General features: G+C 70.9%; 54 protein-coding genes and 2 pseudogenes (2 of these 56 running past the window's edge). 29 read left to right on the forward strand and 27 right to left on the reverse strand.

The window, feature by feature from the left end:
- The 7 genes from egtA to ACFY1E_RS41275 all read left to right on the forward strand — a co-directional run.
- Positions 1-83, forward strand: partial view of an ergothioneine biosynthesis glutamate--cysteine ligase EgtA gene (gene egtA, locus ACFY1E_RS41245; protein WP_389085942.1) — the 3' end only. 1,237 nt of this gene lie to the left of the window's left edge; only the last 83 of its 1,320 coding nucleotides appear in the window; the start codon falls outside the window, past its left edge; it ends in the stop codon at positions 81-83.
- Complete coding sequence (gene egtB, locus ACFY1E_RS41250) at positions 80-1,414, forward strand: ergothioneine biosynthesis protein EgtB (protein WP_389085945.1); 1,335 nt, start codon at positions 80-82, stop codon at positions 1,412-1,414. The genes egtA and egtB overlap by 4 nt, the downstream gene beginning before the upstream one ends.
- The gene (gene egtC / locus ACFY1E_RS41255; RefSeq protein WP_389085947.1) at positions 1,414-2,205 is read left to right on the forward strand and encodes an ergothioneine biosynthesis protein EgtC; all 792 of its coding nucleotides are present in this window, start codon (positions 1,414-1,416) and stop codon (positions 2,203-2,205) included. Before egtB ends, egtC begins: the two co-directional genes overlap by 1 nt.
- Positions 2,202-3,164, forward strand: coding sequence for an L-histidine N(alpha)-methyltransferase (egtD, locus tag ACFY1E_RS41260; RefSeq protein ID WP_389085950.1), 963 nt, complete (start codon positions 2,202-2,204; stop codon positions 3,162-3,164). The genes egtC and egtD overlap by 4 nt, the downstream gene beginning before the upstream one ends.
- Before the next feature lie 169 nt (positions 3,165-3,333).
- Entirely contained in the window at positions 3,334-4,134 is an 801-nt protein-coding gene (locus ACFY1E_RS41265; protein WP_389086210.1) for an endonuclease/exonuclease/phosphatase family protein, read from the forward strand.
- A gap of 232 nt (positions 4,135-4,366) precedes the next feature.
- Entirely contained in the window at positions 4,367-5,041 is a 675-nt protein-coding gene (locus ACFY1E_RS41270) for a glycoside hydrolase family 11 protein (RefSeq protein WP_389085952.1), read from the forward strand.
- Positions 5,038-5,727, forward strand: a complete 690-nt coding sequence (locus tag ACFY1E_RS41275) for a polysaccharide deacetylase family protein (protein ID WP_389085955.1) — start codon at positions 5,038-5,040, stop codon at positions 5,725-5,727. Before ACFY1E_RS41270 ends, ACFY1E_RS41275 begins: the two co-directional genes overlap by 4 nt.
- 33 nt (positions 5,728-5,760) lie before the next feature.
- On the opposite strand, the gene ACFY1E_RS41280 is transcribed toward ACFY1E_RS41275, so the two are convergent.
- Entirely contained in the window at positions 5,761-6,585 is an 825-nt protein-coding gene (locus tag ACFY1E_RS41280) for a sulfite exporter TauE/SafE family protein (RefSeq protein ID WP_389085957.1), read from the reverse strand.
- 102 nt (positions 6,586-6,687) lie between these two features.
- Between ACFY1E_RS41280 and ACFY1E_RS41285 the strand changes: the two genes are divergently transcribed.
- The 3 genes from ACFY1E_RS41285 to ACFY1E_RS41295 all read left to right on the forward strand — a co-directional run bounded on the left by ACFY1E_RS41285 (position 6,688) and on the right by ACFY1E_RS41295 (position 10,146).
- Positions 6,688-7,461, forward strand: coding sequence for an AraC family transcriptional regulator (locus tag ACFY1E_RS41285; protein ID WP_389085959.1), 774 nt, complete (start codon positions 6,688-6,690; stop codon positions 7,459-7,461).
- A 175-nt stretch (positions 7,462-7,636) separates the two neighbouring features.
- Positions 7,637-9,895, forward strand: a complete 2,259-nt coding sequence (locus ACFY1E_RS41290) for a nitrate- and nitrite sensing domain-containing protein (RefSeq protein WP_389085962.1) — start codon at positions 7,637-7,639, stop codon at positions 9,893-9,895.
- 35 nt (positions 9,896-9,930) lie between these two features.
- Complete coding sequence (locus ACFY1E_RS41295; RefSeq protein ID WP_389085964.1) at positions 9,931-10,146, forward strand: dodecin; 216 nt, start codon at positions 9,931-9,933, stop codon at positions 10,144-10,146.
- Between the two features lie 481 nt (positions 10,147-10,627).
- On the opposite strand, the gene ACFY1E_RS41300 is transcribed toward ACFY1E_RS41295, so the two are convergent.
- Both ACFY1E_RS41300 and ACFY1E_RS41305 read right to left on the reverse strand, forming a co-directional pair.
- Complete coding sequence (locus ACFY1E_RS41300; protein WP_389085967.1) at positions 10,628-11,119, reverse strand: HAD family acid phosphatase; 492 nt, start codon at positions 11,117-11,119, stop codon at positions 10,628-10,630.
- Positions 11,120-11,222: 103 nt separating this feature from the next.
- Positions 11,223-12,395: an epoxide hydrolase family protein gene (locus tag ACFY1E_RS41305; RefSeq protein WP_389085970.1), complete on the reverse strand. Its 1,173-nt coding sequence runs from the start codon at positions 12,393-12,395 to the stop codon at positions 11,223-11,225.
- Between the two features lie 82 nt (positions 12,396-12,477).
- On the opposite strand from ACFY1E_RS41305, the gene ACFY1E_RS41310 reads away from it, so the two are divergent.
- The 6 genes and pseudogenes from ACFY1E_RS41310 (at position 12,478) to ACFY1E_RS41335 (ending at position 15,825) form a co-directional block, all read left to right on the forward strand.
- Positions 12,478-13,050: a CGNR zinc finger domain-containing protein gene (locus ACFY1E_RS41310; protein WP_389085972.1), complete on the forward strand. Its 573-nt coding sequence runs from the start codon at positions 12,478-12,480 to the stop codon at positions 13,048-13,050.
- Positions 13,051-13,150: 100 nt separating this feature from the next.
- Positions 13,151-13,381 carry a hypothetical protein gene (locus ACFY1E_RS41315; protein ID WP_389085974.1) on the forward strand — a complete coding sequence of 77 codons (231 nt, stop codon included), beginning with the start codon at positions 13,151-13,153 and terminating at the stop codon, positions 13,379-13,381.
- A gap of 357 nt (positions 13,382-13,738) precedes the next feature.
- Positions 13,739-14,161 carry a (2Fe-2S) ferredoxin domain-containing protein gene (locus tag ACFY1E_RS41320; protein WP_389085977.1) on the forward strand — a complete coding sequence of 141 codons (423 nt, stop codon included), beginning with the start codon at positions 13,739-13,741 and terminating at the stop codon, positions 14,159-14,161.
- A gap of 77 nt (positions 14,162-14,238) precedes the next feature.
- Positions 14,239-14,409, forward strand: coding sequence for a 50S ribosomal protein L32 (gene rpmF / locus ACFY1E_RS41325; RefSeq protein WP_389085979.1), 171 nt, complete (start codon positions 14,239-14,241; stop codon positions 14,407-14,409).
- A 25-nt stretch (positions 14,410-14,434) separates the two neighbouring features.
- Positions 14,435-14,563, forward strand: a pseudogene (locus ACFY1E_RS41330) (GTP-binding protein); the annotation flags it as partial.
- 263 nt (positions 14,564-14,826) lie between these two features.
- Entirely contained in the window at positions 14,827-15,825 is a 999-nt protein-coding gene (locus ACFY1E_RS41335; protein ID WP_389085981.1) for an LLM class flavin-dependent oxidoreductase, read from the forward strand.
- Here ACFY1E_RS41335 and ACFY1E_RS41340 read toward each other — a convergent pair.
- Both ACFY1E_RS41340 and ACFY1E_RS41345 read right to left on the reverse strand, forming a co-directional pair.
- The gene (locus tag ACFY1E_RS41340) at positions 15,812-16,843 is read right to left on the reverse strand and encodes an alcohol dehydrogenase (RefSeq protein WP_389085983.1); all 1,032 of its coding nucleotides are present in this window, start codon (positions 16,841-16,843) and stop codon (positions 15,812-15,814) included. The genes ACFY1E_RS41335 and ACFY1E_RS41340 overlap by 14 nt on opposite strands.
- A 113-nt stretch (positions 16,844-16,956) precedes the next feature.
- Entirely contained in the window at positions 16,957-17,793 is an 837-nt protein-coding gene (locus ACFY1E_RS41345) for a helix-turn-helix domain-containing protein (protein WP_389085986.1), read from the reverse strand.
- A gap of 97 nt (positions 17,794-17,890) precedes the next feature.
- On the opposite strand from ACFY1E_RS41345, the gene ACFY1E_RS41350 reads away from it, so the two are divergent.
- Both ACFY1E_RS41350 and ACFY1E_RS41355 read left to right on the forward strand, forming a co-directional pair.
- Positions 17,891-18,511, forward strand: a complete 621-nt coding sequence (locus ACFY1E_RS41350) for an NADPH-dependent FMN reductase (RefSeq protein ID WP_389086213.1) — start codon at positions 17,891-17,893, stop codon at positions 18,509-18,511.
- Between the two features lie 87 nt (positions 18,512-18,598).
- Positions 18,599-20,941, forward strand: coding sequence for an ATP-binding cassette domain-containing protein (locus tag ACFY1E_RS41355; RefSeq protein ID WP_389085988.1), 2,343 nt, complete (start codon positions 18,599-18,601; stop codon positions 20,939-20,941).
- Positions 20,942-20,968: 27 nt separating this feature from the next.
- On the opposite strand, the gene ACFY1E_RS41360 is transcribed toward ACFY1E_RS41355, so the two are convergent.
- Both ACFY1E_RS41360 and ACFY1E_RS41365 read right to left on the reverse strand, forming a co-directional pair.
- On the reverse strand, positions 20,969-21,487 hold the full coding sequence (locus tag ACFY1E_RS41360) for an AAA family ATPase (protein WP_389085991.1): 519 nt from the start codon (positions 21,485-21,487) through the stop codon (positions 20,969-20,971).
- Between the two features lie 144 nt (positions 21,488-21,631).
- The gene (locus ACFY1E_RS41365; protein ID WP_389085993.1) at positions 21,632-22,189 is read right to left on the reverse strand and encodes a TetR/AcrR family transcriptional regulator; all 558 of its coding nucleotides are present in this window, start codon (positions 22,187-22,189) and stop codon (positions 21,632-21,634) included.
- A gap of 73 nt (positions 22,190-22,262) precedes the next feature.
- Here ACFY1E_RS41365 and ACFY1E_RS41370 point away from each other — a divergent pair, with 73 nt between their 5' ends.
- On the forward strand, positions 22,263-23,420 hold the full coding sequence (locus tag ACFY1E_RS41370) for an FAD-dependent monooxygenase (protein WP_389085996.1): 1,158 nt from the start codon (positions 22,263-22,265) through the stop codon (positions 23,418-23,420).
- 252 nt (positions 23,421-23,672) lie between these two features.
- On the opposite strand, the gene ACFY1E_RS41375 is transcribed toward ACFY1E_RS41370, so the two are convergent.
- Entirely contained in the window at positions 23,673-24,860 is a 1,188-nt protein-coding gene (locus tag ACFY1E_RS41375) for an alanine--tRNA ligase-related protein (RefSeq protein WP_389085998.1), read from the reverse strand.
- Between the two features lie 364 nt (positions 24,861-25,224).
- Here ACFY1E_RS41375 and ACFY1E_RS41380 point away from each other — a divergent pair, with 364 nt between their 5' ends.
- Complete coding sequence (locus tag ACFY1E_RS41380) at positions 25,225-25,752, forward strand: STM3941 family protein (RefSeq protein ID WP_389086001.1); 528 nt, start codon at positions 25,225-25,227, stop codon at positions 25,750-25,752.
- A 19-nt stretch (positions 25,753-25,771) separates the two neighbouring features.
- On the opposite strand, the gene ACFY1E_RS41385 is transcribed toward ACFY1E_RS41380, so the two are convergent.
- The 5 genes from ACFY1E_RS41385 to ACFY1E_RS41405 all read right to left on the reverse strand — a co-directional run bounded on the left by ACFY1E_RS41385 (position 25,772) and on the right by ACFY1E_RS41405 (position 30,968).
- Positions 25,772-26,581 carry a lysophospholipid acyltransferase family protein gene (locus tag ACFY1E_RS41385; protein WP_389086003.1) on the reverse strand — a complete coding sequence of 270 codons (810 nt, stop codon included), beginning with the start codon at positions 26,579-26,581 and terminating at the stop codon, positions 25,772-25,774.
- Positions 26,581-27,354: a GNAT family N-acetyltransferase gene (locus ACFY1E_RS41390; protein WP_389086006.1), complete on the reverse strand. Its 774-nt coding sequence runs from the start codon at positions 27,352-27,354 to the stop codon at positions 26,581-26,583. The genes ACFY1E_RS41385 and ACFY1E_RS41390 overlap by 1 nt, the downstream gene beginning before the upstream one ends.
- Positions 27,355-27,595: 241 nt before the next feature.
- Positions 27,596-28,345 (reverse strand): succinate dehydrogenase/fumarate reductase iron-sulfur subunit, encoded by a 750-nt coding sequence (locus tag ACFY1E_RS41395; RefSeq protein WP_389086008.1) that lies wholly within the window; start codon positions 28,343-28,345, stop codon positions 27,596-27,598.
- Positions 28,342-30,294 carry a fumarate reductase/succinate dehydrogenase flavoprotein subunit gene (locus ACFY1E_RS41400; protein WP_389086011.1) on the reverse strand — a complete coding sequence of 651 codons (1,953 nt, stop codon included), beginning with the start codon at positions 30,292-30,294 and terminating at the stop codon, positions 28,342-28,344. The genes ACFY1E_RS41395 and ACFY1E_RS41400 overlap by 4 nt, the downstream gene beginning before the upstream one ends.
- Before the next feature lie 2 nt (positions 30,295-30,296).
- Positions 30,297-30,968, reverse strand: a complete 672-nt coding sequence (locus ACFY1E_RS41405) for a succinate dehydrogenase (RefSeq protein WP_389086215.1) — start codon at positions 30,966-30,968, stop codon at positions 30,297-30,299.
- A 120-nt stretch (positions 30,969-31,088) separates the two neighbouring features.
- On the opposite strand from ACFY1E_RS41405, the gene ACFY1E_RS41410 reads away from it, so the two are divergent.
- Together ACFY1E_RS41410 and ACFY1E_RS41415 are read left to right on the forward strand one after the other, a co-directional pair.
- Positions 31,089-31,976 carry a LysR family transcriptional regulator gene (locus tag ACFY1E_RS41410; RefSeq protein ID WP_389086013.1) on the forward strand — a complete coding sequence of 296 codons (888 nt, stop codon included), beginning with the start codon at positions 31,089-31,091 and terminating at the stop codon, positions 31,974-31,976.
- 66 nt (positions 31,977-32,042) lie between these two features.
- Positions 32,043-32,855 carry a class I SAM-dependent methyltransferase gene (locus ACFY1E_RS41415; protein ID WP_389086016.1) on the forward strand — a complete coding sequence of 271 codons (813 nt, stop codon included), beginning with the start codon at positions 32,043-32,045 and terminating at the stop codon, positions 32,853-32,855.
- 52 nt (positions 32,856-32,907) lie between these two features.
- On the opposite strand, the gene ACFY1E_RS41420 is transcribed toward ACFY1E_RS41415, so the two are convergent.
- Both ACFY1E_RS41420 and ACFY1E_RS41425 read right to left on the reverse strand, forming a co-directional pair.
- Positions 32,908-34,329 carry a carboxylesterase/lipase family protein gene (locus ACFY1E_RS41420; protein WP_389086018.1) on the reverse strand — a complete coding sequence of 474 codons (1,422 nt, stop codon included), beginning with the start codon at positions 34,327-34,329 and terminating at the stop codon, positions 32,908-32,910.
- A gap of 21 nt (positions 34,330-34,350) precedes the next feature.
- On the reverse strand, positions 34,351-34,689 hold the full coding sequence (locus ACFY1E_RS41425) for a DUF4440 domain-containing protein (protein ID WP_389086217.1): 339 nt from the start codon (positions 34,687-34,689) through the stop codon (positions 34,351-34,353).
- Positions 34,690-34,832: 143 nt separating this feature from the next.
- Here ACFY1E_RS41425 and ACFY1E_RS41430 point away from each other — a divergent pair, with 143 nt between their 5' ends.
- Entirely contained in the window at positions 34,833-36,023 is a 1,191-nt protein-coding gene (locus tag ACFY1E_RS41430; protein ID WP_389086021.1) for a PQQ-binding-like beta-propeller repeat protein, read from the forward strand.
- A 14-nt stretch (positions 36,024-36,037) separates the two neighbouring features.
- Here ACFY1E_RS41430 and ACFY1E_RS41435 read toward each other — a convergent pair whose 3' ends face one another.
- The 3 genes from ACFY1E_RS41435 to ACFY1E_RS41445 form a co-directional block, all read right to left on the reverse strand.
- On the reverse strand, positions 36,038-38,173 hold the full coding sequence (locus ACFY1E_RS41435) for a putative bifunctional diguanylate cyclase/phosphodiesterase (RefSeq protein WP_389086024.1): 2,136 nt from the start codon (positions 38,171-38,173) through the stop codon (positions 36,038-36,040).
- Positions 38,170-38,982 carry an SAM-dependent methyltransferase gene (locus ACFY1E_RS41440; protein ID WP_389086026.1) on the reverse strand — a complete coding sequence of 271 codons (813 nt, stop codon included), beginning with the start codon at positions 38,980-38,982 and terminating at the stop codon, positions 38,170-38,172. Before ACFY1E_RS41440 ends, ACFY1E_RS41435 begins: the two co-directional genes overlap by 4 nt.
- Before the next feature lie 238 nt (positions 38,983-39,220).
- Positions 39,221-40,183, reverse strand: coding sequence for an SCO0930 family lipoprotein (locus ACFY1E_RS41445; protein ID WP_389086219.1), 963 nt, complete (start codon positions 40,181-40,183; stop codon positions 39,221-39,223).
- A gap of 869 nt (positions 40,184-41,052) precedes the next feature.
- Here ACFY1E_RS41445 and ACFY1E_RS41450 point away from each other — a divergent pair.
- The 3 genes from ACFY1E_RS41450 (at position 41,053) to ACFY1E_RS41460 (ending at position 42,721) form a co-directional block, all read left to right on the forward strand.
- Positions 41,053-41,181 (forward strand): hypothetical protein, encoded by a 129-nt coding sequence (locus ACFY1E_RS41450; RefSeq protein WP_389086028.1) that lies wholly within the window; start codon positions 41,053-41,055, stop codon positions 41,179-41,181.
- A 16-nt stretch (positions 41,182-41,197) separates the two neighbouring features.
- Entirely contained in the window at positions 41,198-41,962 is a 765-nt protein-coding gene (locus tag ACFY1E_RS41455) for a DUF4239 domain-containing protein (protein ID WP_389086031.1), read from the forward strand.
- 204 nt (positions 41,963-42,166) lie between these two features.
- The gene (locus ACFY1E_RS41460) at positions 42,167-42,721 is read left to right on the forward strand and encodes a hypothetical protein (RefSeq protein WP_389086033.1); all 555 of its coding nucleotides are present in this window, start codon (positions 42,167-42,169) and stop codon (positions 42,719-42,721) included.
- 133 nt (positions 42,722-42,854) lie between these two features.
- On the opposite strand, the gene ACFY1E_RS41465 is transcribed toward ACFY1E_RS41460, so the two are convergent.
- Positions 42,855-43,349, reverse strand: coding sequence for a hypothetical protein (locus ACFY1E_RS41465; protein WP_389086036.1), 495 nt, complete (start codon positions 43,347-43,349; stop codon positions 42,855-42,857).
- A gap of 331 nt (positions 43,350-43,680) precedes the next feature.
- Here ACFY1E_RS41465 and ACFY1E_RS41470 point away from each other — a divergent pair, with 331 nt between their 5' ends.
- Positions 43,681-44,352, forward strand: coding sequence for a class F sortase (locus ACFY1E_RS41470; RefSeq protein ID WP_389086038.1), 672 nt, complete (start codon positions 43,681-43,683; stop codon positions 44,350-44,352).
- A gap of 30 nt (positions 44,353-44,382) precedes the next feature.
- Here ACFY1E_RS41470 and ACFY1E_RS41475 read toward each other — a convergent pair whose 3' ends face one another.
- Entirely contained in the window at positions 44,383-45,225 is an 843-nt protein-coding gene (locus ACFY1E_RS41475) for a polysaccharide deacetylase family protein (RefSeq protein WP_389086040.1), read from the reverse strand.
- A gap of 337 nt (positions 45,226-45,562) precedes the next feature.
- Positions 45,563-48,841: a bifunctional lysylphosphatidylglycerol synthetase/lysine--tRNA ligase LysX gene (gene lysX, locus ACFY1E_RS41480; RefSeq protein ID WP_389086042.1), complete on the reverse strand. Its 3,279-nt coding sequence runs from the start codon at positions 48,839-48,841 to the stop codon at positions 45,563-45,565.
- Positions 48,842-48,931: 90 nt separating this feature from the next.
- Between lysX and ACFY1E_RS41485 the strand changes: the two genes are divergently transcribed.
- Positions 48,932-49,393, forward strand: coding sequence for a universal stress protein (locus tag ACFY1E_RS41485; protein ID WP_389086045.1), 462 nt, complete (start codon positions 48,932-48,934; stop codon positions 49,391-49,393).
- Positions 49,394-49,396: 3 nt separating this feature from the next.
- Here the strand turns inward: ACFY1E_RS41485 and ACFY1E_RS41490 are convergent, their stop codons facing one another.
- From ACFY1E_RS41490 to ACFY1E_RS41500, 3 genes are all read right to left on the reverse strand, one after another.
- Positions 49,397-50,044, reverse strand: a complete 648-nt coding sequence (locus tag ACFY1E_RS41490; protein WP_389086047.1) for a class I SAM-dependent methyltransferase — start codon at positions 50,042-50,044, stop codon at positions 49,397-49,399.
- Complete coding sequence (locus ACFY1E_RS41495) at positions 50,041-50,460, reverse strand: cytidine deaminase (RefSeq protein ID WP_389086050.1); 420 nt, start codon at positions 50,458-50,460, stop codon at positions 50,041-50,043. The genes ACFY1E_RS41490 and ACFY1E_RS41495 overlap by 4 nt, the downstream gene beginning before the upstream one ends.
- A gap of 144 nt (positions 50,461-50,604) precedes the next feature.
- A complete protein-coding gene (locus tag ACFY1E_RS41500; RefSeq protein ID WP_389086052.1) occupies positions 50,605-51,672 on the reverse strand; it encodes an isopenicillin N synthase family dioxygenase in 1,068 nt (355 codons plus the stop codon).
- 181 nt (positions 51,673-51,853) lie between these two features.
- On the opposite strand from ACFY1E_RS41500, the pseudogene ACFY1E_RS41505 reads away from it, so the two are divergent.
- Positions 51,854-52,078 (forward strand): annotated as a pseudogene (locus ACFY1E_RS41505) (hypothetical protein); the annotation flags it as partial.
- Between the two features lie 2 nt (positions 52,079-52,080).
- Here the strand turns inward: ACFY1E_RS41505 and ACFY1E_RS41510 are convergent.
- The 3 genes from ACFY1E_RS41510 to ACFY1E_RS41520 form a co-directional block, all read right to left on the reverse strand.
- Entirely contained in the window at positions 52,081-52,791 is a 711-nt protein-coding gene (locus ACFY1E_RS41510; protein ID WP_389086055.1) for a helix-turn-helix transcriptional regulator, read from the reverse strand.
- A 10-nt stretch (positions 52,792-52,801) separates the two neighbouring features.
- Complete coding sequence (locus ACFY1E_RS41515) at positions 52,802-53,740, reverse strand: alpha/beta hydrolase (protein WP_389086057.1); 939 nt, start codon at positions 53,738-53,740, stop codon at positions 52,802-52,804.
- A gap of 496 nt (positions 53,741-54,236) precedes the next feature.
- On the reverse strand, positions 54,237-54,606 hold the final stretch of the coding sequence (locus ACFY1E_RS41520) for an alpha/beta fold hydrolase (RefSeq protein ID WP_389086059.1). 497 nt of this gene lie beyond the right edge of the window; the window shows 370 of its 867 coding nt (coding positions 498-867); its start codon lies off the right edge, out of view; its stop codon occupies positions 54,237-54,239.

Consider the following 54,606-nt stretch of genomic DNA (forward strand, 5'->3'; position numbering starts at 1 on the left):
GCCGCAGCCCCGCCGACGACCTGCTGGACCGGGTGCGCGGCACCGACCGGCGCCCGCACGGGAAGGACCTGCGCACATCATGACCGACCCCGCCCTCGACGAATCCTCGATCGACGCAGAGACCCTCCGCGAGCGGGCCCTGACCACCCTGACCACCGCTCGCGACCGCACCACGCTCCTGACCAGCTGTGTCGAGGAGCCCGACCTGACCGCGCAGCACTCGCCGCTGATGTCGCCTCTGGTGTGGGACCTGGCGCACATCGGCAACCAGGAGGAGCTGTGGCTGCTGCGGGCCGTCGCCGGCCGGGAGGCGATGCGCCCCGAGATCGACGGCCTCTACGACGCCTTCGAGCACCCGCGCTCCGAGCGGCCCTCGCTGCCGCTGCTGCCGCCCGCCGAGGCCCGCACCTATGCGGCCGAGGTGCGCGGGCGGGTGATGGACCTGCTGGAGAGCGCCGACTTCCACGGCACCCGGCTCACCGAGGCCGGCTTCGCCTTCGGGATGATCGCGCAGCACGAGCAGCAGCACGACGAGACGATGCTGATCACCCATCAGCTCCGCAAGGGCCCGCAGGCCCTGACCGCCCCGGACCCGGAACCGGTGCCGCTGTTCACGGGCCCGGCCGAAGTCCTCGTCCCGGGCGGCCCGTTCACCATGGGGACCTCCACCGAGCCGTGGGCGCTGGACAACGAACGCCCGGCGCACCGGCGCGAGGTGGCGCCGTTCTACATCGACACCACCCCGGTGACCAACGCCGCCTACCAGGCGTTCATCGCCGACGGCGGCTACGACAACGAGCGCTGGTGGAAGCCGGCCGGCTGGGCCCACATCCGCGAGCACTCCCTGCACGCCCCGCTGTTCTGGAAGCGTGACGGCAAGCAGTGGCTCCGCCGCCGCTTCGGCATCACCGAGGTCGTACCGCCCGACGAGCCGGTCCTGCACGTGTGCTGGTACGAGGCCGACGCCTACGCCCGCTGGGCCGGACGGCGGCTGCCCACCGAGGTCGAATGGGAGAAGGCCGCCCGCCACGACCCCGCGACCGGCCGCTCGATGCGCTACCCGTGGGGCGACGCCGACCCGGCGCCCGAGCACGCCAACCTCGGGCAGCGGCATCTGCGCCCGGCCCCGGCCGGCAGCTACCCCGCGGGCGAATCACCGCTCGGCGTACGGCAGTTGATCGGCGACGTGTGGGAGTGGACGTCGAGCGACCTGGCGCCCTACCCCGGCTTCGAGGCCTTCCCGTACAAGGAGTACTCGGAGGTGTTCTTCGGGCCCGAGTACAAGGTGCTGCGCGGCGGCTCGTTCGCCGTGGACCCGGTGGCCTGCCGGGGCACGTTCCGCAACTGGGACTACCCGATCCGGCGGCAGATCTTCTCCGGGTTCCGCACCGCCCGCTCCGCGGGAGAGGTCTGATGTGCCGTCATCTGGCCTATCTGGGGCTCGAGGAGCCGCTCGGCAGGGTAATCGTGGAGCCCGCGCACGGCCTCTACCGCCAGTCGTGGGCGCCTCGGCGGCAGCGGTACGGGACGGTCAACGCCGATGGTTTCGGGGTGGGTTGGTACGCCGAGGGCGACCCGGTGCCGGCCCGCTACCGCCGGGCCGGGCCCATCTGGGCCGACCTGTCCTTCGCCGACCTGGCCCGCGTCGTGCGCTCGGGGGCGGTCCTGGCCGCCGTACGGGATGCGACTCTGTCGGGTGCCGACGCGGAGGCCGCGGCGGCTCCGTATGCGGCCGGGCCCTGGCTGTTCAGCCACAACGGCGCCGTGAAGGGGTGGCCGGGTTCGCTGGCGCCCCTGGTGGCGAGCCTGCCCGCGGTCGACGTGCTGTCGATGGAGGCCCGCAACGACTCGGCGCTCGTGTGGGCGCTGGTCCTGGCGCGGCTACGGGCCGGGGACGACGAAGGGCAGGCCCTGGCCGACACGGTCGTGGAGGTCGCCGAGGCGGCGCCCGGCTCCCGCCTCAACCTGCTGCTCACCAACGGCGAAACCATCACCGCGACCACCTGGGGCGACACCCTCTGGTACCTGTCCCGGCCCGGCCGCGGCACCGTCGTGGCCTCCGAGCCCTACGACGACGACCCGCACTGGCAGGAGGTCCCCGACCGCACCCTGCTCGCGGCGAGCCGCACCGACGTGTTGCTCACCCCCCTCAAGGAGCCGAGCGACGCCTCGGCCCCCGCACTGCCGAAGGAGCCCCGTACGTGAGTCCGTTCCTTCTCACCCGCACCCTGCCCGAGGACGCCACGGACGCCGCCCTGCGCGCCGATGTCCTGCACGGCCTCACCGGCACCCCCAAGACGCTGCCGCCGAAGTGGTTCTACGACGCGCACGGCAGCGAGCTGTTCGAGCAGATCACCGAGTTGCCCGAGTACTACCCCACGCGCGCCGAGCGGGAGATCCTCATCGCCCGCTCCGCCGAGATCGCCGCGGCGACACACGCCCGTACCCTGATCGAACTCGGCTCGGGGTCGTCGGAGAAGACGCGCTACCTCCTGGACGCGCTCACCGGGCTGCACACGTACGTGCCCGTCGACGTCAGCGAGAGCGCGCTCACCCAGGCCGGGCAGGCGCTCGTCGCCGAGCGTCCCGGCCTCCAGGTCCATGGGCTGATCGCCGACTTCACGGCGAGGGTGACGCTGCCGGACACGCCTGGCCCTCGCCTGATCGCGTTCCTCGGCGGCACGATCGGCAACCTGCTGCCGGTCGAACGGGCCGCCTTCTTCGCCTCGATCCGCTCCCTCCTCTCCCCCGGTGACGCGCTGCTGCTCGGGACGGACCTCGTCAAGGACGAGAAGGTGCTGGTCCGGGCGTACGACGACGCGGCCGGTGTGACGGCGGCCTTCAACAAGAACGTCCTGACGGTCGTCAACCGCGAGCTGGGCGCCGACTTCGACCCCGGCGCCTTCGACCACGTCGCCCTGTGGGACACCGCCAACGAGTGGATCGAGATGCGCCTGCGCTCACGTACAGCTCAGTCGGTGAAGATCCCCGCACTCGACCTCGCCGTCGACTTCGAGGCGGGCGAGGAACTGCGCACCGAGGTGTCGGCGAAGTTCCGCAAGGAGGGCGTACGGACCGAACTGTCCGCGGCGGGCCTGGAGTTGGCCCACTGGTGGACGGACGAGGAGGGCCGCTTCGCGCTGTCGCTGAGCGTGGCGCGCTGACCTCTGCACCCTGGGCCCGACCGCCGGGAACGGCGGTCGGGCCCGTCAGTCGTGACTGGCACAACAGCCCTTGCCGACAACCGGGTCCCGTAGCCTCGTGCAGGGAGAAGCCGGATGCTGCGAGGAGGCGAAGGTGCTCGAAAGGGGCACTCGGCTGCTTGCCGGTGCCATGGCCGTGGCCTGCATGTTGCTCATCGGCCCCAGTGTCCCGGGCGGTGCCCTCTTCGCCAGGTCACTGCCCGCCGATGCCGCAGGCGATGTCGTACCGAACCGGGTCATGACGTGGAACCTCTGCAATCCCTGCGAGGCGGGCGACGTCGACCGGGCGGCGGAGATCGCCACGTATGCACCCCAGGTCATCGGCCTGCAGGAAGCGTGTGTGAGTGACGTCGAGCGGATCCGGGACCATCTGAAGCGCCTCTACGGGCTGGTCTACCACGTCGAGTACGGCCCGGTCCTTCGGAGTTGGGGTCGCTGTGGTGGGGCGCCGTGGATTCCGGGAGGCTTCGGCCAGGCGGTCCTCTCGGCGGCGCCGATGACAGACCGCGTCACCGTGGAATACCCCGACGGCGGCTCCGAGGACCGTGGCTACATGGCCGTCACCACCACGGTGGACGGCCGGCCGGTCCGGGTCTTCAACACCCACCTCGCCCAACGGCGCCAAGAGGCAGTCCGCGCGGAACAGACCGCCGTACTCGCCACCGAGGTCGCCCGGCACGACCGGGCCATCGTCCTTGGTGACTTCAACGCCGTACCCGAGGCCCCCGAGCTCGCCCGGATGTGGGCTGTGGCCGCGGACGCGGACCCGCGGTGCCGTCCCTCGCCCGCCGGCAGCTGCCAGCCGACCACCGACTGGCACAGCAGGTTCGACTACGTCTTCCTACGAGGTATCGCCCCGCTCGGGCACCGTGTGCAACCCACCTCGTACTCGGACCACCACCTCCTCTTTGCCGACGTGGACGCAACGTAAGCGCATCCACCGACTTCGGGGGTTCAGGGGTCCGGAAATCCTTCGAAACATTCGAGATGTAGCACCCAGTGATGCTCTGAATATCTGTTCTCATGGCAGATAACTGCTGCACAACCCTACGAATGTTTCGCGATCAATGCCGAAACTATTGACGCTTGACGGGGACAGGCCAACACTCTGGACCAAAACCCGGCCTCAATCCGGCCTCGGACCGACGAGGAGGAACCCGCACATGGACATCGCACCCGCACACACGATGAGCCGCAGGGGCGCCTGCGCGCTGCTGCTGGGCACCACCGCGGCGCTGGCCCTGCCCGGCACCGCCCGCGCCGCCACGGTCATCACCTCGAACCAGACCGGCACCGACAACGGCTTCTACTACTCGTTCTGGACCGACGCCCCGGGCACGGTCTCCATGACCCTGAACTCCGGCGGCAACTACAGCACCAGCTGGAGGAACACCGGCAACTTCGTCGCCGGCAAGGGCTGGAGCACCGGCGGGCGCAGGAACGTGAGCTACTCGGGCAGCTTCAACCCGTCCGGCAACGGCTATCTGTCGCTGTACGGCTGGACGTCGAACCCGCTCGTCGAGTACTACATCGTCGACAACTGGGGCACCTACCGGCCCACGGGGACGTACAAGGGCACGGTCTACAGCGACGGCGGCACGTACGACATCTACCAGACGACGCGGTACAACGCCCCGTCCGTCGAGGGCAACAGGACCTTCAACCAGTACTGGAGCGTGCGGCAGTCGAAGCGGACCGGCGGCACCATCACCACCGGCAACCACTTCGACGCCTGGGCCCGCGCCGGAATGCCCCTCGGCAGCTTCAAGTACTACATGATCCTCGCGACCGAGGGTTACCAGAGCAGCGGCAGCTCCAACATCACGGTGTCGGGATGAGCACCGGACGAGGTCTCCCGTTACGTCCCTGGACGACGACGCTGGCCGCCGTCGCCCTGGCCGCCACGGGCACCCTCACCCTCCACGCCGCCCCGGCACAGGCCGCCACCTGCAACGGCTATGTCGGGCTCACCTTCGACGACGGGCCGTCCGGCAACACACCGGCCCTGCTGGGCGCCCTGAAGCAGAGCGGGCTGCGGGCCACGATGTTCAACGAGGGCCGCTATGCCGCCGCCTACCCGGCGCAGGTGAAGGCCCAGGTCGCCGCGGGCATGTGGGTCGGCAACCACAGCTACACCCACCCGCACCTGACCCAGCTCGGCCAGGCACAGATCGACTCGGAGATCTCCCGCACCCAGCAGGCCATCGCGGGCGCGGGAGGCGGCACGCCGAGACTGTTCCGGCCGCCGTACGGCGAGACCAACGCGACCGTGAAGGTCGTGGAGGCCAAGTACGGTCTGACCGAGGTCCTCTGGCAGGTCGATTCGCAGGACTGGAACGGCGCCAGTACGGATGCGATCGTGGCCGCCGCCGGCCGGCTCACCAACGGGCAGGTCATCCTCATGCACGACTGGCCCGCCAACACGGTCGCCGCGATCCCCCGTATCGCGCAGGGCCTGGCCGCCCGCAATCTGTGCGCAGGCATGATCTCCCCGCAGACCGGCCGCGCCGTGGCCCCGTCCTGACCGGCACCACACGAACACCGGCCGCCATCCCGGTCACGATCCGACGGGGTGGCGGCCCTGCACTGCCACCATCACGACCAGTACGGCCACGAGCAGCAGGACGTAGGCGATGGAGTGGACACGGTCCGGGACCCGGGCGGTGAGCCGCCTCGCCAGCGCGATGGTGGGCAGCGAGCCGAGGAGCAGTGCGGCGCCCGCGGTGAGGTCGACGTAGCCGAGTTGTCCCGTGCAGGCCGGTGCGGTCGGGGCGAGGGCATAGACGAGGGTCGCGGCCACGGCGACGGGGACGCTGAGCGGGTTGGCCATGGCGGTCGCCTCGGCCATGGGCAGACCCCTGCGGCGCAGGAGCGGGACCGTCATGACGCTGCCGCCCACGCCCAGGCCGGCGGCCACGAGACCGATTGCGGTTCCGCCGAGGGTGGTCGTGGCCCGGCCCAGCGGCTTCGGGCCCGTCCGGTGCGCCACCGCAAGGAAGCCCTTGCGCAGCACACTGTCGGCGATCGTCACCAGTAGGTAGACCGCGAACAGCAGGCGTAGTGCCGTACCGCCGATCAGGGTGGCCGCGAAGGATCCGGCGCCCGCGCCTACGGCGATGAACGCCGCGAGCGGCCACACGTACGCGCGGCGCAGTCGGCCCTGACGCCACTGGGCCAGCGCCGCCACCACGGAGTTGACGACCATGACCGCGGCCGAGGTCGCCACCGCGATGTGCATGGCGTCCGCCGCGGAGCACGTCGTGACGCTCAGGACGCCGTAGACGACGGGAACGGTGATGAAGCCACCGCCGAAGCCGAAGAGGACCGTCGTCAGGCCGGTCAGGCAGCCGAAGAACAGGAGGGTGGAGAAGGAGATCAGCACTGGTCAGACGCTAGGGATCAGGCGACATGGCGGGCAATCGATGAATGGCCAATCTCCTACGCGCAGCAGACACGGCCCTTGTGGCTTGCGTAGTCTCGCGGCATGCGCAACATCCCGGTCGCGGAGGTGGACGACCTCGACCGTGCCGTGCTGGCCATCGGCACCGACTACCCCCACGACCATCTGCTCGTCCGGCACGAGCACCGCCGCGCCCAGGTCCTGTATGCGGCCACCGGCGTCATGCGAGTCGAGACGGACGACGGCAACTGGACGATCCCCACGGCCCGCGCGGTACTGATCCCACCCCTGACCAGGCATCAGGTCACGATGACGGGCGTCAGCACCCGCAGTCTCTACATCGAACCCGCCGCGGTGCCGTGGTTTCCCGCCCGCTGCCAGGCCGTCGACGTCTCCGACCTGCTGCGGGCGCTGATCCTGGCCGCCGTGGACATGGAACCGTGCTACGCCGAGCACAGCCGTGACGCGGCACTCGCCGCCCTCCTCCTCCACGAGCTCAGGAACCTCACGCCGCTGCCCCTCGATGTGCCGCTGCCGTCCGAGCCGCGGCTGCGCGGACTGTGCGAGGCGTTCCTGCAGAGGCCGGACATCCATGACCCGCCGGCGCGCTGGTGCGCGGCGCTCAACATCAGCGAGCGCACCCTCGCCCGTCTGTTCCGCAGCGGCACCGGTCTGAGCTTCTCGCAGTGGCGCCAACGGGCCTGCATCCTGCACTCCCTGCAGCATCTCACCGAGGGCATGCCCGTCACCCGCATCGCCGCCCTGCTCGGCTACGACAATCCCGCCGCCTACACGGCCGCGTTCAAAAAGCTCCTCGGCCGGCCGCCGACAGCGCACAAGCCACAACTGACCCCATGAAAAACGGCGTTACAGGGGCGTCGGGTGAACGGTGGGCGGTAGGCGGGACGTAAAGAGATATGCCGGGCCTGCGTCGAACGTCAGGCGATCCCGCAGCGATAGGACGATCTTGCCGAACACGGTTTCCCCGACATCCGAAGACCCGCCGCGGAGGTCCCTGACCGGCAACTGGCCTGTGGCCAGGCGTCTGAGGGCCGTGCTGCTGATCCCGGTCATCGTCGCCCTCGTCCTCGGCGGCATCCGGGTCAAGCACTCCGTGGACACCTGGCAGGCAGCCGACGACGCGGTCCGGGTGGCCGAGTTGGTGCAGGCGGCGAACAAGTACGCCAGCGACGCGATCAACGAGCGTGATGTGTCGGTCATCCCGCTGCTCAAGGGCGAACGGACCGCCGCCGCGGTGGTGCAGGCCCGCAGGACCACCGACGAGGATGCCAAGGCCTTCGACCGGGCCGTCGACCGCATGCCGCAGAACGCCGGCCTCCTGCGGCGCGTCGGACTGGTCCGCGCCGGCGAGAAGCAGCTGCCGACGGTGCGAGCGAATGCGTTCACCTCACGCCTGACCGGTGTGCAGACCGAGGAGAGCTACCACCTCGTCCAGCATCCCCTGATGGAGATCTCGAACGAGCTGGGCTTCGGCAGCAACAACCAGGCCAGCTTCGGCCGCACCCTCTACGCCATCTCCCTGACCCAGGCGGCCGAGTCCCTGATCCGCTCCATCGGGACCCATCTGCTGGCCGAGGACCGCGCCACCCTCGCCCCGGGCGAACTGGACACCCAGCTCGCGTCCTTCCGCTCGTACGCCTATCTCGAAAAGGTCGCGCTCCAGGAGTACGCGGGTGCCGGCACCGCCGACGACATGGCACGGCTGCGGAAGGCACTGGCGGCCGCGGCCGCACAGGGTGAGCAGCAGCGGGCCGACGCTGCGGCCAAGGCCAAGGCGGCAGGCCGGAGTTACCTCGCCCCACCCGACCTGGACAAGATGGTCGGCGAGATCGCCGCCGGCCGGACGACCACGCAGCTCACCGCCGAGGGCATCACACCCGAGTCGTTCTTCGCCGCGTCCACGCTCGGCTTCGACGCCTACCGCAGCATCGAGGTCCACCTCACCGACACGGCCCTCGCGGGCGCCCGTGACATCGCCGACGACGCCCGCCGTGACGCGATCATCAACGCGCTGCTCGTCATCGCGTCGGTGCTCGTCGCCTTCCTCCTCGCCGCCTGGGTGGCGCGCACGATGAGCCGCCGTATGCGCCGGCTGAGTGCCTCCGCCATCGAGATCGCCGGGCAGCGGCTGCCCGCACTGATCACCCGCCTGTCGCGGGCCGCCCCTGTCCAGGTCGACCCCCGGGTCGCCCCCATCCCGATCACCAGCACGGACGAGATCGGTGAGGTCGCCCGCGCCTTCGACCACGTCCACCGCGAGGCCGTGCGGCTCGCCGCCGAACAGGCCCTGCTGCGCGGCAACATCAACACGATCTTCACCAATCTGTCGCGGCGCAACCAGTCCCTGATCGAGCGTCAACTGGCCCTGATCACCCACCTGGAGGACCACGAGACCGACCCGGACCAGCTGGAGAACCTGTTCCGGCTGGACCACCTCGCCACCCGGGTCCGCCGCAACGGTGAGAACCTCCTCGTACTCGGCGGCGAGAAACCCGCCCACCAGTGGGACCGGCCGCTGCCGCTGATCGACGTCATCCGTGCCGCCTCCTCCGAGGTGGAGCAGTACGAGCGCATCACCTTCTCCGGCATTCCGGAGGCCGAGATCCACGGCCGGGCCGTGACCGACCTCGTCCATCTGCTGGCCGAACTGCTGGAGAACGCCACCTCGTTCTCCTCCCCGCACTCGGAGGTCCGTGTGACCGCCGTCCATCTGCCGGACGGCCGCATCATGCTCGAGATCCACGACCAGGGCATCGGCCTGCCGGCGGAGGAGTTCGCGATGATCAACCGCAAGCTGGCCGATCCGCCGACCGTGGACGCCGAGATCTCCCAGCACATGGGACTGTTCGTGGTCGGCAGACTGGCCGGCCGGCACGGCATCCTCGTCCAGCTGCGCCCCGCCGGCGAACAGTCCGGCACGACGTCGCTCGTCATGCTGCCGGACACGATCACCTACCGGACGGCGGCCGAGGTACCCGACACCGAAACCCTGGCGCTGGCCGCAGTGAAGGAGGCCTCCTCATCGCGACCCGGCATCTCGGCGGCGTCCTTCACCCCGCAGGAGGCGCCGCCGGTCGGGCTCGACGGGTTCCATGGATACGAGGCCTGGAACGACCGCCCGGCCGACACGCCACCGCCCAGCCGCGACGAGGCCGCCCGCAAACCGCGGGCCAAGGGCGCCCGCTCGCGACGGCGCGCGCGCCGCACGCCCCAGCAGGAAAGCAGCCCGGACGTGTCGCGCTCCGCCCCGCCTTGGGGCACGGTGGAGTGACGCGTGACGCAGGTGTCACGGAGAGGAGCACCCGCATGACGAACCACACCTACCGGGTCACTGAGATCGTCGGCACCTCACCCGACGGAGTCGACCAGGCCATCCGCAACGGCATCTCCCGCGCCTCGCAGACTCTCCATAATCTCGACTGGTTCGAGGTGACCCAGGTCAGGGGCCAGATCGAGGAGGGTCAGATCGCCCACTGGCAGGTCGGCCTGAAGGTGGGCTTCCGCCTGGACGAGTCGGCCTGACGGGGAGGGTGCGGGCGGCGGCGGGCGGGCCGGGCAGATGTAGCAGGTTCCGGGCTTGCGCCGAACGGGCCGGCAGACGTAGCAGGTTTCCGGCGGCACCGGACGGGCCGGGCAGCCTCCGGCCAGGCCACTGACGGGCCGGCCCGAGGGGGCAACGTCTGGCAGGCGCCCGGGAAGCGGGGCCGCTCCATGAACAGCCGGGCCCGTGTACGACCTGGACGAGGCCAGCCCGCAAAAAACGCCCGACCCGCTTCGCAGAAAGCCGGCGCCGCGAGACCAGCACCTCACACGCCAGGCAGACGGCGCAGCCAGCGGAACGGGTTCAAGGCGAGCGGGGGACCGGGCCGGCGTGCCTCCGGACCGGTACCTGACGAGCCAGCGGACGATGCTGCCCCCGCGTCAGGCCTCGACCAGCCGGGCACACAAGCCAGCCGCCGCACGGTGCCTGACGCACGGGGCAAGTCGTCCCCGGCCGGACCCCTCAGGTCCGCCCCTCCACCTCCTGCGCCGTCTCCAGGGCGGCCGACGGGGCCGTCCAGTGGGCCCGTACGACCGGGAAGCCGGCCCGTTCGGCGTCCCCGCACACCAATTCGTCGTCGTCCACGAGCACGCGGACGTCCCGGTTGCGGGCCAGGCCGCGCAGGATCTCCAGCTTGGTGCGGCGGGCGGGCCTGCGGTCGTCGTTGCGGCGCATGTGGACGCGCCCGTCGGGCAGCCCCTGCGCGGCGAGCCAGTCCAGCGTGTCGCGCCGACAGCGCTCGGGCCGACCGGTGAGATACACGATCTCGCACTCCTTCGCGCTCTCCAGCACCAGCGCGACGCCCTCCGGGATCGGCGGGTCGTCCGGTGCGGCGGCGAAGAACGCGTCCCAGTCGCGCGGCTTGCGTTCCAGGAACCGCTGGCGGTGGGCTGTGTCGGCGAGGGTGTTGTCCAAGTCGAACACGGCGATCGGGCGCTTGCTGCTGTCGGTCACACGCCCACCCTAGATCTGTCCCGCAGTCCCGCAGTCCCGCTGTCCCGCTGTCCCGCTTCAGGGCGTGACTCCGTATGTGGGAGCGAGCGACGGTTGTCGACGGTCAGCGATTGGCCGCCAGCACTGCCGTGAGGCCTTCCTGCACGTCCTTGACGAAATACTCGGGAACTTCCAGCGACGGGAAATGTCCCCCGGTTTCCGGCGAACTCCATCGGACGATCTGCCGGTACCGCTCCTGTGCCCAGGGGCGCGGGCACTTCTCGACGTCGCGGGGATACATGGTGACTGCCGACGGGACGTCGACCCGGAGTTCCGGATCGAGCGAGTTGTGGCTCTCGTAGTAGATGCGGGCCGCCGACGCACCCGTCCGTGTCAGCCAATACAGGGTGACGTCATCGAGAACGCGGTCTCTTGAAATCGTCTCGAACGGGCTGTCCTCCGTGTCCGACCACTCGGCGAACTTGTCGAGGATCCAAGCCAGAAGCCCGACCGGTGAATCGACGAGTGAGTAGCCGATGGTCTGCGGCCGGGTCGCCTGCTGCTTCGCGTAGGCCGCCCGGTGACGCCAGAAATGGTGGGTCTCCTCGGCCCACCTGCGCTCCACCGCCGTGAGCCCGTCCGTCGACAGCCCGGGCGGTCCCTCCGCGAACGTCGTGTGGATACCGAGCACGTGCGCCGGGAACCTGCCGCCGAGAACCGTGGTGACATTGCCTCCCCAGTCGCCGCCGTGGGCCAGGAACCTGCTGTAGCCGAGCCTCCCCATCAGTTCCACCCACGCGGCCGCGATCTTTTCGGTCCCCCAGCCGGTGGTGGCGGGCTTGTCGCTGTAACCGAAGCCCGGCAGCGACGGGACCACGACGTGGAACGCCGGGGTGTCCGCATCTTTCGGATCCGCCAGTTCGTCCACCACATCGATGAACCGAGCAATGCTGTCCGGCCAGCCGTGCGTCATGAGCAGAGGAGTGGCGTCCGCACGCGCGGATCGGCGGTGCAGGAAGTGGATTCCCAGATCGTCGATGGTCGTACGGAACTGGCCGATCCGGTTGAGGCGCTCTTCGAACGACCGCCAGTTGTACCCGGTGCGCCAGTAGTTCACGACGTCGACGAGGTCGGCGAGAGGAACACCCTGGTCCCAGCGGCGAGGACCGGGCCCGGCGGGATGGACCGTTTCGGCCTCCGGCAGCCGCGCGGCGGCCAATCGCGCGCGCAGATCGTCGAGATCGGCGTCAGTTGCGTGGGTTTCAAATGCTTGTACGTCGTTGGCTGGACGGGACATGAGACCTCCTGGCCATCGAGGAACCGGCTAAGACGGTTCTAACAGCTCTCCGAGCCACGGCGCAACCGGCTAAGGTGGTTCCATGCGTGATGGGTTCCCCGACTTCCGGCTCGGCAGCGTCCTGGCGACCAGCTTCACGGGCACTCTGTCGGAGCGTCATGGCAACGCCGTGGAGCGCATTCCCACCCCGCAGCGACTCGTCGACTGGCTGACCGTGAGCGGCCTCGCAGTGGACTCCTGCACCCCTGCCCAGCTCGATCTCGCTCGTGAACTGAGGGAGTCGATTCACGCCGTCGCGACAGCGGCCGCGCTCCAGGATGCACTTCCTGCGCCCGCTGTCCGGGTCATCAACGATCGCAGCGCCCAGGGCCGGGCCTCGGCGTTCCTGACGGCCGAGGGCAAGCGGCAGTGGCGGCTCAGCTCGGCTTCCCGCGTGGAAGACGCCCTCGGCGTGATCGCTGCCGACGCGATCAGCATCATCGCGGGCGAACGCGACGGAAAGCTGGCCTTGTGCGCCTCACCGACCTGCCGAGCGGCGTTCTTCGACACCAGCCAAAGCCGCACCCGGAAGTGGTGCGACATGAACACGTGCGGGAATCGTCAGAAGAAGGCACGCTTCCAGGCCAAACAACGCAATCCCGGATCGGCGGAGTGATCGCTGCCTTGCCCTGGCCTGCCGGTGGGCGCCCGGCGGCCGGCGCATTGGCCTCGAACAGCCGCGTGACCTGGTCCGATCCGAGGTCGTTGACTGGGCTATGAAGAAGATCAGCGTGCTTGCCGTGCTCACCATGACCGGACTTGCGCTCGCCACCCCAGCCCACGCGGACAACGACGACAACCCCCGCGGCCACATGAACGTCAGCCACCGAAGCCCCCTCGCCACCGGGCTCTGCAAGGAAGCACTCGCGCTCGTCCCGGTGTTCGCACCCGTCACCGACCAGGCGGTGGACGACGCCTGCAACAACCGCGACCACGCCGACCACTGACGCAACCGGTCCAAGTACTCCGGCTCCGCATCCCGCCGCCGGTGATGGGCAACCATCCCGCCACCGGCGGCCACTGCTGAGCGACACCACAGGCAGTCGGAGGCGGGAGAACACAAAACGCGGCGAACGGCTTCACCGACGACGGCAGCACCGGTCCGGTCCCCCTGAGCCGTGACTCCGCCTACACCCAAAGCCAACTCCTACGATCTGGAAGGAACTTGGAGCGCCTCCTCGGCCCCAGCACGGACCCGGCACCGCAGTTCCCGGTGCCGCGGGGCGGAGCGAACATCGGCGCCCGGTTCTGATCCGACCGCCCCGGTGCGGCGGGACGCAGGGCGGATGGATCATGCTTCTCCCATGCCATCCGCGTTTCCCTCCCCCCGCCGCACGTTGATCGGCGCCGCCCAGCAGCGCCCCTGCACCCTCGTCGTCTGCCGGGGCTGCTGCTGCGGCGACCCGCGCAAGCACCCCGGCACGGACCACGCCTGGCAGTTGGAGCGGCTGCGCGCCGCGGCTGCCGAGCACGGCTTCCAGGTCCGTACGACCGACTGTCTGGGCCCCTGCGACCAGGCGAACGTCATCGTCGTGCAGCCGTCGGCGGCGGGGCGCCGGGCCGGCGGGCGGGCCACCTGGGTCGGGTTCGCCATGGACGAGGACTGCACGGAGGAGCTCGCCGGCTGGGCGGCGGCGGGCGGTCCGGGCATCGCCGAGCCGCCCGTGACGCTGGAGCTGCAGTTCATCCAGCCGCCTCGGGAGGCACGCGTGCGCAGCCGCAGGTGAACCACGCACCCATCAATTGTTAATGGGATCCATTTTCATGTAGCGTCTTCGGTGCTCGCCCACCGAGGAGGTTTCCCATGGCTGTCCCCAAGCGGAAGATGTCCCGCAGCAACACCCGTCACCGCCGCGCCCAGTGGAAGGCGACCACCCCGCAACTCGTACCGCTCACCCTCGACGGCGTGCGCCACCTCGTACCGCAGCACCTGGTCAAGGCGTACGAGCGCGGGTTGCTGCGCCCCGAACGCTGAGCCCGCGATGCCGTACGACAAGCCGCATGCCCGCCTGCCCGTCACCGTTCTGTCCGGCTTCGTGGGGGCGTGCAAGACCACGCTCCTCAACCATGTCCTCGCCCATCGCGCAGGCTTGCGGGTGGCCGTGATCCTCAACGACATGAGCGAGGTGAGGCCGCGCTCGGCGGCATCGCCCAGGGTGGCGCCGTCGTCGCGGGCGAAGCCGTCGGCCGCGCGGGACCACGATGCGCCGTATACGGCCCGGTGAACGTCTCCCGGACGGCGACCCGTTCCCCGCCTGGGACACGTACGGCATCGACGACATCTGTAAGTTCGAAACAGCTGGAGAAGGCACCGGAGGATCAACAGGACCTCATGTGACCGGCAGCGGCAGGTGGGCGGGAATGCCGTGGCCCGTCACGCGTTGAACTGCGTGTGAGCTCCCTGATCGCCGCCACCCGCTTCTCCGTCCTCGACCGCTCCCGCATCCGCGAGGGCCACACGGACGCGGAGGCGCTACGCGACACCGTGCGGCTGGCGCAGGAGCTGGAGGAGCTCGGCTATCACCGGTTCTGGGTGTCCGAGCATCACGGCGTGCCGGGCGTGGCCGGTTCCGCGCCCACCGTGCTGGCGGCCGCCGTAGCGGGTGCCACGCGCACGATCCGGGTCGGCACGGGCGGTGTGATGCTGCCCAACCACCAACCGCTGGTCGTGGCCGAGCAGTTCGGGGTGCTGGAGTCGCTGTTCCCGGGGCGGATCGACATGGGGCTGGGGCGGTCGGTCGGCTTCACCGGCGGTGTGCGCAAGGCGCTGGGGCGGGACAAGGACGACGCCGAGGACTTCGGGGCGCAGCTGGAGGAGCTGCTGGGCTGGTTCCACGGGACGTCCCCGACGGGCGTGCACGCGCGCCCAGCGGAGGGCCTGACCGTGCCGCCGTTCGTGCTGGCCATGGGCGAGGGCGCCGCGGTCGCGGCCCGCGCGGGCCTGCCGATGGTCATCGGTGACCTGCGAGGCCGCGAGAAGATGCAGCGCGGCATCGACCACTACCGCGCCCATTTCCGGCCCTCCCCGTGGGCGAGCGAACCGTACGTCGTCATCTCCGGCACGGTCGCCGTGGCCGCCACGCCCGAGGAGGCGCGGCGGCTGCTGGTCCCGGAGGCCTGGTCGATGGCGTACTCCCGCACGCACGGCACCTTCCCGCCGCTGCCGCCCGCCGAGCGCGTAGAGGGTCTCGCCATGACCGGCAAGGAGCGCGGGTTCTACGAGTCCGGGCTCGCCGGGCACATCGCGGGCACCGAGGAGCAGGTCGCGCACCAGCTGGAGACGGTGCTGAAGGAGACCGGCGCGCAGGAGGTGCTGGTGACGACCAGTACGTACGACCGTGCGGCGCTGGTCGACTCGTACCGGCGCCTCGCCCGGATCACCTCCCGGTAGTGATCACCATCCGGAAGCGGGCGGTGCCGGAGAGCATCTTCCGGTAGGCCTCGCCGGCCTGGTCCAGGGGCAGGGTCTCGGTCATCGGGCGGATGCCGTGCAGGGCGCTGAAGGCCATGGTGTCCTGCACGTCCTGCGCGGTGCCGGACGGGTGGCCGCGGACGATCCTGCCGCTCATGAGCAGCTGGACCGGGCTGATGCCCAGGGGTTCGGGGTCCGCCCCGATGGCGACGAGTTCGCCGCGGGGTGCCAGGCCGTCCACGGTGGCCGTGATGGCCTGGGAATTGCCCGCCGTGGCCAGTACGACCCTGGCGCCGCCGAGGGACTGCAGCGCCTGTGCGACGGGGGTGGCCGCCGTGCTGTCGACGTAGTGGTGGGCGCCGAGCTGCTTGGCGAAGTCGGCCTTCTCGGCCCCGCGGGCGATCGCCACGGTCTCGAAGCCCATCGCCACCGCGTACTGCACGCCAAGGTGCCCCAGGCCGCCCAGCCCGAGCACGGCGACCAGATCACCCGGCCGCGCGGGGCTGCGCCGCAGCCCGTTGTAGGTGGTCACGCCCGCGCAGGCCATGGGTCCGGCGTCGGTCGCGGACAGGGCGTCCGGGATCCGGGCCAGGGCGTCGACCGGGGCGATCAGCATCTCGGCGAAGCCGCCGTCGTACGCCCAGCCGGGCACCTTGAGGTTCACGCAGACGACGAAGTCGCCCTGCCGGCAGGGCGTGCAGTGGCCGCAGCTGCCGCCGAACCAGCCGACCGTCACGCGGTCGCCCGCCTGCCAGCCCTGTTCCGCTGCGCCCTCGCCGAGCGCTTCGATCCGTCCGGCGATCTCATGTCCGGGGACCACGGGGAAACTGATGCCCGGAGCGCCGCCGTTCACGAACAGGGTGTCGCTGTGGCAGACCCCGCAGGCCTCCACCGCCACCCGTACATGGCCGGGGCCCGGCTGCGGCACCTCGCGCTCGACGATCTGGAACGGGCCGCCGGCCTCGATCGCCTGCGCGACTCGATAGGTAGTGCTCATCTGTCCCTCCGGGGTGGGCAGGAACGGGGCGAAAGTCCCAGGGTCCAGCACATCAGCTCGAAGCCGATCCCGCGCGCGAAACAGACGAACCGATCAAGGACGACGGCCCGGCCTCACGAGATGGCCCGCAGCCCTCCGCGGGCCCGGCGGCGGAGTTGGTCGACGGCCTGGGCCGTCCGTTCGTCCGCGGGCAGGAGTACGACCAACTGCTGGGCGTCCGCAGGGAGTTCGAGCACCTCACGGATCAGTCGAAGCTCGTACCCGGACGGGTGGTCGAGGCGGAGGTCCCCGCGCTGTGGCACCACGTGACGGTGCAGGCGGCTCGTGAAGTCGGGGCCGGCGACGGGGGCGAGTTCGGTGCTGAACCACTCGGAACTCTCGGCCGACGGTGCCAGCCACAGGTCGAAGGCCTGCTGGTCGGCGATGTCGTCCCAGTCGGCGAAGAGCGTCCGGGCGCGCGGGTCGGTGAAGACGTAGCGGGTGAGGTTCGGGGTGTCCGGGTCGAGCAGTCCGGTGCCGCTCATCACCGACGCGTAGCCGCTCGTGTGGGCGAGGACGTCGCCCAGCCGGTTGGTGACCATGGCGATGCCCGGCTCGAGGAGGCGGAGTGTCTCCAGGACGGAGGGGCGGACCTCGCGGCGGGGAGGCGCGGGCTGGGTGTGGGCGACACACGCGCCGCCGGTGATCTTCGCGAGGTAGCGCAGGTGGTTGCGTTCGGCCGCATCGAGGCTGAGCGCATCGGCGAGCGCGTTGACCACCGCCACCGACGGGTTGCGGTCCCGGCCCTGCTCCATGCGGGTGAGGTACTCGACGCTGATGCCGGCCCGCGCGGCGAGGTCCACCCGCCGCAGGCCCGGTGAGCGGCGGCGGCCGTGATTCGGCAGTCCCAGCGACTCGGGCTGGATGCTGTCGCGCTTGGCCCGGATGAAGTCCCCCAACGGCGTGCCCATGGGGCGAGCATAGGCCGCTGCCCGCTGCTCGCGGAGGGCTCAGCCTGGCCCTGTGGGGGCCAGCCTGAGCACGGTCTGGTTGCGGTCGGGGCGCGGCATGACCGTGGTGGGCATGGACAACAACGAGCAGAGCAGGCACAAGCTGGTGATCATCGTCGGAAGCGTCCGGGACGGACGGTTCGGCCCGGTGGTGGCCTCGTGGGTGGCCGTACAGGCGGGCGCGCACGGTGGTTTCGACGTGGAGGTCGTCGACCTGGCCGAGTTCGACATCCCGTTGGCGCTGCCCGCCCAGTCGCCGAAGTACGCCGGTGACGCCTACCCCCGTCCGGCCGGGATGGCGGCACTGACGTCGGCCTTGGAGGGCGCCGACGCGTTCGTCGTGGTCACACCGGAGTACAACCACAGCTATCCCGCCTCCCTGAAGGCGGCCATCGACTGGCACTTCACCCAGTGGACGGCCAAGCCCGTCGCCTTCGTCAGCTACGGCGGCGCGGCAGGCGGCCGGCACGCCGTGCTCCACCTGGAGAACGTGCTGACCGAGCTGCACGCGGTGACCATCCGCGACGGTCTCGCCTTTCCGAACTACTTCACCGCCTGGCAGGACGGACGCCCCCTCGACCCCGACGCCGCCGGGTACGCCAAGACGCTGCTGGAGCAGCTGGCCTGGTGGGCCGGTGCACTGCGCTCGGCCCGCGAGGCCGCGCCCTACCCGGCGTGACCTGGGACGACGCCCGGCAGGCGACGCCGACGGATTAGAATCGCGGCGTTTGTCCCGCCGCAGCCGAACCCGCACGGAGTTCCGTTCATGCCCGACCCACACGACCCCTACGTCCGCGTCCGCGGCGCCCGCGAGCACAACCTCAAGGGCGTGGACGTCGACATCCCGCGGGACGTGTTGACCGTGTTCACAGGGGTCTCCGGGTCGGGGAAGTCCTCGCTCGCCTTCGGCACCATCTACGCCGAGGCCCAGCGCCGCTACTTCGAGTCCGTCGCCCCGTACGCGCGCCGACTGATCCACCAGGTCGGCGCGCCGAAGGTCGGCGAGATCACGGGACTGCCGCCCGCGGTCTCCCTCCAGCAGCGGCGCTCGGCCCCGACGTCCCGATCGTCCGTCGGCACGGTCACCAACCTGTCGAACTCCCTGCGGATGCTGTTCTCCCGGGCCGGCGACTACCCGCCCGGCGCCGCGCGTCTCGACTCCGACGCCTTCTCGCCCAACACGGCCGTCGGCGCCTGCCCGGAGTGCCACGGGCTGGGCCGGGTCCACCGTACGACCGAGGAGTTGCTGGTCCCCGACCCGTCGCTGTCGATCCGCGACGGCGCGATCGCCGCCTGGCCGGGCGCCTGGCAGGGCAAGAACCTCCGCGACATCCTCGACGCGCTCGGGCACGACGTGGACCGGCCGTGGCGCGAACTCCCGGCCGACCAGCGGGAGTGGATCCTCTTCACCGACGAGCAGCCGGTCGTCACGGTGCACCCGGTACGGGACGCGGACCGCATCCAGCGGCCGTACCAGGGCACGTACATGAGCGCCCGCCGCTACGTCATGAAGACCTTCTCCGACTCCAAGAGCCCCACGCTGCGGGCCAAGGCCGAACGCTTCCTGACCAGTGCGCCCTGCCCTGCGTGCGGCGGCAGCAGGCTGCGTCCGGAGGCGCTCGCGGTGACCTTCGCTGGCCGTACGATCGCCGAGCTGGCCGCGCTGCCGCTGACCGACCTCGTGGGCTGTCTGGTGGCGGGTAACGAGACCGCCCGCGTCCTCACCGAGGACCTCACCTCCCGTATCGCGCCGGTCCTCGAACTCGGCCTGGGCTACCTCAGCCTGGACCGCTCCACCCCCACCCTCTCGGCGGGCGAGCTGCAACGGCTGCGCCTGGCCACTCAGCTGCGCTCCGGACTGTTCGGTGTCGTCTACGTCCTCGACGAGCCGTCCGCGGGCCTGCACCCGGCGGACACCGAGGCGCTGCTCACGGTCCTGGAGCGGCTGAAGTCGTCGGGCAACTCGGTGTTCGTGGTGGAGCACCACCTCGACGTCATGCGCGGCGCCGACTGGCTGGTGGACGTGGGCCCGCTCGCGGGCGAGCACGGCGGAGAGGTGCTGTACAGCGGACCGGTGGCGGACCTCGCCTCGGTCCCGCAGTCCGCGACGGCCCGCTTCCTCTTCGACCGCTCCCCCACCGCCGTACGCCAAGTGCGCACAGCCCGCGGCCAGTTGAAGGTCGGGCCCATCACCCGGCACAACCTGCGCGGGGTGACGGCCGAGTTCCCGCTCGGTGTGTTCACCGCCGTCACCGGCGTCTCCGGGTCCGGCAAGTCGACGCTCATCGGCGAGATCACCGAGGAGCTGACGGGCGTGCAACGCCTGGTCTCCGTCGACCAGAAGCCCATCGGCCGCACCCCGCGCTCCAACCTCGCCACCTACACGGGCCTCTTCGACGTCGTACGCAAGGTGTTCGCGGCCACCGAGGAGGCACAGGCCCGCGGTTACGGCGTCGGCCGCTTCTCGTTCAACGTCGCCGGCGGGCGCTGCGAGACCTGCCAGGGCGAGGGGTTCGTCAGCGTCGAGCTGCTGTTCCTGCCGAGCACGTATGCGCCGTGTCCGGACTGCGGCGGGGACCGCTACAACCCCGAGACGCTGCAAGTGACGTACCGGGGCCGGAACATCGCGCAGGTGCTGGACCTGACGGTGGAGAGCGCGGCGGAGTTCTTCGCGGACACCCCGGCGGTGGCGCGCAGTCTCGCCGCCCTGCTGGACGTGGGCCTGGGGTACCTGCGCCTGGGCCAGCCCGCCACCGCGCTCTCCGGCGGCGAGGCCCAGCGCATCAAGCTGGCCGGCGAGTTGCAGCGCGGCCGCCGCGGCCACACCCTCTACCTGCTCGACGAGCCGACCACCGGTCTGCATCCGGCGGACATAGAGGTTCTGATGCGGCAGCTGCACGGTCTCGTCGAGGCCGGTCACACGGTGATCGTCGTCGAGCACGACATGTCCGTCGTCGCCGGCGCGGACTGGGTGATCGACCTGGGGCCGGGCGGCGGGGACGCGGGCGGGCGGATCGTGGCGGCCGGGACGCCGACGCAGGTGGCGGGCGTGGCGGGGAGCGCTACGGCGCCGTATCTGGGACGGGTGCTGCCACCACGGCAGGCGTGAGCGCAGGCACCGAAGCCGCTTGCGGCATCACAGGGACGCCAACCAGGCGGCGGTGTCGTCCGGATGCGGGAACCGGATGGTGTGGAGGGGTGCGAAGCGGGGATCGCTCGTACGCCGTGCGATCTCGCTGCGGCGGCCCGCGTGCTGCGACCAGGCCCACCACACCGGGTGTTCCCTGCTGAGCCAGCCCGCCCAGGTCTCCCGGTTGCCGCCGAAGACGCGCTCGCGGGTCACCGTGCGCCGCAGGGAGCGGCGCAGGACGCGCGGCATCACGACACGCTTGCCGTAGTCCAGCCAGAGCACGGTGTCCGCCTGCTCCCAGAGCAGGTCACGGACCTCCGGGTAGCCGATGCTGTCGATGATCCAGCGGGGTTCGGCCAGGACGCGGGACACCGCCTCGCCCAGCTTGTCGTTGACAGCCCAGTCGGGGCCGACGAAATACAGCGCGTCCATCTCGTGGTAGGGCACGTCCAGACGCTCGCTCACGGCCCGCGCGAGGGTGGACTTGCCCGCACCCGTGCTACCCACCACCAAGATCCGGTGCACGCGGGCACTGTACAGCGGTGACGAAACCGTACGACGAACTGCACGCTGCCTCCCGACTTACTGATCGTTTCGGACTGAGGTTCGCAGGCGGCGGAGGGGCTGAGGCTGTCGGCCGGTTCGAGCAGGACCACGGGCGACCGGGTCCTAACGCAGCGCGGCGGCAACCAGGCCTTCCAGAGCCTCGCGCGGTACTTCGCCGCCGTTCACCAGTCGATCGAAGACCAGTCCGTCGATGCAGGTCAGCAGAGTGTGAGTGCGGTTCTCGACGTCCGTGACGCCGTGCGTGGCGAGGAACAGCCGGACGGCCTCGCGGCCGGCGTTCTCGCGGGGCACGAGGATCTCCCGCAGCTCCGGGTCGCGCACGCTCTCGACGGTGCAGGCATGGCGGGCGAGCGAGCGGCGGCGGCCCTCGCCGGTGAGTCGCTGCCGAGTGAGCAGCACCATGCCGTCCACCAGCTGCTCGGCGGTGCGCAGACGTGGAAGTGCTTCGGCCGTCGTTTGAAGTTCCGCCTGGTCCAGTTCGACCAGGCGCGTTACGAGGCCGGTCAGCAGCGCGGCACGGGTGCGGAAGTAGGCCGAGGTGGTGCCGGGCGGCATGGCGGATTTCCGGTCGACGGCGCGGTGGGTCAGACCGCGCATCCCTTCGTCGACGAGCACGTCGAGAGCCGCGTCTGCCAGAAGCGTGCGTCGATCTGAAGCCATGGCCTCTTTCTACACCCGTAGAGACTCGGGATAAGGTGTCCTTCTACAGATGTAGAAAGAAGGGGGCTCCGAGATGGGGAACACTGCAGTGGTGGTCGGAGGGGGCATCGGGGGGCTGGCCGCCGCGATCGGTCTGTTCCGCATCGGATGGGACGTGACGGTCCTCGAGCGTGTCTCCATGCTCGAGGACGCGGGGGCAGGCATTTCACTGGCCGCCAACGGCCTGCGGGCACTGGACGAACTCGGGGTCGGCGCGGCGGTTCGGGACGCATCGCAGGGCCAGTACAGCGGCGGCACTCGGACGCCCCAGGGCGGCCGGCTGGCCCGGATGGACGGCTCGGCCCTGGAGAAGGCGGTGGGCACGCCGATCATGGGCATCCCGCGCTCCACCCTGCATCGACTGCTCCGCGACGCCCTGCCCGCCGAATCCCTGGTGATCGGCTCGGAGGTGACCGGGGTCGGGCAGGCCGGCCCTGGGACGGTTCAAGTCGACTGCGGCGCCGCGGTCCTGAACGCCGATCTGGTGGTGGCGGCCGACGGCATCGGCAGCAAAATCCGCAGCCGTCTCTTCCCGGACCATCCCGGCCCGGTCTACAGCGGTTCGACGGTGCTGCGCGCCATCACCGAGCACGCGGTCCCTCTGCGGGCCGACTTCGAACTGACCTGGGGCCGAGGTACGGAGTTCGGGCACATCGCCTTCCGGGACGGGCGGGCCGAGTGGCACGCGGTTCTCAGTCATCCCGCCGGAACGCGGTTCGCCGACCCGCTGGCCGAACTGCTCCGACGGTTCCGCACCTGGCACGACCCGATCCCCGCCCTGCTCGACGCGACCCGGCCCGAGGCCGTGTTGCATCACGATGTGCACGAACTGCGCACGCCGCTCCCCTCATACGCGGTCGGTCGGATCGCGCTGCTCGGCGACGCGGCCCATGCGATGACACCCAACCTCGGACAGGGAGCCTGCCAGGCGCTGGAGGACGCAGTCGTCCTGGCCGCCGCCCTCGGCACCGAGTCCACCGTCGAGGCCGCACTCGCGCGCTACGACGCCGAGCGCCGGCCTCGCAGCCAGGCCGTCGCTCGGGCTGCCCGGCAGGCCGGCAGAATGGGCCAACGGCTTTCCCACCCACTGGCCGTCACCCTGCGGAACACGGCGATGCGACTGACACCGTCCCGGGTGGCCACACGTATGATCCTGCGTCATCACGCCTGGGTCCCCCCGTCGCTGAACTGATCCGGACCGCTGCTCCGTGGACGGATCGCGCCGAGCTCCTGCCGCTACTGCATGCCATCCCACCGATTCGGGGACTCCGGGGACGCCCCCACCGCCGGTCCGGATCCCCACAGGGGGCGCTGGGTCTGGCGTGTGACGGTCAGAGACGGATCAGTTCCGCGAGGGTGTCGCCCAGGACGCGATCGCGCAGTGCCCCTGGGCGTGGTGCCGCGTTCGACGGTGGTGCGGGCCCGCCCGCGCAGGTAACTGACGTCAGTCGCCGGTGAGCAGGCCGGTCACCAGGTCGCGCGGCAGGCCGTGGGTGTCGTGGAGGTAGTGGTAGTCCTCCTCGCTCAGCGGGACCTTGAACTGCGGGCGGGAGAGGATGCGCCGGCCGCGTTCGAGGAGCTTGGTGAAGCGGTGCTCCTCGTCCAGGAGCAGTGTGCGGACGGTGTCGGTGCCGCAGGGCTGGAGGAAGTGGTTCAGGGTGTGGTCCACGAGTTCCAGGGGCAGGTCCGTCAGGGTGCGCGAGGGGTCGTCGCGGCGCAGTGTGGTGAGAAGGCGGCGGACGAGGCGGCGCAGTACATAGCCGCGGCCGGTGTTGGACGGGCGTACGCCGTCGCCGAGTACGACGATGCTCGAGCGCAGGTGGTCGCTGACGAGACGGGTGGAGGGCTCGTCCAGGTCCCACAGCGGCGGGAGCAGCCGCATCCACGGTTCGAACAGGTCCGTGTCGTAGACGGAACGGTGGCCTTGCAGAACGGTCATGAGGCGTTCCAGGCCCATCCCCGTGTCGATGCCGGGCTGGGGCAGGGGTTCGAAGGTGCCGTCCTCGTTGCGTCGGTAGCGCATGTTGACGTGGTTCCAGATCTCCACCCAGCGCGGGTCGGTGGTGGGGGTGCCCTGCGGTGGGGTGCCTTTCTCGCCGGTCCAGACGAAGATCTCCGAGTCCGGGCCGCAGGGGCCCACGGGGCCGTTGGACCACCAGTTCTCGTCGTTCGTCAGCTCTACGGGCAGTCCCAACTCCTGCCAGGTGCCCAGCGATTCGGTGTCGGGACCGAGGTGATCGTCGCCGCCGAAGACCGTGACGTGCAGCCGCTCCTGCGGGATGCCGAATCCGTCGCGCAGCAGCTCGTACCCCCAGCGCAGGCTCTGTGAGTGGCCGTAGTCGCCGAGCGACCACGAGCCGAGCATCTCGAAGACCGTCAGATGGGTGGGGTCGCCGACCTCGTCGAGGTCGGTGGTGCGCAGGCAGCGCTGGACGTTGATCAGGCGCCGCCCCTGGGGATGGGGGCGGCCCAGGAGGTGGGGCGTGAGGGGGTGCATGCCGGAGGTGGTGAACAGCACCGGATCCGAGGGCGGCGGCAGCAGGGAGCTTCCGGTGATGAGGTGGTGACCGCGTTCACGGTAGAAGTCGGTGAACGTGCGTACGGTCCGGTCGGTGTTGATGGTGGTGCTCATGGCATGTTCCTTCAGGTCGCGGGGACCGGAAGGGACCGCGGGAGCAGCCTGCGAGCCCTGGGGGTTGCGCAGAGGGGTGGCACCACATCCCGGCGGTCCGTTTCCGGCCGCCGGGGAAAGGTGGAGAGGTCAGGCGTCGGCAGCCGGGGAGCTGGTCGCTCGCGCGGCTGCGGTGTGGGTACAGCAGATCCTGACCTTCATGGAAGGAACGCTAACAGGGGGCGGTACGGTCCGTCTTCCGAGTTTCCGGTCCTCGCGCCCCGCGCCCCGCGCCCTGAAGGAACATGCGGGAGGGGCCGGGCGGCAGGAGCGCGTCTCTTCGAGGCTTCCGCAGGCGAGGGCTCTGGTCCTATCGTCTGAGCCCGTGATCAGAAACAGCGTTCCGCTGCCCCCGACGGTCTACCCACTCGCCAAGGGACGCGGGTGGGCCATGCTGGTCGGCTCTCTGGTCTTCGTCGCTCTGGGCATTGTCTTCCTCGTCGCCCACAGCACCCTGAAGATGACTGTGGCGGGGGCGCTGGCCGTGCCCTTCTTCGGGCTGTGCTCGGTGCTCGTCCTCCAGCGCCTGCTCCGCGACCGGCCTGAGTTGGTGCTGGACGACGCGGGAGTGGACCATGTGCGGCTCGGCCGGTTCGGCTGGGACGAGATAGCCGCCGTGCGGATACGCGAGCAGCGGGTACGCAACACCTCGCAGTCGTTCATCGAACTGGTGCTGCACGACCCCGACGCCTATCTGGCCCGGGCTTCCAAGCTCGTCCGCAGCACCGCGTCCATGAACGCACGCCTCGGCTTCGGTCCGGCCACCATGGCCACCAACACCCTTCCGGTGCCGCCCGAGGCGGTCCTGGACGCGATGCGGCGCCACTGCCCCCGACTCGCAGTACGGCACTGAGCGCGCCCGTGCACCGCTGCTAGGCCACCAACGCCGTGTGGATCCAGTCCGCCTGAGCCGTCGCCCCCGGCTGGGCGGCGCGGGCCAGTGAGCGGCGGTCCGGATGGCTTCCGGGCGCGATGGCGTCCCGTACGTCGACCTCGGCCACCAGGCCCCGCGCCGACACCACCCGCCAGACCGACGCCAGCAGCGAGTCGTCGCCGATGAAGGCGGGCGCCGTGCTGGCCGTACCCCCGGCGATCCGGTAGCGCAGATGCACCGGCTGTACGGGGACGCCCGCGTCGAGGGCGGCCTGGAAGACGGCGCGACGGAAGGTGCCCTGGGCGCGTCCGCACCAGGTGCTGCCCTCGGGGAAGGCCCCGACGGCCTGACCGTCGCGCAGCGCGTCCGCGATGCGGGCGACGGTTTCCGGCAGGGCGCGCAGCCGGTTGCGGTCGATGAACAGGGCGCCACCGCGGGCCGCCAGGGGCCCGGCCACGGGCCACTCACGGATGTCGGACTTGGCGAGCATGCGGGCCGGGCGGACGGCGGCGAGCAGCGGGATGTCCAGCCAGGAGATGTGGTTGGCGACCAGGAGCAGGCCGCCGGTGGGCGCGGTGGTGCCGGTGATACGGACCCGGACCCCTGCGGCCCGCACGATCCACCGGCACCACCGCTTCACCAGCTCGGCGGGGATCCTCCCGCCGAGCGGCGACAGCACGACCCCGGCCAGCACCAGGGCCACGACTGCCGCCATCCGCAGCACGGCGCGCGGTACGGCCGTGGCGGACCCCGTGGCCTCTATGCACGCCCCCGGGGTGCAGGGCGCGCTGGGCTGCCAGACACTCATCAGGCGGGCACGAGGGAGAGGAAGTGCCGCAGATAGCGCGGGTTGACCCGGCGCATCGACAGCAGCACATACAGGTCGGCGACCCCGAAGTCCGGGTCGTGGGCGGGCTGCCCGCACACCCAGGCGCCGAGGCGCAGGTAGCCGCGCAGCAGCGCCGGCAGTTCGACGGAGGCGGCGGCCGGGGTCGCGCCGTCCGGGCCCCAGGGCAGCAGCGGCCGTACCCGGTACTCCTCCGGGGCCAGGTACTTGCCCCGCACCTTCTCCCAGGTGGCGGAGGCGAGCGCGCCGCCGTCGGCGAGCGGGACGGAGCAGCAGCCGGCCAGCCACTCGTGGCCGCGGTCGACCATGTAGCGGGCGATGCCGGCCCAGATGAGGCTGATGACGGCGCCGTCGCGGTGGTCGGGGTGGACGCAGGAGCGGCCGACCTCGACCAGGCCGGGGCGGATCGCGTCGAGCGCGGTCAGGTCGAACTCGCCCTCGGAGTACAGCCGTCCGGCGACGGCGGCGCGTTCGGGCGGCAGCAGCCGGTAGGTGCCGACGACCTGGCCGGTCGTCTCCTCGCGGACCAGCAGGTGGTCGCAGTACGCGTCGAAGGCGTCGATGTCGTGGCCGGGCTGCGGGGTGGCCAGCAGGGCCCCCATCTCGCCGGCGAAGACCTCGTAGCGCAGCCGCTGCGCGGCCCGTACGTCGGCCTCGTCGCGGGCGAGGGACACGGTGTAGCGGGTGGGTGCGGCGGGCTTCGGGGGACGGTCCAGAGTGGTGACGCCGGTCATGGCTCTCTCCAGGTCGACTGCCGGGGACGGCGGAGCGGGAGCAGACCGTTGGCGCGTGATCTGCCGCCCCTGTTCTTCCGACGCCGGCTGACCTTCGCGTGACAGGCGCAGAGAGAGCGGGTGTGGGCTTGTTGAACGGCTCGCCCACACAAGCGAGACGGGGCCGGGGAGCACCCTCCCGACCCCGCCCGTCCGCACATCTTCGGCGAACGTTCACTGCAGCGCCCCGAAAGGGGCGCGGCTACCGCTTCGCCGCCTTCCGCGTCGCCCGCAGCCACTCCTTGTTCATGCTCGTGATGGACACCAGCGGAATGCCCTTCGGGCAGGCCGTGGCGCACTCCCCGGTCAGCGTGCAGCCGCCGAAGCCCTCCTCGTCCATCTGCGCCACCATGTCCAGCACCCGCGTCTCACGCTCGGGCGCACCCTGCGGCAGCACGTTCAGGTGGTTGACCTTGGCGGAGGTGAACAGCATCGCCGCCCCGTTCGGGCAGGCCGCCACGCACGCACCGCAGCCGATGCACTCGGCGTGCTCGAAGGCGAAGTCGGCGTCCGGCTTGGGCACGGGGGTGGCGTGGGCCTCGGGTGCGGAGCCGGTCGGGGCGGTGATGTAGCCGCCGGACTGGATGATCCGGTCGAACGCCGACCGGTCCACCACCAGGTCCTTGATCACCGGGAAGGCGGAGGCCCGCCAGGGCTCGATGTCGATCGTGTCGCCGTCCCGGAAGGACCGCATGTGCAGCTGGCAGGTGGTGGTGCGCTCCGGGCCGTGCGCGTCGCCGTTGATGACGAGCGAACACGCACCGCAGATGCCCTCGCGGCAGTCGTGGTCGAAGGCGACCGGGTCCTCACCCTTGAGGATGAGCTCCTCGTTGAGGGTGTCGAGCATCTCCAGGAACGACATGTCGGAGGAGATGCCGTCCACCTCGTACGTGGACATGGCGCCTTCGGCGTCGGCGTTCTGCTGCCGCCAGACGCGCAGGGTGAGCTTCATGCGTAGCTCCGCTGAGTGGGGTGGACGTACTCGAAGACCAGGTCTTCCTTGTGCAGGGTCGGGGCCTCGCCGGTGCCGGTGAACTCCCAGGCGGCCGCGTACGCGAACTCGTCGTCCCTGCGGGCCGCTTCACCGTCCGGGGTCTGGGACTCCTCGCGGAAGTGGCCCCCGCAGGACTCCGCCCGGTGCAGTGCGTCCAGGCACATCAGCTCGGCGAGCTCGAGGTAGTCGACGATGCGGTTGGCCTTCTCCAGCGACTGGTTGAACTCCTCGCCGGTGCCGGGCACCTTGATGCGCCGCCAGAACTCCTCGCGGATCTGCGGGATGCGCTCCAGCGCCTTGCGCAGTCCGGAGTCCGTACGGGCCATGCCGCAGAACTCCCACATCAGTTCGCCGACTTCGCGGTGGAAGGAGTCGGGGGTGCGGTCGCCGTCGACCGAGAGCAGGAGGTTGAGGCGGTCCTGGGTCTCCGCCAGCACCTCCTGGACGACCGGGTGCTGAAGGGTGACCGGCTCGTGGTGCGGGTTGCGGGCGAGGTAGTCGTTGATGGTGGCAGGCAGTACGAAGTAGCCGTCGGCCAGGCCCTGCATCAGTGCGGAGGCGCCCAGGCGGTTCGCGCCGTGGTCGGAGAAGTTGGCCTCGCCGATCGCGAACAGGCCCGGGACGGTGGTCTGCAGGTCGTAGTCGACCCACAGTCCGCCCATCGTGTAGTGCACGGCGGGGTAGATCCGCATCGGGACGGTGTACGGGTCCTCGGCGGTGATCCGCGCGTACATGTCGAAGAGGTTGCCGTACTTCTCCTCGACCGCCTTGCGCCCCATCCGCTTGATGGCGTCGGCGAAGTCCAGGTAGACGCCCTGCCCGCCGGGGCCCACTCCCCTGCCCTCGTCGCAGACGTTCTTGGCGGCGCGGGAGGCGATGTCGCGCGGGACCAGGTTGCCGAAGGAGGGGTAGATGCGCTCCAGGTAGTAGTCGCGCTCGTCCTCGGGGATCTTGTTCGGCGGCCGGTCGTCGCCCTTGGCCTTGGGGACCCAGATGCGGCCGTCGTTGCGCAGCGACTCGCTCATCAGGGTGAGCTTGGACTGGTGGTCGCCGGTGCGCGGGATGCAGGTCGGATGGATCTGGGTGAAGCAGGGGTTGGCGAAGTAGGCGCCGCGCCGATGTGCCCGCCAGATGGCGGTGGCGTTGGAGTTCATGGCGTTCGTCGACAGGTAGAAGACGTTGCCGTAACCGCCGCTCGCCAGGACGACGGCGTCCGCGAAGTAGGTGTCGATGCGGCCCGTGATCAGGTCGCGCGCCACGATGCCGCGTGCCTTCCCGTCGATGACGATCAGGTCGAGCATCTCGGTACGCGGGTGCATCTCGATGTTGCCCGCGGCGATCTGCCGGCTCAGCGCCTGGTACGCACCGAGCAGCAGCTGCTGGCCCGTCTGTCCGCGGGCGTAGAAGGTCCGCGAGACCTGTACGCCGCCGAAGGAGCGGGTGTCGAGCAGGCCGCCGTACTCACGGGCGAAGGGCACGCCCTGGGCCACGCACTGGTCGATGATCTCCACCGAGATCTGCGCGAGCCGGTGCACGTTCGACTCGCGGGCGCGGAAGTCGCCGCCCTTGACGGTGTCGTAGAACAGCCGGTGGACGGAGTCGCCGTCGTTGCGGTAGTTCTTGGCGGCGTTGATGCCGCCCTGGGCGGCGATGGAGTGGGCGCGGCGCGGGGAGTCCTGGTAGCAGAACTGGACGACGTGGTAGCCCTGTTCGGCGAGCGTGGCGCCTGCGGAACCGCCTGCCAGCCCCGTGCCCACCACGATCACCGTGTGCTTGCGCCGGTTGGCGGGGTTGACCAGCTTGGCCTCGAAACGGCGCTTGTCCCAGCGCTCGTTGATCGGTCCGGCGGGCGCCTTGGTGTCGACGACCGGCCCACCCGTCGTGTAATCCACGTACTCAGCGGTCATGTTCAGCTCACCACTCCGGTCATGACGCCCACGGGTACGGCGATGAAGCCGGCCGTGAGCAGCAGTGCGAGGACGTTGGCGACGGTCTTGAGGGCGCGGTCGCGACTGCGGCTGCCGACGCCGAGGGTCTGGGCGGCGCTCCAGAAGCCGTGCCGGATGTGCAGGCCGAGCGCGAGCATCGCGACGATGTAGATGACGTTGCCGTACCAGGTGGAGAAGGTGTCCACGACGTTCTGGTACGGGTGCCCCTCCTGGAAGCCGCCCGAGTGCACGGTGCCGGTGGTCAGGTCCAGGATGTGCCACACGATGAACAGGCCGAGGATGGTCCCGCCCCACCGCATGGTCCGCGTCGCGTAGCTCGCTTTGGCCTTCTTGTGCACGTACTTGCTGGGCCGTGCCTTGATGTCGCGGCGGCTGAGCTGGTACGCGGAGACGGCGTGTGCGACGACGGCGACGATCAGCACGACGCGGACCAGCCACAGCGTCCACTCGTAGTGCATGAACGGCTCGCCCACGGTGCGCAGCCAGTGCGCGTAGTGGTTGAACTCGCCGGCCCCGAAGAAGATCTTCAGATTGCCGATCACATGCGCGACCAGGTACAGCAGCATGATCATGCCGCTGACGGCCATCACCGTCTTCTTGCCGACGGAGCTGTCCCACACCGTGCGCGCCATCGACGGCCGTCGGTCCGTCCGCGTTGCCAGAGCCATGACTCAAGACGCTAGAGCCGAAGGTACCGATCGGTCCAAGACATGGTCCGGCTTGATTCCATAGGAAGCAGCTATCGTACGAGGATGCAGTTCCAGCAGCTCCAGTACTTCGTGGCGGTCGCCGAGACGCGGCACTTCACCCGGGCCGCGGACCTGGTCCATGTCGCGCAGCCCTCCCTGTCCCAGCAGATCAAGGCGCTGGAGCGGGAGCTCGGGGCGGATCTGTTCCTGCGGGCGCGCGGCAACATCACGCTCACCGACGCGGGTGAGGCGCTGCTGCCGCTGGCCCGCCGCATCCTGGCCGACGCGGACACGGCCCGGCACGAGGTGCAGGAGTTGGTACAGCTGCGCAGCGGCCGGGTCCGGCTGGGCGCGACCCCGAGCCTGTGCACGGGCCTGCTGCCCGACGTCCTGCGCGCCTTCCACGACCGCTATCCCGGCATCCGGCTGCTGATCGAGGAGGGCGGCTCCCACGATCTCGTACGGGAACTCGCCCGCGGCGCCCTGGACCTGGCGCTGGTGGTGCTGCCGCTGCCGTCCCCCTCCCCCGCGCTGAAAACGGTGGAGCTGCTGCGCGAGGACCTGGTCGTGGTGTCGTCCCCGGAGTCGCCCGCACCCGCCGGTCCGGGCCGGCGCACGGTCCGCATCGCCGACCTGGAGAGTGAACCCCTGGTGATGTTCCGGCACGGCTACGACCTGCGCGAACTGACCGTGGCCGCCTGCCGCGCCGAGGGCTTCGAGCCGGACTTCGCGGTGGAGGGCGGTGAGATGGACGCTGTGCTGGGCTTCGTCCGCGCGGGGCTCGGCGTGGCCGTCGTCCCCCGCATGGTCGCCACACGCTCCGGGCGTGGGCTGCGGGTCACCCCGCTGGCCCGCCCCGGCCTGCACCGCACGATCGCGCTGGCCCACCGCAGCGATGTGGCTCCGCCGCGGGCGGCTCGGGAGTTGCAGCGGATGCTGTTGGAGCGGTGAGCGGGCGCATCGCAGGACGATATTGCTTTCGGAAGGCGATATTGCTTTCGGAAAGGGAGTGGACGAGTGGTGCAGACGGCGTTCGATGAGTCCGAGCGGCGGGCGTGGGCGGGGCAGGCCGATGCCTATGCTGCGAGTTTCGCCAAACTCTGCGCGTATCCGGTGCCTGGGCTCCTCGACGCCGTTGGGGTGAGGGAGGGTGTACGGGTCCTCGATGTGGGGACGGGCACGGGCACCGCTGCCGCAGCCGCATGCGAGCGGGGGGCGAAGGTGGCGGCGGTGGATGCCGAACCCGCCATGGTCGCCCGGGCCGCGCGGGCGGCTCCGGAAGCCGACGTGCGGCTTGCTGCGCTGCCCGGCTTGCCCTTCGCCGACGACGAGTTCGATGCCGTGGTCGGCAACTTCGTCCTCAACCATGTCGGACGGCCTCGGGAAGCCCTGACGGAGTTGCGACGGGTGACGCGGCCGGGCGGGCGGACAGCGGTCACCATCTGGGCGGTTCCCCCGGCCCCCGGGCAGGCGCTGCTCGGCAGGGCTGTCCGAGCAGCAGGCGTCACGCGCCCGGCTCACCTGCCGGCCCTTGCTCCCGAAGACGACTTCCTCCGTACGGAAGAGGGCTTCGCCGCGCTGCTCGTTGAGGCAGGTCTGACGGGCGTGGTCTGCGAGACCTTGACCTGGGACCACCGGACGACGCCTGAGGAGTGGTGGAGCGGACCGGCCGCGGGCGTGGCGACGATCGGTCAGATCGTGACGAGTCAGAGCCCGGCGGTCGTGGCCGAGATCAAGAGCCACTTCGAGTCGTTGTGCACGGAGTTCGCCGGTCCGGGCGGTGCACTGGTGCTGCCTCACGCGGCCCTGGTGGCGCATGGCCGGGCTTGACGCTGACGCCAAGGGGCCCTGCTGCGTACAACGGGCAGCAGGGCCGGAGTTGTCACGGTTCGGCGTTCTGCCAGATGATCCTGAGGGTCGACAGGGGGTAGGGGCCGTCGGTGGGGGGCGTCTGCCAGGTTCGGGTGGTGGGGTGGTCGGGGGTGAAGCGGGGCCAGCCCGGGTCGCCGGTGGTGGCGAAGGACGTCCAGGATGCGCGGATGCGCTCGGACAGGTCGGTGAAGTCGGGGGGTGGCGGGGAGCCGAGGAAACGGGCGGCCGGGCGGCTCGTGGCGTTTCCGAAGACGAAGGGGACGTCCACGCCGTGCGCGGCGCCGAGGGCGGGACCGCGCCAGGCGAAGTCGTAGAGCCAGGTCCGGCCGCCCGCACGGGCATGGGCCTCCGCGACCCAGGTGGTCGGCATCCGGATGAGCGCGTCGGACAGCATCACCGTGAACAGGTCGGCGTCGCTGAGGCCGGGGCAGGCCCGGCGATAGGCGTCGGCCGCGTCCTTTTCGAGCCCGACCGCTTCGGCGACGACCGCCAGGTCGACTCCCGCCGTGGGCAGCGGACCCTGCCCCCGGTACTCCTCGTGGGTGAACCCACAGATCAGGTCGACGTCCCGGCCGGAGCCGGACCGCAGTGCCGTCCAGGGCGGGCCGGTGACGAGATCGCCGTCGATGACGGGGGCGAAAGCGCTGAAGCCTTCCCGGCCGCGCAGCGGCTCGTCCTGGACGGCCAGGATCGCCTCGGGCGGCAGCGCGGCGAAGGCGTCCCGGGTGGCCGGGACCCCGGCGGCTGCCGCGATCGTGGCGGTGATGGCCGCGGCCTCCGTTGCGGTGCGGATGCCGGACGGGACGCTCTGGGCGATCGCTCGCCGGAACAGGCCCCGTGCCGCCGGTGCGGCCGTGAGCAGGACCGTGGAGGCGGCGCCGGCGGACTGACCGAAGACCGTGACGTTGGCGGGGTCGCCCCCGAAGGCGGCGATGTTGTCCTGCACCCACTCCAGGGCCGCGATCTGGTCGCGCAGCCCACGGTTGTCCGCGGTGCCGGGCAGGTGTCCGAACCCCTCGAAGCCGACGCGGTAGTTGAACGTCACCACGCAGACCCCGGAACCGGCCAGCGTGCCCCCGTCGTACTGGGGCATGCGGGCAGCGCCGTGCTTCCACAGGCCACCGTGGATCCACACCATGACGGGCAGTCCGGTCGTGCCCCGGTCCGGCGTCCAGACGTTGACCGTCAGACAGTCGAGCCCGTCGCCGGGCTGCCACTGGGCCGGCGCCCCCGGAGCCGGGGCCGACTGCGGCGGGGCCGCGCCGAACGTGAGCGCGTCCCGGACACCGTCCCAGCCGGGCGCCGGCACAGGGGGCTGGAACCTCAACGCGCCTTCCGGAGCGGCAGCGAAGGGAATGCCCAGAAACCGTACGATCCCGTTCTCGAACGCCCCTCGGACGGCCCCCCCAGAGGCCACCACAACCGGCTCCATGCGCCCTTCCTTCACCATCTGTCACTCTCCCCGCGGAGAATCTGCAGGCACCGGCGTGCCCTGGTGGTAGTACATGCGCCAGCCCGTCTCCTCGTCGCGTTTGCGCCACAGGGAGCTGCGGCGGGCCCGTCGGCCGTCGAAGACGGTCTCGAACGTGAGATGCACCAAGCCCGGGGCGAGCAGGACCCCCTTGATGTCCGACGGCTCGTAGCGCGGGCCGTCCGCGGAACTGCCCGGCTTGTCGGGCAGCCCGGCGATCGTCTCCTCGTAGGTGTAGCGCCGGCCCGAGGCGCCGACCTCCACGAATTCGGGGTCGATCAGGCGGGCGCCTTCGGCGGAGGAGCGGACGGCGGGATCCATGAGGCTCAGTTCACCCGCGATCGCCTGGTCCACGGCGTCGGTTTCATCGTTCACCCACGCATCCTCCCGCCCGAACCCGGCGCGTCCGCAACCGGGTTGTGCGGCCGCCGTAGCATGGGGTTCTCTCACACGGGGGTGGCGGGATGAAACGTCGGATCGTTGCGGTCGGCGCGGCACTGCTGGTGCTGGTGGGGTGCGCGGGGAACGCGGCGTCAGGGGGAGCGAAGAGCCCGGCGACCTCGTTGTCCGTCTCGGGTCCGTGGCGCGCGTGGGCGGCGACCCTCTCCAGCCAGGAAGCGCACGGCAGTTGCGGTGCGACGGCGCACCAGGTGGTGTGCGCGACCGACGTCGGCGGGTTCGTCGGGCGTTCGCGGGCCGACGGCCGTATCACCTGGACCGTGCCCGCGGGCGGCCACGGCAAGAACATCGGACTGGCCCTCGACGCGGCCGACGAACGGGCCGTGACGGCGGTCGCGGGTGTGCTCCGCGCGGCGAACCTGCGGACGGGTACGCAGGCATGGACCCATCAACTGCCCACCGGCCGCACCTACTTGGCCCTCGGCGCCGCGGAGGGAGTCGTCTACGCTCTCGAAGCATCGGATCCCTTCACCCACGCCCCCGTCCTCGACGCCATACGCGCGTCCGACGGCACACCCCTCTGGCACCGGACCGTCGCCTGGATGACGGGCGAACACCTGACCGCCTTCCGGGGCCGCGTCTACACGGCCGACGGCACCCGGGTCACCGCCCGCGACGCCCGCACCGGCGTCACCGTGGCGACCAGCCCCACGGGCGTCGAGTGCCCGCACCTCGTCACCGGCGGCCACTACCTGGTCTGCACCGGCAGCCCCTACTCCGCCGGAGACACCTTCGCGCCCATGCGGCGCCTGGACCCGGCGACGCTGAGGCCGCTGCCGACCCCGAGGAACACGGCCGACAAGCCCGTACGCGGGGTGATCTCCGACAACGGCATCCTGGTGCTGTACGAGGCCGGCGCCGAGGACACGGGCGCGGGGAACTGGTTCGCGTACGACCTCGAGAAAGACCGCAGACTGTGGAGCACGTACGCCACGGAGGCCGACGCCACCGTGGCCGACGGCCGGTTCGTGACCTTCACCCCCCGCAACGACCGCGCCGCACGGGACCGCGTGATCACGATCGACCTGCACGCCGGCCCGCAGGCCACCGGAACCGCCGCGCCCCGCATGTCCGCGGCGTACTCGCAGACCAGAGGCGGCGAATACCCCCTCGTCTTCGCGCCGGGCGGGGACACGGGCCACGTCGTCGTCATGGCCCGTACCCACGGTTCCCTGCGCTCGCTGCCGCTGCCCTAGGACCGGGGCGGGACTCAGCCCGTCGCGTCCACCAGCGCCAGCTCGTGCAGCCGGTCCGGTGGGCCCGGGCGGGCGTAGTACCAGCCCTGGGCCGTGTCGCAGCCCAGTATCCGCAACTGCTCGGCCTGGGCGCCGGTTTCCACGCCCTCCACCGTGACCGCGAGGTCGAGGCTGTGGGCGAGCGAAACGATCCCCTCGACGATCTTGAGGTCCACGGGGTCCGCCGGGAACTGCTGCATGCTCTGGGTGAAGGAGCGGTCCAGCTTCAGGACGCTGACCGGGAGGCGGCGCAGGTTCGCCAGGTTCGAGTAGCCGGTGCCGAAGTCGTCGAGGGCGATGTCGACGCCCATCTCGGCGAGCCGGCGCAGCGGCTTGAGGAGGTCGTCGTCCGCGCCGATCAGTGCCGACTCGGTGACCTCCAGGCAGAGCGCGTCCGGGTCGACGCCCGTGCGCTCCAGGATGTCGACGGTGTCCTGGACCAGGCCGGGATGGGTGAGCTGGCACGGCGAGAGGTTGACGTTGATGCGCAGGGGGCCCGCGCCGTCGTGACGTTCTCGCCATTCGCGGGCCTGGCGGACGGACTGTTCCAGGACCCAGCGGCCGAGCGGCACGATCAGGCCGGTGTGCTCGGCGAGCGGGATGAAGCGGTCCGGGCCGAGGATGCCGTGCTGCGGGTGCAGCCAGCGCACCAGGGCCTCGGCGCCGCGCACACTGCCGTCGCCGAGGTGGACCAGCGGCTGGTACTCGATGAAGAACTCGCCCCGGTCCAGGGCCGCCGGCAGCGCGGTGGTCAGGCCGTGCCGGGTGATGGCGCGGGCGTCGGCCTCCTCGTCGGCGAGCTCGAAGCGGTTGCCGCCCGCCGACTTGGCCCGGTACATGGTGATGTCGGCGCTGCGCAGCACCTCCGCCGGGCTGCGCTCGCCCGCCGGGCCCTCGACGATGCCGATGGAGCCACGGACGGTCAGTTCCCGGCCGTCGATGCTGATCGGGGCGATGAGGGCGTTCATGATGCGGGCGGCGAGCTCGTCGACCTCGCGTTCGGTGTCGGGGCCGGTGGTCAGCGCCACGAACTCGTCGCCGCCGAGCCTGGCGACCATTTCGCCGGGTGCCGTCGCACACCCCTGCAGCCGGTCGGCGACCTCGACGAGCAGCCGGTCGCCGGCCGCGTGGCCGAGGCTGTCGTTGACGGTCTTGAAGCCGTCCAGGTCGAGATAGCACAGGCCGTAGCGCTGGCCCTGGCCTGCGCCCAGCGCCTTCTCCAGGCGTTCGAAGAAGAAGGTGCGGTTGGGCAGGCCGGTGAGCGCGTCGTGCGTGGCCTCGTAGCGCAGCCGCAGATTGAGCAGCCGCCGCTCGGTGGTGTCCTCCATGAGGGCGAGCTGGTACTGCGGGTTGCCGTCCGCGTCGCGCAGCAGGGAGACCGTCAGGTTGGTCCACAGGACCGTCCCGTCGGGGCGGTAGAAGGCCTTTTCGAGGTGGAAGTGCTCGCGCTCGCCGCGGACGAGCTCGTCGTAGAGCTTCCAGGTCTGTGGCGCGTCCTCGGGGTGGGTCCACTCCCGGACCTTGCGGCCGTAGGCCATCGCGTCCGTGATGCCGAACATGCGCAGCAGTGCGCCGTTGACCTGGAGGATGTTGCCGTCCAGGTCGGCGATGCCGATTCCTATGGCCGCGCCCTCGAAGACCGCGCGGAAGCGGGCCTCGGTGTCGTGCAGGGCCTGCGCGACGACGCCCTGCGCCTGGAGGGCGGCCGCGGAGATCGCCTCCTGCTCGGCCAGCGTCCGCTCGCGCAGCGCCTCGGCGAATCCGGCGGCCATCGCGTGCTGCAACCGCGAGGAACGCGCGCGCAGTTCCTCCTGGTCGCCGTCCCCACCGCAGTAGAGCACCAGGTAGGCGTCGACGCAGTCCAGGGTGCGGGCCAGCGCGTCCGGGTCGGTGCAGTGCGCGGCGACCAGGGCGGCACCGACCGCCCTGCCCGCCTCCGCGTCGAGGGTGCGGGTGTGCAGCGCCCGGCTCAAGCGACGGGCCAGTGGCAGGAGTTGCTCCTCGAACTCCGGCCTGGTCAGCGACGTCGAGGTCACCGGGAACACCGCCCGGCTCCAGATCGTCGCGAACCTGCGCAGTCTGTCCGGCTGCCCGTCCGGCTCCGCGGTCACGCCGTACGCCCCACGCCGGCGAACCCGGAGAAGGCATACGGATCCTCGTCCTCCGGCGCCTCCTGCGGCCGCCACAGCGGCGGCGCCACCAGTCCCGGTTCCACCATGTCGTACCCCTCGAAGAACCGCGCGATCTCGTCGCGCGAACGCATGATCAGCGGGTTGCGGATGTCCTTGTACACGTCCACCGCGCCCTCGGCCCGCTCCGCCGGCAGCGGAATGCCCTCGTACGAGGCGTGCGTGAGGACGAGCAGGCTGCCCGGCGCGAGCGCGTCGCGCAACTGAGCCACCGCCTCGTAAGGGTCGTCCGCGTCTTCCACGAAGTGCAGTATGGCAACGAGAAGCAGCGCCACTGGCCGGTTCGGGTCGATCAGGCGCTCCACTTCGGGGCTCGCGAGGATCTCCTGGGGCTTGCGGAGGTCGGCGGCGACGACTCCCGTGCCGTCGTTGCCCGCGAGGACCGCCTGGCTGTGCGCGACGGCCACCGGGTCGTGGTCGACGTAGACCACGCGCGCGCCGGGGGCGGCCGCCTGCGCCACCTCGTGGACGTTGCCGAAGGTGGGGATGCCGGAGCCGATGTCCAGGAACTGGTCGATGCCCTCGTCGACCGCGAAGCGGACCGCGCGCCGCATGAAAGCCCGGTTCGCCTGCATGATCTTCGGGAGCCCCGGCATGAACTGCATCGCCTTGCGAGCCGCCTCCCGGTCGACCTCGAAGTTGTGCGAACCGCCCAGGTAGTAGTCGTAGATCCGCGAGACGCTGGGCACCGAGATGTCGATGCTCCGGGGGGCCCAGGCGGGACGCTCCATCTATCTCTCCAAGGCGTAGGCGATCCGGTGTTCGAGCTGAGGCTACTGATCGCCCGCCAACGGGGCGAGCCCAAACGGAAATTGACCATCCGTTCCCGGTCACTGCCTGCGGCACTTGCCGCATTCGCCCGTAGAAAAGCGGCAAAACGCCAAAGGGTCCGCCCCCTCCGTGCGGTGCGGAGGGGGCGGACGGGGTCGAACGCGCTGTCCGGTGCAATCAACCCTGGGGAGGTGATGGCTACTTCTTCGGCGCGCCGACCGGCTTTCCGTCGGGCGACATGGCGTACCAGGTGCCGCCCACGCCCTGGCCGTTGATGTCCCCGGGCTTGGTGTCGCCGGAGAAGGTGTACGCGGGCCAGCAGTCGACGGTCATCTGCTTGACGCCGTCGGGCCGGGTGAAGCCCATCAGGCCCTTCTTCTCGATGCCCTTGGTGTCGTCCTTCGAGACGATCCCGACCGCCGGCCACTTCTCCAGGCAGGAACCGGTGCAGTTGGAGATCGGCTTCGGCCAGGCCACGTCCTTCAGGAAGCGGTAGACCGTCATGCCGTTCTTGTCGACGACGATGTCACCGAGCTTGGGGTCCTTGCGCACGGACAGGCCGGGCAGGCTCGCCAGGGTGGCCTTCTTCCCGTCGGGGGCCAGCGCGAACCACTTGCCGCCCACACCCTGACCGGCGACGTCCCCGGCCTTGGTGTCCTTGGCATAGCGGTACGCCGGCCAGCCGCCGATGGTCAGCTGCTTGGTGCCGTCGGCCCGGGTGACCTCGCCGAGCAGCGCCTTGTCGATGCCGGCGCCGGCCGCGGCGTCGTTCGCGGCAACCGGCGGCCAGGCCTTGGCGCAGTCGCCGTCGCAGTTGGACTTGGGCGGCTCGGCGGTGTCCTCGTCGAAGCGGTAGAGGGTCATGCCGTTGCCGTCCGTCAGCACCTTGCCGAGCTCGGCGTTCTGGCTGACGGCGAGCTTGCCCGCGGCCGAGGACTGGGCCCCGGAGTTCTGGCCGTCGGCACCGTAGCCGTTGCTGGGGCTGGCGCTCGCTCCGGCACCGGCCGCGCCGACGCTGCCGTAACCGCCCGCCGGGGCGGTGGCGCCCACGTTCTGGCTGCCCACCGACGACGTGCCGCTTTCCTGACCGCACGCCGTCGTCAGCGCCAGTACGGCCACGGCGCTTGCCATGAGTGAAGCGCTCCGCCAGGAGGTCTTCATCGTCAACTCCCCATTATCGCAAAGGTGTTGCAGCGCCCTGCTGCGTCGCCGCACGAGCATGGGTACGAATGGGACCCGCGGTTGTGTTCAACCGCCTCACAAATTTCTTTTTTGAACCTGGGGCGCCGGGGCGCAGGTTCGCACGTGCGTGCGCCTTTTTCGTGCTGCGGGGCGCGCAGCGATCAAACCGCCGTGCGGGGATCATCCCCCGTTCGAGCCAATCGGGGCGCGATACGGCACGCCCCGGCGCACGAGGGCTCATGATCTTCGGCGTGTATGGACCCGAATCGACTCAAACCTCCTTCGCCGTACGGGCGTTGGTGCGTGGCGCTCCGCGGGATGCGGGGCGATCGGTCGCCTTTTGCCTGCGGCGCCGTCGTGGCCGGTCGCGCCCCGCGGCGGAGCCGCAGATCGATACGGCGCCGCGCCCCTTTGCGGCGCGTCTGGTCTGCGTGGTGTCTCTGACCTGGTTTCTGGTGGGGGCGCCCGGCGGCGTCGCTGCGGCCGATGCGTGTGCGTATGCCTCGGTGGGGCCGGACGGCACTCAGGCCGTGGCGGTTGCCGGGGACCTCGCCTGGCCGACTCCGCCGATTTGCCCCGCACCCACGCCGACACCCACTCCGACTCCGACTCCGACTCCGACGCCCAAGCCCACGCCGCCCGAGCCGAAGCCGCCGCCTCCGGCGCCCGCCCCTCCACCGAAGCCGACACCGAAGCCGGAACCGAAGCCGAAGCCGCCGTTGCCTTCCCCGCCTGCTCCGAAGCCTGCGGCACCGCAACCGCGCGTCACTCCCCCCGCCGCGCCACCCCCGGCCCCCGGCCCCCCGAGGCCGTCGGCCAAGCCCGCCCCCCGTCCGGACCTGGCGCCGGTGACCTATCCGCGCTACCGGGCGCCGGCGCCCAAGCGGTCGCCGCGCGGCGGCCCTTCGCCCGTCACCTTTGTCCTGCTCATCACGGTTCCCGCCGTGATCGCCGTCGCCGCGCTGCGGCCGCGCTGATTCCAGGAGGAATCTCTTGTCGGAATGGCTTGTTCTCACCCTCGCGATGCTGGCCGCCTGCGCCGTGGTGATCATCGTCACCTTCGTACGGCACCGGGCCGCCCCCGAGGACGAGGACCCCAGCGAGACCCCGGACGTCATCGAGTACATGACGATGTGGATCGGCGTGGTGTACGCCATCGTCCTGGGCCTGGCCATCGCCGGGGTGTGGGAGGGGCGCAGCGCCGCCCAGGACCACGTGCAGTCGGAGGCGGTCGCGCTGCACGAGATCTCGGAGCGGGTGCGGGTCTATCCGACCGATGTCCGTGACCGTATTCGGGACGATGTCAACGCCTATGTCGGACACGTCGTGCACACCGAGTGGAAGGTGATGGACGACGACGGGCATGTCACTTCGCGCGGCGACCAGCTCCTCGCGCGCATCCGCCAGGACGTCACCGACTACCAGCCGAAGTCCGACTTCGAGGCCCAGGCCTACCAGCCGCTCCTCGACCAGGTCACCGCTGCGGACCAGGCGCGCAGCGCCCGGGCCGACTCCATGGGGGCGACCATGCCGGGCGTGGTGTGGTTCGGGCTGCTCGCCGGGGCCGTGATCACCATCGGCATGGTCTTCGCGCTGCAGATCCGGCGCACCGTGCGCGAACTGATCCTGGCCGGACTGTTCTCCGCCCTGATCGCGTTCCTGCTCTTCCTCATCTGGGACTTCGACGCGCCCTACACCCGGGGCATCACGGCGTCGGCTGCACCCTTCCTCAATCTCTTCCCGCACCTGAGGGGCTGACGGGCAGGCCGTCGCACGACGGGTCACCCGGGGACAGGGCGCCACGCCGCAGCCGTCCCCTGGGTGGCCCATACGTTTGCCCCATTCGCCCTACAGCGATCGCGCGATCGGACACCCGTTCCTAGCGTTTCGGTTATCGAGGTGCATTCAAGCCCCACAGCGGAACGGGTCCGCAACTGCTCCTCGAGGACCGGAGGAACCACCATGCGCGCGATACGCATTGCTTCGGCCGCTCTGCTGGGCATCAGCGCCCTCGCCCTCTCCGCACCCGCCGCCGTCGCACGGGACGACTGGCACGACATCACGCCGTTCGGCTTCAGCGTGCTGCCGTCCACCGTCGCGGCGGGCAGCGAGGTCAAGCTGCATGTGAACCGGGACGGCGACTGCAAGGGGCCTGCGAGGGTCACGTCGGTGGTGTTCGACACGGTCGTGATTCCGGTGGGACGGTCCTGGGCGACGGCGGTGGTGGACCGGGACGCGAAGCCGGGGGCGGTGTATCAGGTGACGTTCTCCTGCGACGGCGCAAGCGGCTCCACGGAGCTGACCATCGTGGGCGGCCGCCCGCACCACCCGACCCCGGTGCCGGTCGACCCCGTTCCGGTCCCGGCCCACCCGCACCGGGGTGTGCACGCCGGTGTGGGCGGCAGCATCGCCGGGTTCGACCTCAGGGAGATCGGCATGGGTCTCGCCCTCGTCACGGGCTCGGTCGGCGCGGCGTACCACCTCTCGCGCCGCCGCAGCGGCGAGGAAGGTGCCTGACAAAGGGCCATCGCCCCGGCTCCTGTGGGGGAATCGGGGCGAGGGCCCTTCAACGTGCGATCTCCTTCACGGACGTGACCTGCGGTCCGCTTTCCGAGGTCGATGTGCGGTCTGCTCTCCGAAGAGAGGGAGGTCAGATCCGCTTCTCGGACCTGCGGCGCAGCCAGAACGCTCCGCCGGCGAGGACGGCCGCGGCCACGAGCCCGCCGCCGATGGCCACGTCGGTCGGTGTCGCCCCGGTGGAGCTGCCGCCGCCGAACCCGCCCTGGACACCGCCGATGACGGTGAAGGCGGCGGGGTTGGTCAGGGACTTGCCGCCACAGGTGACGGTGATGGGATGCGTACCGTTCCTCGCGTCCCGGTTCACCGTCGCGGTGCCCCTCGCCGTGTTGCTGCCTGCGACCGTCATCAGTGGCGTGCTCGGAAACGCGTCCGAGGTCGCAGTGGCTCCGCCCGGGCAGCCGTCGACGGTGATGGTCAACTGCCCGCCACGGGCGATGACACTGGGCAGCGCGACGATGTTGCTGGGGTTGAAGTTCATGCCGTCCCGGGCGACGGCCGCCGGTGCGGCGAGGCCGAGCACGGCGACCGCGGCGGCCGAGACCGCCAGGGCACGATGACTACTCATGTGATCCTCCGCGGAAGGCGCCCCGGGTCCCGTCCCCGGCAATATCGGCGAGAAAGCGCCTCCCAGAAAGACAGTCAGATGCGGTGCACGCGCCCGCATTTCGGGGATGGTCCGTCCTGGTGAGAGGACACGCCGAGCAATAAGCAGATAATCACATATATCCGCAGGTCACGGACCGTCAGAAATTTCCTGTCCGCGGCAACTCGGATGGCGCACCCCCCTCGGGCGTGCCACCCGTTCGCATCCGCCCCGTCGCCGGTTTCGCACAGGCCATTTAGCTTGGCGTCATGCGCGATTGACGCGGCGACTGCCTCGTCGAGAGGGGAAACGAATGTCTGCGTCCGAACTGGCCGAACTGGCCGAAGAGGAGGAGCGACGGAAGAAGCGCGCCCCCTGGGGGGTCATAGCGCTGGTGCTGCTGACCGGCATCGCCCTCATTCGGAACGGTTCGGGGGAGTTCGACGTGGGTCCGCCGCAGCCGGCCACCGCGGCGGCCGCGGACACCCACGCCCCCGCCGCCGTCGCCGCAGGTGCCGTCCAGCCGCTGCCGGCCTCCCCGCCGGACCGGGTCAGGATCCCCACGATCCGGGTCGACGCACCGGTGTTGCCGGTCGGTCTGGCCGCCGACGGCTGGGTCGGGGCACCTCCTCCCGAGGATCCGAACCTGGCCGGCTGGTTCACGGGTGCCGTCACCCCCGGCGAGAAGGGCACCGCGGTGGTGGTCGGCCACGTCGACAACAAACAGGGCCCCGCGGTGTTCTACAACCTCGGGGCGCTGAAGAAGGGAAACCGCGTCGAGATCGCGCGCAAGGACGGAAAGACGGCCGTGTTCGAGATCTACGGCATCGAGGTCTTCGCGAAGAACAACTTCCCCGGCGACCGCGTCTACGCCTCCAAGGGGGCGCCGGAATTGCGGGTCATCACCTGCGGCGGCGGTTTCTCCAAGAAGCACGGTTACGACGGGAACGTCGTCGTCTTCGCCCGCCTGGCCGAGGTCCGCTGAGCGTGCCCCGGCCGGGCGGGCGGAATCCGGCTATGTGTGCCGCCGTCTGGGCACGGTGATGTGGTAGCCGGATTCCAGCAGGTGCGGCAGATAGCGGCGCAAAGCCCGGACGCTCTGGGAGCGGTTGCCCCCGGCGTCGTGCGAGAGCACCACGACGCCGGGGGCCGCGCCGTCCTCGACCCGGTCGACGATGGTGCGGGTGCCGGGGGTGGTCCAGTCGAGGGTGTCGACCGTCCAGGCCAGGGGCTCCATGCCCAGTTGGGCGCCGAGTTGGAAGGTCGCACGGTTCCAGGCGCCGTAGGGGGCACGGAACCACAGGGGCCGCTCGCCGTAGGCGTCCTCGATGACGTCGCTGGTGCGTTCCATCTCGGAGCGGATCTCGGACCGCTTCAGTCGGGTCAGCAGGGGGTGGGTCCAGGTGTGGTTGCCGACGATGTGGCCGTCGTCGGCCATGCGGGCCAGCAGGTCCTGGTTGTCGACGGCCATCTCCCCGCACACGAAGAACATGGCGCGGACGTCGTACTCGGCGAGGGTGTCCAGGATGTGCGGGGTGTAGCGGGGGTCGGGCCCGTCGTCGAAGGTCAGCACCATGGTGCGACCGCGTCCGTGCACACGCAGGAACGGCTGGTGCCGTACCCGGGTCCTGCGGGGTGCCGCGCGCACCTGCTCGTATCCGGTCAGCGGCTGGAGGCGGTAGTCGGACGGCTCGAGCGCATGGCTCTCCTGGGGATCGGGGCCGGGCGCGGGAGCGACGGGCCGAGCCGTCTCGTCGCCCCCGCCCGATGCGAGCACCCCGGAGGCGCCGGCCGCGCCCAGAGCGGCGGCACCCGCGATCAACGCACGGCGCCTGGTGAGCAACTGATCCTTCTTCATGACTCATCAGTCGCCCGAACCAGGACCGACGGTCCCCCACGACACCGCAGCGGCGGCAGGAAAACACACGCCCGGCCCAAGCCGCCGTGCGTGTCCTGGACGGGTGCGGTAAGCCAAGCCCGCGCGGCGTCCCGGATGCCGCAAAAGCGAACCGGTCCGTCCTCGTGTCCGCGGCCGTCGGCTGCCGGCCGTACCCGTTTACGCTCGGGTCCTGCTTCCGGCGACACCCCGCTCGGCCCATCTGGACCTGGTGGCCCTCACACTCGCGGTGCCGGCGAGATCGCCGCCGTCCTCGACCGCAAGCGGACCCTGCGCCAGACCTACCGCTCCTTGAACGTCAGCGGCGGCGCACCAGCGGGAACGGCAGCGTCTCACGGATCGTCAGGCCGGTGAGGAACATGACCAGCCGGTCGACGCCGATGCCCAGGCCGCCGGTGGGCGGCATGGCGTACTCGAGGGCGTCGAGGAAGTCCTCGTCCAGTTCCATCGCCTCGGGGTCTCCACCGGCGGCGAGCAGTGACTGGGCGGTGAGGCGGCGGCGCTGTTCGACCGGGTCGGTCAACTCCGAGTAGGCGGTGCCCAGTTCGGTGCCGAAGGCGACCAGGTCCCAGCGCTCGGCCAGCCGCGGGTCGGTGCGGTGCTGGCGGGTGAGCGGGGAGACGTCGGTCGGGAAGTCCTTGTAGAAGGTGGGCAGCCGGGTCTTCTCCTCCACCAGGCGCTCGTACATTTCGAGTACGACGTCGCCGCGCCCGTCGTCCGGCTTGTACGGCACGCCGGCGCGGTCGCACAGCCGGTGCAGCACCGGCAGCTCCGTGTCCGCGTCGACCTCCTCCCCCAGCGCCTCCGAGATCGCGCCGTGCACCGTCTTGACCGGCCAGGCGCCCGAGATGTCGTGCTCCTGACCGTCCTTGCGGGCGATCGGCGCGCCGAAGGCGGCGGTGGCCGCGCCCTGGATCAGTTCGCGGGTGAGGTCGAGCATCACGTCGTAGTCGGCGAAGGCCTGGTACGCCTCCAGCATCGTGAACTCGGGGTTGTGCTTGTAGGAGACGCCCTCGTTGCGGAAGGTGCGGCCCATCTCGAAGACCTTCTCCAGGCCGCCTACGCACAGCCGTTTCAGGTACAGCTCGGGCGCGATGCGCAGGTAGAGGTCGAGGTCGTAGGCGTTGATGTGGGTGGTGAAAGGGCGGGCGTTGGCGCCGCCGTGGATCTGCTGCAGCATCGGGGTCTCGACCTCGAGGTAGCCGCGCTCCAAGAGGCCCTGGCGCAGGGCCTGCACCGCGGTGGAGCGGGCGCGGATCACCTGGCGGGCGTCGGGGCTGGAGACCAGGTCGAGGTAGCGCATGCGGACCTTGGCCTCGGGGTCGGCGAGACCGCGGCGTTTGTCGGGCAGCGGGCGCAGGCACTTGCCGATCAGCTGCCAGGAGGTGACGAAGACGGTCGGTTCGCCCTTGTCGCTCACGCCGGCCCGGCCGGTGGCGGTGATGTGGTCGCCGATGTCGGTGTCCGCGGTGAAGCGGTCGAGGGCGGAGCCGGAGTCCTCGCGGGTGAGCGCGAGTTGGTGGTCGCCGGACCAGTCGCGCAGGGTGACGAAGACGATGCCGCCGAAGTCGCGCACCAGCATGATGCGGCCGGCGACGGTGACCTGTTCGCCCTCGCGGACGTCGGCGAGGGCGTGGGTGCGCCGCGGGATGGCGACCGGGTAGGGGTCTGTGCCGTCGGCGCGCAGCCGGTCGAGGGTGCGGTGCCGGATGCGGACCTGTTCGGGCAGGCCGGCATGGGGATCGCCGGGCCCGGCCTCGCCCCCTCCGTCGAGGCCGAGCGCCGACAGCGACGGCAGGCCCTCGGTGGTCGCGGGCCTGGACGCGCCCTTCGGGTGCCCCTTTCCCCAGAGTTTGCGCAAGGACGGTACCGAAACGAAACCTTCGGCTATGCCGGAGGCAAGCCCGATACGGGCGAGGGAGCCCGCGTCGCCGTAGCAGATGAAGCGTGGGTACCACTCCGGCTGGTACTTGGCGTTGGAGCGGTACAGCGCCTCCAGCTGCCACCACCGGGAGAAGAACAGCAGCAGGCGGCGCCACAGGCGCAGCACCGGTCCGGCGCCGATGCGGGCGCCCTCCTCGAAGGCCGAGCGGAAGACCGCGAAGTTCAGCGAGATCCTGCGGATCCCCAGCTTCGGTGCCGCCTCGCACAGTTCGGCGACCATGAACTCCATGACGCCGTTGGGGGCGCTGCGGTCACGGCGCATCAGGTCGAGGGAGACGCCGTCGCGGCCCCAGGGCACGAAGGAGAGCAGGGCGAGGAGGCGGCCGTCCTCGCCGAGGGCTTCCACGAGCAGGCAGTCGCCGTCGGCCGGGTCGCCCAGGCGGTCCAGGGCCATGGAGAAGCCGCGTTCGGTCTCGGTGTCGCGCCAGGCGTCCGCCTTGTCGATCACCTCCTCCATCTCCTCGTCGGTGAGGGTGGCGTGGCGGCGGATGCGGCAGTGGGCGCCGGTGCGGCGCACGCGGTGCACGGCCTGCCGGGTGACCCGCATGTCGCGGCCGTCGAGGTCGAAGCCGGGCACGTGCAGGATCGCCTCGTCGCCGAGTTGGAGCGCGCCGAGGCCGGCGCGGGCGAAGGCCCTGGCTCCGTCCTCGGAGGCACCCATCACGGCGGGCGCCCAGCCGTACCGGCGGGCCACGTCCAGCCAGGCGGCGATGGCGTGCGGCCAGGCCTCCCGGTCGCCGACGGGGTCGCCGCTGGCGAGGCAGACGCCGGCCTCGACACGGTAGGTGACGGCGGCCTTGCCGCTGGGCGAGAAGACGACGGCCTTGTCCCGGCGGGTGGCGAAGTAGCCGAGGGAGTCCTGCTCGCCGTAGGCCTTCAGCAGGGCGCGGATACGGGGCTCCTCGTCGCCGTGCAGGGCGCCTTCCAGGCGTTGCGAACGGAACAGGGTGGCGGCGGCGTTGAGCAGGGCGAGCGCGCCGAACAGGCCGAGCAGGAAGAACAGGGCGCGGGGCGGGCGGCCGTCGAAGGAACGGCCCGACACCAGACCGCCGCAGACCCGGTTGGCGGCCCACAGCAGGTGCTGGCTCTCGGGCAGGGTGCCGGGGAAGAGGGCCACCAGGCCCCAGCCGACGAGGATGCCGGCGGCGATCCCGGCCAGCAGCACCCCCAGGGCCCGGCGGAAGGCGGCGCGGCGGGAGGCGGCGTAGAACTCCTTGCGGGCGACGATCAGCACAGTCAGTGCGAGGCCGCAGACGACGAGGGACGGGACGGACTCGACATACAGGCCCAGGGCCACACCGAGGATGTCGTCCAGGACCAGCAGGCCGAGGTAGACGACCACCAGCCACCAGGCGATCTTCTTGCGGGCGGCGATCGCGGCGGCGAGCAGGAAGAGGAAGACGGCGTAGGCGAGATTGGCGCTGACCGGGACGATGATCACGTCGAGGAAGCGGACCACCGGGCGCAGCAGGACGCGCAGCGGAGGGATGAGGGCCAGCAGGCCGCACAGCAGGCCGAGGGCGCCGAAGAAGGCCGCGAAGACCTCGGGCACCTTGTTCATCGGACCGCTTCCGGGCGGCCGTATCGGACCCGGGGGGTCCCGGGGCGGGGAGGCCTCCGCTGTGGCACTCATGGTTCCGACTGTAGGAAGGGCTCGGCGGCCTCGCCCGTCGAGAGGCCCCGCACGGCGGCGGGACCTGCGGCTTCCGATAGCCTCACAGCCGTGACGGAACAGCACTCGCACCAGTTCGAGCGGGGCACGGACGGGCCCAAGGTCATCGTGGTCGGGGTGGACGGCTCGGACTCCTCGATGCGCGCCGCGGCATATGCCGGTGGCCTGGCCAGACGCCAGCACGCGCTGCTCGCCGTGGTCTATGTGCAGCCGGTGATGGCCGCGGGCGCGGCCATGGGTGCGCCGGTCGCCGAGACGACGGACGAGATCGCCGAGGACCTGAAGACCCAGATCCGGGACGCCACCGAGCGGCTCAAGGGGATATACGACGTCCGCTGGGAGTTCCACACCTTCCGCGGTGATCCCTACAGCGGCCTGGTCAAGGCCGCGGACGAGCTGAAGGCGGACGCGGTGGTGGTGGGCGCCTCCGAGCAGGCCGGGCACCGGATCGTCGGTTCGGTGGCCGTACGGCTGGTGAAGGCGGGGCGGTGGCCGGTCACGGTGGTGCCGTGAGGCTCACGGCTTGCGGGTGAGCAGCTGTATGCCCTGCGTGCGGTGGCCGTTCATGGTGAGGACGTCGATCGGGCGCTCACCCAACGGGTCGAGACCGGCCAGGAGGGCACGCAGACCGGCGAGGTCGTGGTGCCGGCAGACGGCGCCGTCGTCGGTGGTGAACACCCCGTACGGTGTGCCGAACCTGCGGGCGTGGGCGGTGTAGCGGTCCCGGTTGCGTTCGTCGTCCTGCACGAGCAGATCGCTGACGTACAGCAGGCCGCCCGGTGCCAGGACGCGGACCAGCTCGGCGACCAGGGCCCGCTGGGCGGCGTCGTCGGGAACGCAGGTGAGCACCGCGAACAGCAGGACGACGTCGACACTTGCCGAGGCGTGCGGCAGGACCGGCGGGGCGGGCAGGACCTCCAGGCACAGGTCGGGTCTCGCGCTACGGCCCCGCTCGATCAGCCGGGGCGACGGGTCCACCCCGGACACCCGGCTGAATCCGCGGTCCTGCAACTCGGCCGTCACCCGGCCGTACCCGCAGCCGTGGTCGAGGATGCGGGCGTCCTGGCCGACCCCTGCCAGCCAGGGATGGTGCACCGGGTGCGTGAACGTCTTGGTGGCGCCGGGGCCGTTCCAGTAGGCGGCCTGTCCGCCGGGCTCGTTCATGCGGGGTCGGTGTCGAGCTGGTGGTCGGCCCAGACGTAGCTCTCCGGCAGCAGCTCGGTGACGGGGACGGCGCGGAGGCGGTCGCCCTGGCCGACGATGACCTTCAGAGCCGGGAAGTAGTCGAGCAGTACCTGTCTGCACCGGCCGCACGGAGGCACGACCCCTCGGTCGCGATCGCCCACCGCGACGATCGTGTCCAGTTCGTAGACGCCCTGCGTGGCCGCCGCGCCGATGACGACCAGCTCCGCGCAGGGACCTCCGGTGAAGTGGTAGGCGTTCACCGCGGTGAAGATCCGCCCGTCCCGGGCCCGGGCGGCCGCGGCCATGGTGTGGTTGTCGCCCCGGCAGCGGGTGCGGGCGACATGGGCTGCGGCCTGGATCAGTTCGTGATCGAGGTCTTGGGTTCGCATCGGCATGTCGGCACGGTAGCCGGGCGGCACGGGCGGTCGTCGGCGGGGCCTTGGAGCCAGGTCGCCTGCGCCGCGGGACGGTGTGGCTGCGGCTGTGACCGGAGGCCGTGACGGCCCAGGACCTGAGTTGCGCGGCTGCCCCGTGACCGTTCAGGCGGTGTGCAGTGCTTCCTCGCGGAGGCGGTGGAGGACCTTCAGGCGGCCCTCCGCCTCCATCCTGCGGGTCGTGATGCGGTCGGCGTAGCACCTGCGGAACATCGAGGTGAAGTGGCTGCCGTAGTGGATGTACTCGCCGGGGCCCGCCTCGGCCGGCGGCCGGGCCACCGCGTTGAAGTTCGGCTCGTGGAAATAGGCGAGGGTGTAGCGCTCGCGGGCGGCCAGGCGCACCTTGTGCGGGGTGGAGAGCAGCACGCTGCCGGTCATGAACTGCATGATGTCGCCGGGGAAGACGGTGAAGACGCCCGGGACCGGGGTGACGTAGGTCCAGGGTTCCTCGTGCTCGTAGCGGCCGGCCATGGACTCCTCCGGCAGCCAGTTGCGGCCGCGCTGCTCGCCCGGTACGGGCGGGCGGATGTAGAGGCCGCCGACGTCGTCCTGCGCGGCGATGACGAGGAGGCCGTAGTCGGTGTGGGCGCCGATGCCGCGTTCGGAGGTGGCGTCGGCGGGCGGGAAGCGCAGGACCCGCATGTGGTGCCAGCCGTCCGCGGTGAGGCGGGTGAAGGTGTCGGGGTCGTCCATGCCGAGGCCCAGCGCGGTCAACCGCAGCAGGCGGTGGCCGATCTCGCCGAGCGCGGCCATGTACTCCTTCATCGCGCGGGCGTAGTCGGGGGACGGCCAGGGGACGGGGCCGTGGCAGGGCCACTGTTCGATGACGCGGGGGTCGTCGGCCGGGATGTCGGGGCAGACGGTGAAGATCTCCGAGCCGTCCCGCTCCCCCGCGGTCTCCTCCTCGCCGGAGGCGACATAGCCGCTGTAGGTGAGGTCGGAGACATGCGAGGCCTTCTCCCTCAGGGGGCGGGCGCAGAAGGCGCGGGAGGCCGCCAACGCCCGTTCGGTGGCGGCCCGCTGGGCCGGGGTGGCGCGGATCTGGAAGATGCCGTCCGCCTGCCAGGCGGCGATCATCGCCCGGCCGAGAGTCCGGTCGGCGTCCGTGCCGTCGACGACGGGCGGGGGCCGGAAGGTCTGAAGATGCGTCAGGGGCTGTTTGTCGCTGCTCATTCGAGGTACTCCGCGAGCGAGGCGAGTGGTTGCGCGCCAAACTACTGCGGCGCGCTCCTTCCTGAACAGCCGTTCAGTTCAGTTGGTACGGGCAGGTATCTGCGTGGCCTCTTTCCCCCGGGTACCGCTGGGCCGCCATGATCAGCCGTCAGCCGTTGCCGAACGCGAAGCGGTGAGGTGCATGGCCCGGCCTCCGACAGGTGAGGGGATTCTCCGTCGCAAACCGATCGAGCACATCGAGGAGACGGAGGTCGGCGAAGGGACCCGTCCGGACCGGTCGTTGGGGCTGTGGCAGCTGACCGCGATCGGCGTAGGCGGCATCATCGGCGCGGGTACCGGGGGTCCGGGGGTGTCCCCCAGACAGCGCAGCACCCTCGTCGGCTCGGTGGCCAACGGTACGGCCGGCCGCTAGTGCAAGGAGGCCAGCGCGGCCGGTGGCACCGCGTCGGCGGCTGCCGAGCCGTGCAGTAGGTCCGCCAGGTCATGGGGGCGTGCCTGCTCGCCGGTGGTGGCCGCCGTTGTGATCCGGTCCAGCCGGAAGCCCCGGCCGGCCCGCCGGGTGCGGCACCAGGCGATGAGGTACCAGCGGCCTTCGGCAGTGAGCAGCCCGGCCGGTTCCACTTCGCGCTCGCTCTCGCGTCCGGCCGCGTCGACGTAGGACAGGCGCAGCACCTTGGCGTCGGTGAGGGCCTGTTCCACGGCGGCGCGAACCGCCGGGTCGGTCCGCGTCGGCAGCGCGACGATCCGGGCGGCGAGTTGCCGGGCCGCCGCCGAGCCGGGACCGGTCATCGAGGCGACGATCTTCTGGTACGCCGTACGGGCCGCCCCGGCATAAGGAGCGGAGGCGTCGGCCGCGGCCAGCGCGGCGGCCAACGCCGCCGCCTCGTCGGCGGTGAAGTGCATCGGAGGCAGCGTCGTCGCCGGGTCGATCGTCCAGCCCCCGCCGCGCCCGGGCGTGGTGCGCACCGGGACACCGGAATCCATCAGCGCCTGCAGATCACGCTGGACGGTGCGGGTACTGACCTCGAACCGCGTGGCGAGTGCGGCGACCGTCAGCGGCCGCGGCGCCGCCGAGCGCAACTCTTCCACCAGCGCATAGAGTCGGGCAGTGCGGTTCATGAGGCCGACGCTACCGTCCCGCCGCAGTGAGGAACTCCCGCTCACGTGCCTGTTCCCGCTCGGTGACGGTCAGCGGGAACAGCGTGAATCCGTGCATCGCCCCGGCGACGACCCCGAGTTCGACGGGCGCACCCGCCGCCTGCCAGCGCTGGGCCAGAAACAGCGAATCGTCCAGCAGCGGGTCCTCGGTGCCCACGACGATCCGGGCGGGCGGCAGACCCGTCAGGTCGGCGAAGAGCGGCGAGATCTCCGGGTCGCGGCGCTGCTCCGCCCCCATTCCCGGGGTGAAGAGCTCATAACTGCCCCGCAGGGAGTCGGTGTTGCTCAGCAGCCGCCTCGAGCCGAACGACCGCTGGCTCGGCGTCATCGACAGGTCGTACGGGCCGAAGAGCAGCTGGGCCGCCCGGAATGCGCCGGTGATGCGGTGCCGGTCGCGCAGGCGCAGCAGGGTGAGGACGCTCAGGTGGGCGCCGGCCGATTCGCCGCCGATCAGCAGCCGCCCGGTGCCGAACTCGGCTGCGGTGTGCTCCACCAGCCACCGGGCGGCCGCTTCGCAGTCGTCGGGTGCGGCGGGGAAGGGGTGTTCCGGCGCCAGGCGGTACTCCACGCTCAGCACCGCCAGCCGCGCCTGTACGGCGAGCCGCCACAGCCTCTCGTCCTGCCCGCCCGCGGAGCCGAACGCCCAGCCGCCCCCGTGCAGGTGCAGATATACGCCGTCGACCTGGTCCGGCACGAACGCCCGGACCCCGACCCCGCCCGCGACGACGCGGTCCCGGCCCTGCGGCAGTCGCACCGGTGGTGTGTGGCCGCCCAGCCGGTTGCGGCGCAGCAGTGCCAGCATGGTCGGGTCCGGCGTCTGTCCGCGGGCCGGGCGGCTTGCGGCAGTGGCCTCGAACTGCTCGTTGAAGGCCAGGGTCTCGGCGAGGCAGTCCTCGTCTGTGATGGTCATGACGCCGACCCTCGCAGCCGTCCGCGACAACACCCTGTCACCCTTTTCCGGTGAACTGCGTCACGGCGGGCTGGAGTTCTGCGTCGGCCCGGGCAACACCGGTGCGACACGGGGATTGAGCGAGATTTCGAGGCGGTGCGTCGGGGGACCGGCGTTCAGGCTGCACCAAGGAGCGGTCGGCCGGACGCCTCCTACGACCAGGCGCTGATGGCGGTCGACGCGCCCGCGCAGTCCTACCGGGACTCGCAGGAGTGTGACGGCAAGTGGCTGGTGCTGACTTCTCCTGGCGGACCGGACCGGCCTGCGACGACGCCTCGGCGCCCGGCTGCTCGTCCCGGCTCGGTGACCGCTGGTTCTTCCCGGCCGAGAAGTCCGGGTGGGTGCCGATCGCCGAGGGGGCAGCGGGAGGCTGCCGGGTCGTACAGCGCAGGGCGCCGGCCTTTCCGGCCCGGCTGTGCGAGGGCCTGGCTCCGCGTTCCGCCTCCTTGCACCCGAGTCATCCGCCCGCGTCCGCCTCCCCGACCCCGTCCCCCTCTCCGAGCCGCTCCTGGAGCGCGCGGAGGAACTCCAGCAGGATCTTGTTGAAGACCTCCGGTTTCTCCATGTTGAGGTAGTGGGCGGTGTCCTCGACGGTCTGCGCACGGCCGTCGGGGACGGTGCGCGCGAGACGTTCGGCCGCCTCCAGCAGCTCGGGGGGCTCCAGGGTGCCGTTGACGGTGAGCACCGGGACGTCGATCTTCGGCAGGCGGGACCAGGAGTCGGTCACGCGCATGTGCCAGTCCTTCTCGCCGGGCGTGTGCTTGGAGATGGTGTGGAAGGCCATCTCCTTCAACCGGCGCGCGATGCCCGGGTCGACGTCGTCGGCG

This window comes from Streptomyces sp. NPDC001604 (genome assembly GCF_042893475.1).
Taxonomy (GTDB): Bacteria; Actinomycetota; Actinomycetes; order Streptomycetales; family Streptomycetaceae; genus Streptomyces.

What these genes read in the sequence shown, in the direction of transcription:
- egtB (WP_389085945.1), top strand. Translation starts at nt 80, where the DNA reads ATGACCGACCCCGCCCTCGACGAATCCTCGATCGACGCAGAGACCCTC.
- egtC (WP_389085947.1), top strand. Translation starts at nt 1,414, where the DNA reads ATGTGCCGTCATCTGGCCTATCTGGGGCTCGAGGAGCCGCTCGGCAGG.
- ACFY1E_RS41265 (WP_389086210.1), top strand. Translation starts at nt 3,334, where the DNA reads ATGGCCGTGGCCTGCATGTTGCTCATCGGCCCCAGTGTCCCGGGCGGT.
- ACFY1E_RS41270 (WP_389085952.1), top strand. Translation starts at nt 4,367, where the DNA reads ATGGACATCGCACCCGCACACACGATGAGCCGCAGGGGCGCCTGCGCG.
- ACFY1E_RS41275 (WP_389085955.1), top strand. Translation starts at nt 5,038, where the DNA reads ATGAGCACCGGACGAGGTCTCCCGTTACGTCCCTGGACGACGACGCTG.
- ACFY1E_RS41285 (WP_389085959.1), top strand. Translation starts at nt 6,688, where the DNA reads ATGCGCAACATCCCGGTCGCGGAGGTGGACGACCTCGACCGTGCCGTG.
- ACFY1E_RS41295 (WP_389085964.1), top strand. Translation starts at nt 9,931, where the DNA reads ATGACGAACCACACCTACCGGGTCACTGAGATCGTCGGCACCTCACCC.
- ACFY1E_RS41305 (WP_389085970.1), bottom strand. Translation starts at nt 12,395, where the DNA reads ATGTCCCGTCCAGCCAACGACGTACAAGCATTTGAAACCCACGCAACT.
- ACFY1E_RS41310 (WP_389085972.1), top strand. Translation starts at nt 12,478, where the DNA reads ATGCGTGATGGGTTCCCCGACTTCCGGCTCGGCAGCGTCCTGGCGACC.
- ACFY1E_RS41315 (WP_389085974.1), top strand. Translation starts at nt 13,151, where the DNA reads ATGAAGAAGATCAGCGTGCTTGCCGTGCTCACCATGACCGGACTTGCG.
- ACFY1E_RS41320 (WP_389085977.1), top strand. Translation starts at nt 13,739, where the DNA reads ATGCCATCCGCGTTTCCCTCCCCCCGCCGCACGTTGATCGGCGCCGCC.
- rpmF (WP_389085979.1), top strand. Translation starts at nt 14,239, where the DNA reads ATGGCTGTCCCCAAGCGGAAGATGTCCCGCAGCAACACCCGTCACCGC.
- ACFY1E_RS41340 (WP_389085983.1), bottom strand. Translation starts at nt 16,843, where the DNA reads ATGAGCACTACCTATCGAGTCGCGCAGGCGATCGAGGCCGGCGGCCCG.
- ACFY1E_RS41345 (WP_389085986.1), bottom strand. Translation starts at nt 17,793, where the DNA reads ATGGGCACGCCGTTGGGGGACTTCATCCGGGCCAAGCGCGACAGCATC.
- ACFY1E_RS41350 (WP_389086213.1), top strand. Translation starts at nt 17,891, where the DNA reads ATGACCGTGGTGGGCATGGACAACAACGAGCAGAGCAGGCACAAGCTG.
- ACFY1E_RS41355 (WP_389085988.1), top strand. Translation starts at nt 18,599, where the DNA reads ATGCCCGACCCACACGACCCCTACGTCCGCGTCCGCGGCGCCCGCGAG.
- ACFY1E_RS41365 (WP_389085993.1), bottom strand. Translation starts at nt 22,189, where the DNA reads ATGGCTTCAGATCGACGCACGCTTCTGGCAGACGCGGCTCTCGACGTG.
- ACFY1E_RS41370 (WP_389085996.1), top strand. Translation starts at nt 22,263, where the DNA reads ATGGGGAACACTGCAGTGGTGGTCGGAGGGGGCATCGGGGGGCTGGCC.
- ACFY1E_RS41375 (WP_389085998.1), bottom strand. Translation starts at nt 24,860, where the DNA reads ATGAGCACCACCATCAACACCGACCGGACCGTACGCACGTTCACCGAC.
- ACFY1E_RS41385 (WP_389086003.1), bottom strand. Translation starts at nt 26,581, where the DNA reads ATGAGTGTCTGGCAGCCCAGCGCGCCCTGCACCCCGGGGGCGTGCATA.
- ACFY1E_RS41390 (WP_389086006.1), bottom strand. Translation starts at nt 27,354, where the DNA reads ATGACCGGCGTCACCACTCTGGACCGTCCCCCGAAGCCCGCCGCACCC.
- ACFY1E_RS41395 (WP_389086008.1), bottom strand. Translation starts at nt 28,345, where the DNA reads ATGAAGCTCACCCTGCGCGTCTGGCGGCAGCAGAACGCCGACGCCGAA.
- ACFY1E_RS41400 (WP_389086011.1), bottom strand. Translation starts at nt 30,294, where the DNA reads ATGACCGCTGAGTACGTGGATTACACGACGGGTGGGCCGGTCGTCGAC.
- ACFY1E_RS41405 (WP_389086215.1), bottom strand. Translation starts at nt 30,968, where the DNA reads ATGGCGCGCACGGTGTGGGACAGCTCCGTCGGCAAGAAGACGGTGATG.
- ACFY1E_RS41410 (WP_389086013.1), top strand. Translation starts at nt 31,089, where the DNA reads ATGCAGTTCCAGCAGCTCCAGTACTTCGTGGCGGTCGCCGAGACGCGG.
- ACFY1E_RS41420 (WP_389086018.1), bottom strand. Translation starts at nt 34,329, where the DNA reads ATGGAGCCGGTTGTGGTGGCCTCTGGGGGGGCCGTCCGAGGGGCGTTC.
- ACFY1E_RS41425 (WP_389086217.1), bottom strand. Translation starts at nt 34,689, where the DNA reads ATGGATCCCGCCGTCCGCTCCTCCGCCGAAGGCGCCCGCCTGATCGAC.
- ACFY1E_RS41430 (WP_389086021.1), top strand. Translation starts at nt 34,833, where the DNA reads ATGAAACGTCGGATCGTTGCGGTCGGCGCGGCACTGCTGGTGCTGGTG.
- ACFY1E_RS41440 (WP_389086026.1), bottom strand. Translation starts at nt 38,982, where the DNA reads ATGGAGCGTCCCGCCTGGGCCCCCCGGAGCATCGACATCTCGGTGCCC.
- ACFY1E_RS41445 (WP_389086219.1), bottom strand. Translation starts at nt 40,183, where the DNA reads ATGAAGACCTCCTGGCGGAGCGCTTCACTCATGGCAAGCGCCGTGGCC.
- ACFY1E_RS41460 (WP_389086033.1), top strand. Translation starts at nt 42,167, where the DNA reads ATGCGCGCGATACGCATTGCTTCGGCCGCTCTGCTGGGCATCAGCGCC.
- ACFY1E_RS41465 (WP_389086036.1), bottom strand. Translation starts at nt 43,349, where the DNA reads ATGAGTAGTCATCGTGCCCTGGCGGTCTCGGCCGCCGCGGTCGCCGTG.
- ACFY1E_RS41470 (WP_389086038.1), top strand. Translation starts at nt 43,681, where the DNA reads ATGTCTGCGTCCGAACTGGCCGAACTGGCCGAAGAGGAGGAGCGACGG.
- ACFY1E_RS41475 (WP_389086040.1), bottom strand. Translation starts at nt 45,225, where the DNA reads ATGAAGAAGGATCAGTTGCTCACCAGGCGCCGTGCGTTGATCGCGGGT.
- lysX (WP_389086042.1), bottom strand. Translation starts at nt 48,841, where the DNA reads ATGAGTGCCACAGCGGAGGCCTCCCCGCCCCGGGACCCCCCGGGTCCG.
- ACFY1E_RS41490 (WP_389086047.1), bottom strand. Translation starts at nt 50,044, where the DNA reads ATGAACGAGCCCGGCGGACAGGCCGCCTACTGGAACGGCCCCGGCGCC.
- ACFY1E_RS41495 (WP_389086050.1), bottom strand. Translation starts at nt 50,460, where the DNA reads ATGCCGATGCGAACCCAAGACCTCGATCACGAACTGATCCAGGCCGCA.
- ACFY1E_RS41500 (WP_389086052.1), bottom strand. Translation starts at nt 51,672, where the DNA reads ATGAGCAGCGACAAACAGCCCCTGACGCATCTTCAGACCTTCCGGCCC.
- ACFY1E_RS41510 (WP_389086055.1), bottom strand. Translation starts at nt 52,791, where the DNA reads ATGAACCGCACTGCCCGACTCTATGCGCTGGTGGAAGAGTTGCGCTCG.
- ACFY1E_RS41515 (WP_389086057.1), bottom strand. Translation starts at nt 53,740, where the DNA reads ATGACCATCACAGACGAGGACTGCCTCGCCGAGACCCTGGCCTTCAAC.